This window comes from Methylobacterium sp. Leaf399, from assembly GCF_001424525.1.
Lineage (GTDB): Bacteria > Pseudomonadota > Alphaproteobacteria > Rhizobiales > Beijerinckiaceae > Methylobacterium.
Map to the genome: position 1 here is coordinate 1 of NZ_LMQK01000009.1, position 57257 is coordinate 57257.

The window sequence follows — 57257 nt, forward strand, 5'->3', positions numbered from 1 at the left end:
CGGAAGCGACCCTCGCCTCCGCACAAGCCTTCCTCTACGCCGCCGCCGTCATGATCCTCGTCCGAAGGCTGGCGCAAGCATCATGACTTATCGGACAGACTCTGAGGCTCTTGAAGCTAAGGCGCCACTTTCAGAAAGTGATCCTTGTCCCGGTAGACCGATCCGGACGGCAAGCCGACGGCGGATGTCGGCAGGTTGCTGAATCTGATGTTTCGGCCCGGACCTGGATCGATGACGAGACTGTTCGTGGCTTTCTCGAAGTGGATCGTCACCCCGAGCAGTGTGTCGGAATAGAATTTCGCGCCGAGGCTGTCCGGAGTGGAAGTGCCAGCGAAGTCGATTTTCTGCCCTATGCCGAGGACGATGGCGCGCTGGTCGCTGCCGAAGTCGGCGGGCGTGAAGTCCAGGCCGCGCCTCGCCGCGCCGGCAGGAGCGTAGAACGCATCGATGGGCTGACTGCCGAGGGACTGTGGCCGGTCGTGGACCCAGACCTGCTGCAGCTCGTTTCCCCTGCTCGTGCGGACATAATTGCGAACCGCGCCGATGGCCGTGACAGCGGCGCCGTTGTCGGAGAAGACGAATTCGCTTTCGTTCAGGTAGGCCCCGGCCGCGGTCGCTTCTGCGCTGATGTTGCCATTGCGCGAGACGATGGCTGGGTTCGCCAGCCAGTGCGTTGCGCCTGCGCGCGTGGAATAGACGCTTCCGAAGAAGGTGGACCCGACGAGATCGCCCTGTCCGCCATGGTAGACACGAAGGTTGTCCGCGAAAATCCCGCTGCGTCCCTTCGCGTGATCCCCCGGAGCGGTGTTGAAGCCCGCCGTATTGTCGAAGACCCTGAACGTCTGCGACAGTTGGGGAAAGTTCGTGTAGGTTCTGCGCGGCGCCGAGGTAGCACCCGCTCCGATGAAGCTGTACGCGACGCCGCCGGGCAGCGCCTTGCTCCAATCGCCGTCGAAAGCCTTCAGACGGTCATCCGAGACCTCCGGAAGGGGCGCTGTGACGAAGGACCGGTGCGGGGCCTCGGCGATGCCGCCCGCACCTGTGGAATCCGCACCGACCACGAGTTGGCCCGGGCCCATGTAGGTCTTACCGATGGCTTCATGGTGCTTGAGCGTCGTCGGGTAGCGGCCCGGCGGCAACATGATCCGTTTGGCGTCACTCGCCTCGGCTGCCCGGAATGCGGCGGTCCAGTCGCCGTTCACGGGGCCGCCGAAATCGAGGATGCTAGGAGTCTTTCCATCATGATCAGCGAAATGGCGGTTGATAGTCCCGTTGCCGGGCTTGATCCGTGGGTCACCCAGGCCGGGCGGAGAGGGCTGTGGGTCCAACGCCAGCGCGCCGAGGGGGGCGAACCCGATTAAGATACCGGGCAGGGCCCGTAGGAGCTCGAGCCGCATCAGGCAAACCATTTTTTTTTGGCCCCAAAAATGCTTCTTGGCACTAAAAGCAATGCCGCTCCAGGGGTTATCATCGGTGGAATTTTCAGCCGCCCTGAGACCGTGCTTGATGGGAGACCTACAGACGTACGGGATCCGACGATCTGATGGCGACTTGCCGATAGGCATCAGATGGCTCGCTCACAGCAGTCGGCGCGCTCGTCAGCGTGGAGATGCCGTAGTATTTGGGCGGTATACCCTTCATCAAGTTCTTGACGATGGATCGGGCGTGGAAAATAAGCTTAAAGGCCATGCATGTAGATCGATTGCTGCAGCCCGATCGCCGGTCGCGGACATGATCGCCTTCATCGACGACCAACGCGGCACCTACGGCATCAAGCCGATCTTCAGGCCGCTGCCAATTGCCCCGTCGACGACCTATACGCACGCTGCGCAACGCGTTGGATCCCGGCAGGCAAAGAGATCCGGCGCGTCGTCGAGCCGAACGTCCACGTTTCCGGCTGATCTTCTCAGCCAGCCCGGTCCAAAGCCAGCCGGTCGGGTCACGTCGGGTGACCGAATGATCGACACCCCCGCGGAACACTCGCCATTGGGCCGTGTTCGCGTCGATGGAACTCTATCTGGTCGGTCTTGCCGGTTTCGGCGCCCTGGTCCTGCTCACGGCGTGGCTTCCGATGGTGCTGCGGCAGTTGCCGTTGTCGCTGCCGATCTGCTGCGTCGGGCTCGGGGCCGGGCTGTCGGCCCTTCCGGGTGCGTCCGATCTCGTCCCGCACCCCGAGCGGCATCTGGCGCTGATCGAGCACATGACCGAGCTCGTGGTCATCGTCTCGCTGATGGGGGCCGGCCTCAAGATCGACCGGCTGGTCGGCTGGCGCAGCTGGATCCTGACCTGGCGCCTGCTCGGTGTGGCCATGCCGCTCACCATCCTGGCCCTGGCGGGCCTGGCCTCGGGGCTGCTCGGGCTCGGCGCCGCCGCCGCCCTCCTCCTCGCCTCGGCGCTGGCGCCCACCGACCCGGTGCTCGCCTCCGACGTCCAGGTCGGGCCGCCCTCCCAGGGACAGGAGGACGAGACGCGCTTCGCCCTGACCTCCGAGGCCGGCCTCAACGACGGCCTCGCCTTCCCCTTCGTCCACCTCGCCATCGCCCTCACCGCCGCCGGCGGCATCGGGGGCTTCGGGCTCGGGGCGATCGGCGAGTGGCTGAGCCTGTCGGTCCTGTGGAAGATCGGGGCCGGCGTCGGGCTCGGCGCCGTCATCGGCCGGGGGCTCGGCTGGCTGACGTTCCACCTGCCCCATCGGGCGAGGCTGTCGCGGACCGGCGACGGCTTCGTGGCACTGGGCATCACCTGCCTCACCTACGCCACCGTCGAGGCCGCCCACGGCTACGGCTTCATCGGTGTCTTCGTGGCCGCCCTGGCGCTCCGCTCGGCCCATCGCAGCCACGACTACCACCACACGATGCACGATTACGCCGAGGCGCTGGAGCGCCTCCTGATGATGGTCGTCCTCGTGGCCTTCGGCGCGACGCTCCTGGGCGGTGGGCTCCTGGCGTCGCTGACCTGGCGCAGCGTCGCCTTCGCCGTCCTCGCCCTTCTGGTGGTGCGGCCGCTGTGCGGCTGGATCAGCCTGATCGGTTCGGGGCGGGAGGCCCGCGAGCGCGCGGTGATCGGCTTCTTCGGCATCCGCGGCATCGGCACGATCTACTACCTCGCCTACGCCCTCGGTCACGCCGCCTTCGAGCAGGCCGGTCTCCTCTGGAGCACGGCCGGCGTCACGGTCCTCCTCTCCATCGTCATGCACGGGGTGAGCGTCACGCCGGTGCTGAACGCCCTCGATCGCCGCAGGGGGGGCGATTCCGGTGCCGAGCAGCTGGATCTGCCGTTCGATGCGTCCCGGCCGCTGCCGTCGTGAGGCGAGCACGGGCAACGGGCACATCGGCCACTGGCGGAGGCCCGCCGATCGTGGTTAAGGCCAGGGAATGCAGCCCGCCCCCTCGACCATCGACGACGCGACGGCCGCCCGGGTCGAGGCCGCCCTCGCGGCGCTCTCGCGGGCGGACGCAGGCGCCCCTACGGACCTGAAGGGACTCGTGCTGAGCCGGGCCGCTTTGGCGGACCGGATCGGCGAGGGCCCGGCCCCGCCGTGGTGGGACGCGGTCCGCTGCGGCCTGGCGCTGGCGGGTCGCGACCTGTCCGGCGCGGGCCTGGAGGGGACCGACCTGTCCGGCGCCAACCTCTCGGGTGCGCGCATGGCGGGCGCGCTCGGGCGCTCGGCCCGGTTCACCGGCGCCACCATCGAGGAGACCGACTTCACCGGCGCCGACCTGAGCGGGGCCTGCTTTCGCGAGGTCGCCGGCGGCGAGGTCCGGTTCGACGAGGCGATGCTCGAGGACGCCCGGTTCGACGGCGCCGCCATGCGGTTCGCCCGGTTTCCCCGCGCGCTCCTCGACGGGGCCGCCTTCAACGGCGCCGACCTGTGGGGGGCCGTGCTCACCGGGGCGGACGCCGACTACACCCTGTTCCGGGGCACCCGCCTCGACGAGGCCAGGCTCGACGACGTCAACCTCACCCACGCCGATTTCGAGGGGGCGAGCCTGAAGAAGGCGCGGCTCACCGGCTCGCGCCTGCGCGGGGCCAATTTCACCGGGGTCAAGCTCGACGGCGCCGACCTGTCGAAGGCGGACCTCTCCGAGACGAGCCTGGTGCGGCTCAACCTCTCCACCTGCACCCTGACGCACGCCCGCTTCGCCGGGGCCTGGCTGAACGGGACGCGGATGCGCAGCGAGCAGCTTGGCGGGGCGGTGGGCGAGGAGATCGACGGCGACTACCACGGCGCGCAATCGAGCTACCTCGCCCTGGAGCAGAACTTCAAGAGCATCGGCGCCAAGGAGGAGGCGAGCTGGGCCTACAAGCGCGGCCGGCGGATGGGGCGGATGCAGGCGGGCCTCGAGGCCGGGCAGGCCTGGCAGGCCCGCGACGGGCGGGCGCTGTCCCGGCACGGCTACCGCTGGGTGTCCGACCGCTTCGTGGAGTGGCTGTGCGACTACGGCGAGAGCCTGTCGCGCATCGCCCGGGCCTTCCTGATCGTGATCTTCGTGTTCGCCGCCCTCTACGGTCTGGCGGGGGGGCTGATCCGCGAGGTCGGCGACGGCCGCGCGACCTACAACCCCCTCGATCTCGTGAGCTACAGCGCCCTCAACATGATGACGGCCAACCCGCCCGAGATCGGCATCAAGCCGGTCGGCCGCTTCACCAACCTGCTGGTGGGCCTCGAAGGGGCGGCCGGCATCATCCTGATGGGCCTGTTCGGCTTCGTGCTCGGCAACCGGCTGCGCCGGTAGGGCACGATCGGCCGGAGACGGTGGCGAACCGACCGGGCGAACGCCCGATTCCCTGCAACAGCGGCGTCCCCTCGGGCGTTTGACCGGAGCGGTCGCCCAGCGAACGCCGCCTCCGCATCCCCATCACAGGCAACCCCATGACCCTCGCCTTCCCCGCGCGACCAAAGAGCGGCTGGCGGCGGCGGCGCACCATCGCCGGCCTGCCGAGTTCGCCCACCGCCCTCGTCCTCATCGGCGTGGCCGCCGCCGCGGGGCTGGCCAATTACTTTCTGGGCGAGGCGAGCCGGAACGAGGCCGCCCGCAACAACGCCGTCCTGACCCAGACCGAGCGCCTGCTCTCGAACATGGTCGAGCTGGAGACGGGCATGCGCGGCTACGTGCTGTTCGGGGCCGCGGAGTACCTCGAGCCCTACGATGCCGCTCAAGGCAGCATCGACGGCCAGCTCGCGCAGGTCGACGATCTCTCCGACGGCAGCGACGCGCATGCGCAGGCCAAGGCCCTGCGCGCGGCCGTGGACGCCAAGCGGACCTATGCCGCCCGCGTCATCGCCCTGCGCCGGGACCAGAACTACGACGCCGCCGTAGCGGTGGCCCGCACCGGCGAGGGCAAGCGCACGATGGACGCGGTGCGCGCCGTCACCGGGCGCATCCAGGACCGGGCCACGCGGGCCCTGGCCGAGGGCGAGGGCCGCGACCGCTGGCGCGCCCTGCTGCTGTCGCTGGTCTCGATCGTCGCGACCCTGGCCGCCGTCGGGCTGCTGGCCCGCCTCGCCATGGTGCGCCGTCGCGAGGAGCTTCGCACCGCCGCCCTCCTCGACGGCGTCTTCGCCAACGCCCCGGTGGGGCTCGGCTTCCTCGACCGCTCCTTCGGCATCCGCCACATGAACCGGGCGCTCGCCACCATGAACGAGCGCGGCTTCGGCGCCGACCTCGGGGCGCCGATCTGGTCGATGCTGCCGACCCTGGAGGAGCAGCTGACGCCCAAGCTCGTCGCCGCGCGCGACGAGGGCCTCGTGACCACCAACGTCGACGTGGCGGTGCCCGCCCCCAGCGCGCCAAACGGCGTGCGGCATTTCCAGATGAGCTTCTATCCCCTGCGCGGCGGCTCGGCCGGGCCGGGATCCGCCACCGACGGCGTCGGCCTCGTCGTCTCCGACGAGACTCTGCGAAAACTCTCCGAGGAGCGCATGCGCCACTCCGAGGAACGCTTCCGCTCGCTCACCCAGGCGACCTCGGCCATCGTCTGGACCACGACGCCCGACGGCCGCTTCGAGCGGGTTCCCTCCGAATGGACCCGCTTCACCGGCCAGAGCCCGCAGGAGGCCGCCGGCCACGGCTTCCTCGCCGCGATCTTCCCCGAGGACCGCGACCGGACCATGGAGGCCTGGAACCGGGCGGTGGCCACCCTCACCCCCTACGAGATCGAGCACCGCATCCGCCGCGCCGACGGCACCTGGCGCACGATGACGGCCCGCGCCGTGCCGATCCTGGAGGAGAACGGGACGATCCGCGAATGGGTCGGGGCGCATGGCGACATCACCGCCCGCAAGGAGGCCGAGGTCGCCCTGGAGGCCGCCAAGGAGGCGGCCGAGGAGGCCAACCGCGCCAAGAGCCAGTTCCTCGCCAACATGAGCCACGAGCTGCGCACGCCGCTCTCGGCGGTGATCGGCTATTCGGAGATGCTGCAGGAGGAGATGGAGGATCTCGGCGAGGAAAGCCTCCTCGTCGACATGCGCAAGATCGAGGCGAACGCCCGCCATCTCCTCGGGCTCATCAACGACGTCCTCGACCTCTCCAAGATCGAGGCCGAGCGCATGGAGATCTATGCCGAGGCCTTCCCCGTGGCCGACGTGGTGGGGGACGTCACCGCCACCGTGCAGACCCTGGTGGACAAGAAGGGCAACACCCTCGCCCTCGACCTCGCGCCGGACCTCGGCGAGGCGCGTACCGACCAGACCAAGCTGCGCCAGGGCCTCATCAACCTCCTGAGCAACGCCGCCAAGTTCACCGAGAACGGCAGCATCACCCTCGCCGCCTCCCGCTTCGCGCGCGACGGGGCCGACTGGCTGAGCTTCCGCGTCTCCGACACCGGCATCGGCATGAACCCCGAGCAGCAGGCCAAGCTGTTCCAGCGCTTCACCCAGGCCGACGCCTCCACCACCCGCCGCTTCGGCGGCACCGGCCTCGGGCTCGCCATCACCCGCGCCTTCGCCGAGATGCTGGGGGGGCACATCGGGTTCGAGAGCGAGGAGGGGGTCGGCACCACCTTCACCCTGGAGATCCCGGCGACCTACGTCGGCACCTCGCCGATGGATGCCCTGGCGAACGACGAGGCGGGCACCGACCGTTCGGCCGGGACCGGCCGCGTGCCGGGCGGCCAGGTCCTGATCATCGACGACGATCCCTCGACCCGCGACCTGCTCGCCCGCTACCTCGTGAAGGACGGCTTTGCCGTCGTCACCGCCGGCGACGGCCGCGAGGGCATCGAGAAGGCCAAGGCCCTGCGCCCGCGCGTCATCCTCCTCGACGTGACCATGCCGCGCATGGACGGCTGGTCGGTGCTGCGCACCCTGCGCGCCGACCCCGACCTCGGGGCGACGCCGATCATCATGGTGACGGTGCTCGACGAGCAGAACCTCGCCTTCTCGCTGGGCGCCACCGACTATCTGCAGAAGCCGATCGAATGGGGGCAGCTGAAATCGGCGATGGAGCGGTTCAAGCCCTCCGAGCACGAGGGCCCGGTTCTCATCGTCGACGACGACCCCGACACCCGCGAGCGCATCGCCACCCTGCTCACCCGCGAGGGCTGGCGGGTGGCCGCGGCCGAGAACGGCGTGGCCGGCCTGGAGGCCACGGCGGCGCGAAAACCCTGCCTGATCCTGCTCGACCTGATGATGCCGGAGATGGACGGGTTCGGCTTCCTGCGGGCGCTGCGCGCCCACCCGGAGTGGCGCGACATCCCCGTGGTGGTGCTCACCGCCAAGGACATCACCGCCGACGACCGCCGGCGCCTGGCCGGCCAGGCCGACCGCGTGCTGCAGAAGGGCGGCCTGAGCCTCAACGACCTGTCGGATTCGCTGCGGACGCTGGTGGGGGCGGGCGTGTGAGAGACACCCTTCGATAGGTTCGCATCGGCGACCGAACGCCTCTCTCCTCCCCCTTGCGGGGAGGAGCCGGAGGTGGGTGTGGCGGTGTTGACCCTCAGCCCGTCGAGGCCGGCGGGATCACCCCCACACGCGCGTCCCTCCCCGCAAGGGCGAGGGACGCGCGTCGAGGCGGATGCCTCCCTCACGAGACCTTGCGCGAAAACCCCAGCGCCGCGTCCAGCGCCCCGTTCAGGGTGGTGACGAGCACGTCGGCCGAGATTGTCCGGCGCAGGCGCTCGATCGAGGAGGGGTCGCGCTCGCGCCAGAACCCCACCAGCACCTTCACGCCGGGAAGCGCGATGCGGGCCTGGCGCACGTCGAGGCGGATCTGCGAGAGGCTGATCGGCTCGAGGTAGGAGAAGCAGACGAGCGCGATGCCCTCGCTCACCGGCGGCCGTTCGCCCTTGCGCAGGGCGGCGAGCGAGACGACCTGCGAGGCCAGGCCGTGCTGGCCGAGGATCTGGCTCAGCATCAGGGTCGCCGCCTCGTCGAAGGGGCCGCGGCTGGAGATGCACAGCACCGGGGCCGGGCCGCGCCAGGCCGGCAGGAGATCGTCCGAGCCGAGGACGACGGTGGCCGCGGCGCGGTCGGCCCCCACCGCCGCCACGGCCGCGGCGGCCTCGCGGTTGCCGAGCCTGTCCTTGAGCCGGCGGGGATCGCGCGGCTTGGCGCGAAGATTGAGCAACCCGCCCAGTTGCCCGACCACCGTGCGCATGGCCGCGCCGACCTCGTCCTGGCGCTCCCAGTCGAGGGTCCCGCGCGCCAGGTCCTCCTGCGCCAGCCGCAGGCCGGCGAGCGCCACCTCGTCGTAGTAGGTGACGAGCGCCCGCGCCTTGAGGAACATCCGCCCCTGGTCGATCGCCTCGGCCGGGTCGCCGGCCAGCATGCGCTGGTAGAAGATCTCAGGCGGCGACAGCGCCGGCTGGTCGCCCAGGATCACGTCGAGGAACCAGAACCCGTCGATATGCCGCCCCAGCACCACGAGGCAGACCGTGATCGGGGTGGCGAGCACGAGGCCGATCGGCCCCCACAGGAAGGCCCAGATCGTCGCCGCCAGGATCACCGCGATGGGCGAGAGCCCGGTGGAATGGCCGTAGAGCAGCGGCTCGATCACGTGGCCGGCGATCGGCTCCACAACCACGAACAGGACGGCGACCGCCACCACCATGGTCCAGCCGGGATCGACGGCGGCGGCCACCACCAGGGGCAGGACCGCGCTGATCACCGCGCCGACGTAGGGGACGAACCGCAGGATCGCCGCCAGCGACCCGAACAGGATCGGGTTGGGCACGCCGATCAGCCACAGACCGACTCCGATGACGATGCCGAAGGCGACGTTGAGCACGAGCTGGGCGAGGAAGAACCGGCTGAGGCGGCCGACCGCGTCGTCGATGGCCGCGGTGGTGCGGCGCAGGTCGTTCGAGCCGGCCAGCCGGATCGCGCGGTTGCGCAGGTCCTCCCGCTGCAGGAGGATGAAGATGGTGAAGATCAGGATCAGGCCCGTGGTCGCCAGCGGGTGAAGGATCGGCTCGGCCACGGTGCGCAGGGTGCCGAGCAACCCGCCCTTCTCCGCCGCGATCTGGACGTGGAGCGGCCGCTCGAGGGTGCCCGCCTCCCCGGTCACGGGCTGCTCCTTCAGCTCGGGCTGCAGTTCGGTGCCGATCTCCTGCACCATGTCGAGCATGCGCGAGAGCGTGCCACTGCCCGCGGTCGCCTCCTTCAGGGCGGCGATCTTCTCGCGCATTGTGATCTGGTAGCGCGGCAGCTCGGAGGCGAGGTTGGCGGCCTCGTTGACGATGAGCAGGGTCACCCCGAGCAGCGAGCCGAAGGCGACGAGGACGACCGCCAGCACGGCCGCCACCCGCGGCGTGCGCAGGCGGCGCAGCAGCCGCACCGCCGGCACCAGGACGAAGCTGAGCAGGATCGCCAGGATCACCGGCACGAAGATCTCGCGGCCCAGCGACAGTGCCGCGGCGATGGTCATCACGAGGAGGCACGAGGCCAGCGCCGTGAAGATCGGCATCGCCTGCCGCAGGAGGCGGGCGGTGATCGGGTCGTCGCTCATGAAGGTGACGTCTCGTCCTGGGGAGCGACGGGCGTCTCGTCGTCGGACGGGACGCCGGGGAAAGCTGCGGTGCGATCAGTCGGCCGGTGCGGCGACCGCGGCGTTGATCTGGGTCAGCAGCTTGGAAAAATCCACGGGCTTGGGGTGGTAGTCGTTGCAGCCGGCCTGGATCGCCTTGTCGCGATCCCCCGACATGGCGTGGGCGGTGAGCGCGATGATCGGGATGCGCTGGGTGTCGGCGCCCGACTTCAGCGCACGGGCCGCCGACCAGCCGTCGAGGATCGGCAGGTTCATGTCGAGCAGGATGACGTCGGGGCGGCCGGAGCGGGCCTGCTGGATGCCGGCCTCGCCGTCGTGGGCGAGCATGACGTCGTAGCCGCGCCGCTTCAGCCGCCGGGACAGGAAGTCCCAGATCTCTTCATGGTCCTCGACGAGCAGTATCTTGACCATGGTGTCGTCCTGTCCGGCACACGTGAAGCTTCGGGTCGGCGAGGGAGATGCGAAAATCGGTCCCGTGGCGATCCGGGGACCAACGGCCGTCGCGAACTCCGTCGTTTTGCAACGCAGCAGCCCGTTCTTTAAGCGAGCGGCCTCTCCCACGGTTCCCATACTGACGCGGGCCTGCCACGCAAGTCGGCAGGTCTTGTCGCGGGCGGTTTTCGGGCCATGCCGGCTCGGAGTCGCCGCGGCGTCGGATTGTCGGGCGACCCTGCGCCTGCCATGGTCCGGGCATGGCCCAGACCCCTCCCCCTCGCTATTCCGCCGCCGAACTCGTCGCCGAGCTGCGCGAAGCGGCCGAGGAGATCGCCCCGGAGCTCAACGGCATCAGGGCGGAGGAGACCCTGGAGGGGGAATCGGCCCAGATGATCGAGGAGATGGCCGACGCCCTCAGGCGCATCGCGAACGGTGCGCCGCGCCCCCAGGACCTCGCCCGGGCCGCCCTGGACCCGCAGGGCCCGCTCAAGCCGTTCGGCAAGCCGAAGACCGTGGCCGCGTCCAAGAACACGAGCGCATCCAAGAATAAGGGCGCTCCCAAGACTACGGGCGCTCCCAAGACCGCAGGTGCGCCCGGGAGCACGGTCGTGCCGATGCAGAAGCCCCGCCGGTAAGACCGACCCTCCTGCCCTCCGCCGCCGGGATCATACCATTTCCCGTTGATCACTTCGTGATGCGGACATGGGCTTCGCTCAGGCGCCGCGCGGGCTCGGTGATACGGTTCCCGCTTGATCCAAGCGGAAACCGTATCACACGTCGAGGTTGGCGACGCTGAGCGCGTTGTCCTGGATGAACTCCCGGCGCGGCTCGACCACGTCGCCCATCAGCTTCACGAAGAGGTCGTCGGCGTCCTGGGTGTCCTTGACGCGAACCTGCAGCAGCGAGCGCACGTCGCGGTCCAGGGTCGTCTCCCACAGCTGCTGGGCGGTCATCTCGCCCAGGCCCTTGTAGCGCTGTAGCTGCAGGCCCTTGCGGCCGAACGCCATCACCGCCTCGAACAGGCCGACGGGGCCGTGCAGCACCGTCTCGTCGCCCTTGCGGGCGTAGGTGACGGGCTCGTCGTAGATCTCGCGCAGGGCCTCGGCCCGGTCGGCGAGGCGGCGGGCCTCCTGCGATCCGATCAGGGTGGCGTCGAGGCTGGCCACCTGGCGCACGCCGCGCAGGGTGCGCGACAGGACGTAGCCGCCCTCCTCCGCGCCGCCCTCCCAGCCGCGCTCGATGTCGTCGGCGATCCGGTCCATGCGTTCGGCGATGGTCGCCGCGTGGCGGCCGGCCTGCGCGCCGTCCTCGGCGACATCGGGGCGGAAGGCGCCCGCGATCAGGGCCTGCTCGACCACGGCCCGGTCGTAGCGGGTGTGGAGGGCCTGCATCAGGCCGCGGAACTGGCGCGCCTCCTCCACCAGGGCCTTGAGCTGCGCGCCGCCGAACTCGGTGCCCGAGGCGAGCCGCAGCACGGCGCCGTCGACGCCCGCGTCGATGAGGTAGTCCTCCAGCGCGCGCTCGTCCTTGAGGTAGATCGCCGACTTGCCCTTGGCGGCTTTGTAGAGGGGCGGCTGGGCGATGTAGAGGTGGCCGCGCTCGATCACCTCCGGCATCTGCCGGAAGAAGAAGGTCAGGAGCAGGGTGCGGATGTGGGAGCCGTCGACGTCGGCATCGGTCATGATGATGATGCGGTGGTAGCGCAGCTTGTCCGGGTTGAAGCCCTCCCGGTCGGTGGAGGAGCGCCCGATGCCCGCGCCCAGCGCGGTGATCAGCGTGCCGATCTCGGCCGAGGACAGCATGCGGTCGGCCCGCACCCGTTCGACGTTGAGGATCTTGCCGCGCAAGGGGAGTACCGCCTGGAAGTGGCGGTCGCGGCCCTGCTTGGCCGAGCCGCCGGCGGAATCGCCCTCCACCAGCAGGATCTCGCACTTGCTGGGATCGCGCTCCTGGCAATCGGCGAGCTTGCCGGGCAGCGAGGCGATGTCGAGGACGCCCTTGCGCGTCACCGTCTCGCGGGCCTTGCGCGCCGCCTCCCGGGCGGAGGCCGCCATGATGACCTTGGCCATCACCGAGCGGGCCAGCGCCGGGTTCTCCTCCAGCCAGTTGGAAAGGCCCTCGTTGAGGACGTTCTCCACCGCCGGGCGGACCTCGGAGGAGACGAGCTTGTCCTTGGTCTGCGACGAGAACTTGGGATCGGGCACCTGCACCGAGATCACGGCGGTCAGCCCTTCGCGGCAGTCCTCGCCGGTGAGCGAGATCTTCTCGCGCTTGGCGATGCCGGACGATTCCGAATAGCCGGTGATCTGCCGGGTCAGCGCCGCGCGGAACCCCGCCATGTGGGTGCCGCCGTCGCGCTGCGGGATGTTGTTGGTGAAGGGCAGCACCGTCTCGTTGAACGAGTCGTTCCACCACAGGGCGACCTCGACGCGGATGTCGTCGCGCACGGCCCGCACCATCACCGGCTTCGTCATGCCCTCGATGGGTTTGCGCGAGCGGTCGAGGTAGCGCACGAAGGCCTCGATGCCGCCCTCGTAGTAGAGTTCCTCGCGCTTGTGCTCGGCGTGGCGCGCGTCGGTGAGCACGATGCGCACGCCCGAATTGAGGAAGGCGAGCTCGCGCAGGCGCTTCTCCAGCGTCCCGTAGTCGAACTCGATCATCGTGAAGGTGTCGGTGGAGGGCAGGAACGACACCTCGGTGCCGCGTCGGCCGTTGCCCTCGCCGACGATCACCAGCGGCGAGACCGCGTCGCCGTGGCGGAACTCCATCGCGTGCTCCTTGCCGCCGCGCCAGATGCGCAGGCGCAGCCACTGCGACAGGGCGTTGACCACCGAGACGCCGACCCCGTGCAGGCCGCCGGAGACCTTGTAGGAATTCTGGTCGAACTTACCCCCGGCGTGGAGCTGGGTCATGATGACCTCGGCCGCCGAGACCCCCTCCTCCTTGTGGATGTCGGTGGGAATGCCGCGGCCGTTGTCGGAGACGGTCACCGAGCCGTCGGGGTTGAGGGTGACGGTGACGAGGTCCGCGTGGCCCGCGAGCGCCTCGTCGATGGCGTTGTCCACCACCTCGTAGACCATGTGGTGGAGGCCCGATCCGTCGTCGGTGTCGCCGATGTACATGCCCGGCCGCTTGCGCACCGCATCGAGGCCCTTGAGCACCCTGATGGATTCCGCGCCATAGGCCGTGGCCGCAAGGTTGCGGGAGACGTCGTCGTCGTGCGTGTCGGACATGAAGTTCCTCGGGCAGGCGGGTCTTTGCTCGGTTGTCGTGCCCCGGCTCCGGCCATGGGCGCGCCTGCGATTCGTCGGCCTGCGTTATATAGGCGGCATCCCTTGTAAATGCATCGTTCTCGGGCAGCGTGGCTGTGGGCGGCCCCGAGGGGGCGGCTCAGGCCCTGACGCCGCCGGCGCTGGCCGCGTTGAGCCTGTCGCGCCCCGAGGGCGACAGGGTCAGGGAGACCGCGCCGATCAGCTCGTCCAGCTGCGCGACCGAGGTGGCGCTGGCGATGGGGGCGGTCACCCCCGGGCGGGCGATCAGCCAGGCGAGCGCCACCTGCGCGGGGGTGGCGTCGTGCTCGGCGGCCACCGCATCGAGGACGTCGAGGAGCGCGAAACCGCGCGGGGTGAGGTATTTCTGGACGTTGCCGCCGCGTGCGCGCCCTTCCGCGGCATGCTCCGAGCGGTACTTGCCGGTGAGGAACCCCGCGGCCAGGGAGAAGTAGCCGATCACCCCGAGGTTCTGGCGCCGGCACAGGGGTTCGAGCTCGGATTCGTAGCCGGCCCGTTCGGCCAGGCTGTAGTCGGGCTGCAGGCATTCGTAGCGCGCCAGGCCCTCGCGCTTGGCGATGTCGAGGGCGCTGCGCAGGCGGGCGGCCGAGTAGTTCGAGGCGCCGATCGCCCGGACCTTGCCGGCCTCGATCAGCCGTTCGTAGGCCCGCAGCGTCTCCTCGATCGGGGTGGCGTGGTCGTCGGCATGCGACTGGTAGAGGTCGATCCGGTCGGTCCGGAGACGGCGCAGGGAGGCCTCCGCCGCCCGCTCGATATGGGCGGCGGACAGGCCTTTGCCGTCGGGGCCCATGTCCATCCCGACCTTGGTCGCCAGCACGACCTTGTCGCGGTGGCCGCTCCGCTTGAACCAGTTGCCGATCACCGTCTCGGATTCGCCGCCCTCGTGGCCGGAGGCCCAGCGCGAATAGACGTCGGCCGTGTCGACGAAGTTCAGCCCGGCCTCGACGAACCGGTCGAGGATGGCGAAGGAGGTCGCCTCGTCGGCGGTCCAGCCGAACACGTTGCCCCCGAGGCAGAGCGGCGCCACGAGGAGGCCGGAGCGGCCGATCTGTCTCGCCTGCATGCTGATCCTCTACAAAGCGGTGATCGCTGATATCGACGTGTCAGGCATGACCGAACCTCCCGCACCAGCCGTCACAACGCGGTTTTCATCACGACCCAAGAACTTTGATGAAAGCAGCGCCGGCTCCGAAAAACGCGGCCCCCGCAGCCATGCCGGACAACGCGATCTGCCAAGGTGCGAGCATTCGGTCCCGGCCAAGCTTCGACGCTTCTGCCGCGAGCTTGCTCTGCTCCGAGACGAGTTTGCCTTGCTCGGCAATCAGCTTGTGCTGCTCGGCGACGAATTTCCGAGTTTCCTCGTGCGAGCGCTCGATCCTGGCGCGCTGCTCCTCGAGATCAAATGGCGCAACCTCTGCCATCGACGGCCTTCCTTCAGACGAACCGGTCACACGACGACCGGTCCCAAGATATGAGCGGGTGGCCGGACGAGTGGCAAGGGGCAACCCTCCGACCACCCTTTCCGATGCACCGCCACCACGGTGCCGGAATCGCTGCAGGCCGATCGGAGCGGCTCAATCCTGCAGGAACGGGTTCGTCAGCCGCTCCTCGCCCAGGGTGCTCGTGGGGCCGTGGCCGGGAATGAAGGCGATGTCGTCGCCCAGCGGCAGCACCTTCTCCTTGATGGCGCGGATGAGCTGGTCGTGGCTGCCGCCGGGCAGGTCGGTGCGGCCGACCGAGCCCTTGAACACCACGTCGCCCACCAGCGCGAAGCGGGCGTCCCGGCTCACGAACACGACGCTGCCCGGCGAATGGCCCGGCGCGTGGAGGATGTCGAAGGCGAGCTCGCCCACCGTGACCAGGTCCCCGTCCGCCAGCCAGCGGTCCGGGGTCACGGCGCGGGCGCCCTCGAGGCCGTAGTTGGCGCCCGTGGCGGGCAGGCTGTCGAGGAGGTAGCGGTCGGCCTCGTGCGGGCCCTCGATCGGCACCGCCAGTCGCTCGCGCAGCTCGTCGGCGCCGCCGGCGTGGTCGATGTGGCCGTGGGTGAGCAGGATCTTCTCGATCGTGATGCCCTGGGCGGCGATGGCCGCCACGATCCGGTCGAGGTCGCCGCCGGGGTCGACCACGGCGCCGACCTTGGTCTCGTCGGACCAGATCAGGGTGCAGTTCTGCTGGAAGGGTGTCACCGGGATGATTCCGGCGCGGGGCGTGCCTGGCATCGGGACCGCTTTGCTCCATCGAGGCGCCCGTCGGCGCGGATGCCCGACGGTCTAAGCGTCCTTGCGCGACCTGTCACACGGGAGTCGGCCCCGGCACGGGTGCGACGTCGCCGGGGCACGCAAAAACCGCGGCCCGCCAAACTTCGGCCTCGCCCGGCGGTTAGCGGGCGCTGATTGAGCGGATACGGCCGATCCGTCCGGTGACCCGGCGATCCCCCGTGCCCCTTCGTCCGCCCGTCCATCCGAAAACGCCAGCCGGGGTAGCCCCTTGTCGTCATGCTGAGAACCGCCTTCGTCGCCGCCCGGGACCGTCAGCGCCTGGGCGAGATCACGGCCGTGCTGGTCGGGTACGGCGTCAACAAGGTGGTGGACCGCCTCGGCATCGCCCATGTGGCGCGGCTGGCCAAGCGCAGGGCGCCGCGGGTGGACATCACCCGCCTGTCGCAGCCCCAGCGGGTGCGCCGGGCGATCGAGACCCTGGGGCCGACCTTCGTCAAGCTCGGGCAGATCCTGGCGAGCCGGCCCGACCTGCTCACCCCGGAGTGGACCGACGAGCTGGCCAAGCTGCACAGCCAGGTGGCGCCGGTCCCGTGGGAGCGCATCCGGCCGCAGCTGGAGGCCGACCTCGGGGGCACCCCCGAGGAGGTCTTCGCCGAGTTCGACACGACGCCGCTCGCCTCCGCCTCCATCGCCCAGGTCTACCGCGCCCGCCTCCACACCGGCGAGGACGTGGTGGTGAAGGTGCTGCGGCCGGGCCTGCGCAAGATCATCGAGGCGGACCTGCGCCTGCTGGCGCACGCCACCCGCATCGTCGTGGCCGAATGGCCGGAGTTCGGGCGCTACCAGCCCCAGGAGCAGATGCGCCACCTGGCCGGCGGCCTCTACGGCGAGCTCGACCTCGTCAACGAGGCGCGCAACTGCGAGACCATCGCGGCGATCTTCTCCGAGCGCGACGACATCGTGGTGCCCAAGATCCACTGGGAATGGACCTCCGAGCGCGTCCTCGTGCAGGAGTTCATCCACGGCATCCCGCCCAACGACCATGCCCGCCTCGACGCGGCCGGGATCGACAAGGTGCTGCTGGCCCAGAAGGGCACCGACGCCTTCCTGCAGATGGCCCTGATCGAGGGCGTGTTCCACGCCGATCCGCACCCCGGCAACATGCTGGCGATGAGCGGCGACCGCATCGGCTTCATCGACTTCGGCATCATCGGCCGGCTGTCCGAGCGCCGCCGCACCCAGCTCCTGATGCTGATCGGCGCCATGCTCAAGGAGGACGCCGACGGGCTGATGGCGGTGCTCCTCGACTGGACCGGGGCGAGCAACCCGGACCTGACCAAGCTCGAGGCCTCCTCGCAGGCCTTTATCAACCGCCATGCCGGGGCGGCCCTCAACTTCGGCGACCTGCTCACCGACTTCATGACCATGGCCCGCGAGAACGATCTGGCCATGCCCACCGACCTCGCCATCCTGTTCAAGGGCCTGGTGACGGCCGACGGCGTGATGCGCCAGCTCGACCCGAAGTTCGACCTCTTCACCGCCGCCGGCCCCACCGTGAAGAGCAAGCTCGCCTCGCAGTTCTCGATCAAGGGGCTGACCCGCAAGGTCGAGGCGGTGGGCGCCGGCCTGTTCGGCGCGGCCTCCGAGCTGCCGACCCTGATCCACCTGATGCTGGTGCGCCTCAAGCAGGGCCGCGTCACCGTCGAGATCGAGGTGAAGGGCATCGACAAGCTCACCCGCGGCATCGAGCGGGCCGCCGCCCGCGTCGCCGTGGCCCTGATCGTGGCCGCCTTCGCGACGCAGCTCGCCCCGCGCTTCATGGATCTGGGCACCCCGGCCTTCGTCACGGTGGGGTTGGGCGTGTTCGTGATCGGGATCGGGTGGCTGGTGTTGCTCGGGCGGAACAAGTAGGCGGGCGGCCTCCACAATACAGCCGCGTTGTCAGGCCTTCTTGAGGCTCGACGGCCCTGACGCTCGCGCACCTCGTGCTCGCGGGTGCGGGGTCCGTCGAGCGCGATCGGCGTCCCTCCCCGCAATGGGGAGGAGGGACGCCCGCTCAGTCCGCACGTCCCGTCCATCCGCCCCGGTGCCCGCCGCTCGATGAACATCATCCTGATCAAGCTGTTCGCGACGGCCCTGACGCTCAGTCAGGTGACGACCCGGCCGGACGCGGTGAAGACGCAGTTCGATCCGGCCACCGACGGGCCGCAGGTGGTGCAGATCCTGCGCGACGGCTGCGCCCACATGCGAAAAGCCTTCGACATCGAGGACATCAACCTCGACGACCTCATCTCCACCGCCATGGAGGACCCCACCGCGGTGGCGGGGGCGGGTGCGCCCAAGCTCCTGCACGGGCTCGACATCGGCGAGCTCAACGTCAGCTACCGCCAGTTCTGCAAGGGCGAGACCCCGAAGGATTCGCCCTTCGAGGCGAGCGAGGTGATCGCGTTCTACAACAAGGCCGCCGCCGACCTGCCGGCGGCCGAGACCTGGAAGGACCCCAAGCTCCCGGGCGTGAGCCTCATCCTCGACCGGGCGGGCAAGCGCTTCTCCGAGACCTTCGAGCCCAACGGCCGGCGCCTGGTGGTGCCGATCGCCACGGTGCCCGTCATGGTCCAAAAGGCGTTCGTGGCGGCCGAGGACAAGAGGTTCGAGACGCACCGGGGCATCGACGAGCGCGGCGTCATCCGCGCCTTCATCGGCAACCTCGCCTCGCCGGGTCGGCCGGCCGGCGGCTCCACCATCACCCAGCAGGTGGTCAAGAACCTGATGGTGGGCGACGACGTCACCTACGAGCGCAAGATCCGCGAGATGATCGTGGCGGCGCGCCTGGAGCGCATCCTGTCGAAGTCCGAGATCCTCGGGCTCTACCTCAACGCGATCTACCTCGGGCGCGGCGCCTACGGCATCGAGATGGCGGCGCGCAGCTACTTCGGCAAATCGGTGGGCGCGCTGACCCTCACCGAGGCGGCGCTGCTGGCGGGCATGCCCAAGGGCCCGAACTTCTACAGCCCCGACAAATACCCCGAGCGCGCCCGCGAACGGCGGGCCTACGTGCTCGCCCGGATGAAGGACGAGGGCACGATCACCGAGGCGGAGCTGGCCCAGGCCGCCAATGCGCCGCTGGGCCTCGTCTCCGGCGAGGCGAGCCGGCGCGATACCGGGTTCTACGTGGTCGATCACCTCGCCCGCGAGGCGCGCACCTTCGCGGGCCTCGAATCCCTGACGGCGGCCTCCTACACCCTGCGCTCGACCCTCAACGCCGGGCTGCAGCGCGCCACCGAGACCGCCCTGCAGGACGGGCTTTCCACCTACGAGCGCGCCACCGGGCGCCAGACCTACGAGGGGCCGGAGTTCAGCCTCGCCGAGGCGATCCGCAAGCTCGAGGGCGGCCCGGTGACGGTTCCGCCGGCGGCCGCGGAGCCGCAGAAGGCCGCGGCCGCCTCGCCGGCGCTGGTCAACGGCGTTCCCCTCCTCGTGGGCGGCGACGCCAAGGCGGCGGCGATGACGCCGCCGGCGCCCAAGGCGACCGAGTCCGTCGAGGCCAAACCGGTCGTGCGCGCCAAGACGGCTGACAAGCCGACGACGGACAAGCCCCTGCTCGAAAAACCCACCTGGCGGCGCGCCCTCGAAGCGGCCCGGCCGGTGCTCTACGACGTCCACTGGCCGCTGGCGGTGGTGCTCGACGCCAGGGGCGGGGCGGTGAGGGTCGGCCTCGCCGACGGCCGCACCGCCAGCCTCGACCCCGGCCCGGCGCGGGGCCGCCTCCAGACCTACGACGTGGTGCGGGTGAAGCTGCGCGACGCCAAGGCCAAGACCCTGCGCGCCGAGATCCGGGTGCGCCCGGCGGTCCAGGGCGCGGCGGTGGTCATCGAGAACCGCACGGGCGCGATCCTGGCCATGGCCGGGGGCTTCTCCTACCCGGTCAGCCAGCTCAACCGGGTGACGCAGACCGTGCGCCAGCCGGGCTCGACCTTGAAGCCCCTCACCTATCTCGCCGCGCTCAACGCGGGCCTGCAGCCCAACACCCTGGTGCTCGATTCCCCCGTGACGCTGCCGCCCATCGGCGGGGCCGGCGATTCCTGGAGCCCCAAGAACTACGACGGCGGCGGCTCGGGCGCGATCACCCTGCGCCGGGGCCTCGAGTTCTCGAAGAACCTCGTCACCGCCCGCCTGCTCCAGGGCGGCATCGCCCCGACGGCACCGGCGAGCCTCCAGCGGATCTGCGACCTGGCGCTGGAGGCGCAGCTCTACGCCGAGTGCGAGCGCTACTATCCCTTCGTGCTCGGCTCGCAGCCGGTGCGGATGCTCGATCTGGCCGCCTTCTATGCGGCCATCGCCAACGAGGGTGCGCGCCCCGCCCCCCACGTGCTGGAGGCGGTGGAGCGCGACGGCAAGGCGATCTACCAGCGCGGCACCCGCGCCCCGGTGCGGATCGGCTCGGCCGACGCGGTCGCCTTCTACCAGCTCAAGACCATGCTGCAGGGGGTGACCCATCACGGCACCGCCGCCGCGCTCGCCCGCGTCTCCGCCTATGTCGCGGGCAAGACCGGCACCTCCGAGAACGAGAACGACGCCTGGTTCGCGGGCTTCTCCAACGAGATCACCGTGGTGGTCTGGGTCGGCTACGACAACGCCGACGGCACCCGGCGGACGCTGGGGCGCGGCCAGACCGGCGGCCATGTCGCCGTGCCCATCGCCGGCAGCCTGTTCCAGGCGGCCTGGGCCAACGGCGTGGCCAAGACCCCGCTGGCGCCGCCGACCGCGGAATCGCGAAACCTCCTCGTCGACCTGCCGATCGACGCGCGCAGCGGCGCGCCCACCGCCGAGGGCGGCTTCATGGAGCATTTCCGCCTCAAGGACGGGCGCATGGCCGAGACCCGCTACCGGCTGCTGCCCGGCGAGACCCGCACCGCCATGCGCCCCGACGCCGAGGACGGCGACCTCGAAGGGGTCGACGGCAGCGCCGATGCCGGCACCGACCCGGACCAGGAGGTGCTCGAAACCTTACGCCGGCGCCGGCGCGCCGAGGTCGATCCCCTCGATCCCTTCGGGGGCCGCGGCACGCCCCTGCGCAACCGCCAGCCCGAGACCTACCAGCCCTGGCCCGGCGCCAGCCGCTCGCCCTTCGGCGAGGACGACGCCTATCCGCGCCCGCGCCGCCGCGATCCCGACTATCTCTTCGGCGACGACCCGCGCTACTGAGCCCCCCACCGATCCCGACATCCGAGGCGCCCGACGTGCAGACGCAGCTTGCCGCGACCCTTCTCCTCGGCCTGAGCCTGGCGGCCCCGGCCGTCGCCGAAGCCCAAACCCCGGCCGCCCTCTCCGAACGGATCAAGGACGTGCCGGCGATCACCCCGGCGGGATTGGCCGGCCTGAAGCCGGGCACGATCCTGTTCACGGACCACCGCGACAACCCCTCGAACCCCGAGAGCGGGCTCGTGCCCTACCTCGACTGGGGCAAGAGCCGGCCGGCCGAGCGCGCGGCGCTGGCCCCCTACCCGGCCTACGCCGAGCCCGACTACACGGTCACCGTCAACGGCGTCGCGAAACCCCGCCACGAGACCCTCAAGGTCTACGTGGCGCAGGGGCGCTTCGTGCTGCCCAAGGCGCCCGAGGCCATCGACCTCTCGGCCTACGCCACCCTGCCCTTCGTCGCGACGATGGACCCGGTGATCAAGCACAAGGCGCTCGACCCCGCCGACGTGACCCCGACCAAGGACCCGGCCGCCGCCTTCGCGAAGCGCCCCGACCGGCCGTGGTGCGCGCCGGGCACCGTCTGCATCGAGTCGCGCTACGACCTGGAGGGCAAGCTGCCCCTGGGCGTCAAGCTCGCCAACAAGCTCGAGGAAGGGGCGGCCAAGAAGGTCGCCGAATTCGTCTCGTTCCAGAGCGAGCTGCGCACCCTTCCTGCCGCCGAGGCCGCGGGTCTTTCGACGTTGACAGGCATCGAGACGCCGGTGGCCGGCGGGCTCGAACAGACGATCTTCTGGGTCAACCAGATCCTGCGCTTCGGCAAGTTCCTGGCGGTGGTCCAGCCACTGCCGGGCGATCCCGCCAAGAGCGTCGTCACCACCTACATGGCGCTGGCGATCAAGGCGGACGTGCTCGACCGCAAGCAGGAGTACGCCCGCGTGCCGGTCCTCAAGAACCTGCTGCCGGCCCAGGTGCTGATGGGCAATTCGTCCTTCAACACCGGCACCTCGATCAGCGCCGGCCTGCCGGTCTACGCCCGCAACCGCCTCGCCGCCTTCGCCGACGCGATGGCCAAGCGGTGAATGGCCAAGCGGTCGATGGCCAAGCGGTGAACGGCCTCAGTTGCCTCGGAACATGATCGAGGGCAGCGACGGGGCCGTGTACTGGCGGTTCACGTCGCGTCGGGTCTGGGTGCCGTTGGTGTTGCTCGACTGGCGGTAGTTGCCGGTGTCGAAGGTCTCCGACAGGGCGCTGCGGCCGTTGGGACCGGTGTCCGTGTTGCAGGCGCCGAGCCCGCCGCAGAGGACGACGGCGAGGACGAGGTGGGGCAGGCGCATCGCGTGGGGTTCCCGGCTTGACGGATCGTGAGCCGTGGTGCTGCCGGGGGCTGCCCCCGTCAAGCGCATGATGAACGGGCCGTCGACGCTTCGCCGCCAAGTGATGTCCTTGCGCCACGCAAAAAGTGACCACGGCACCAGAAGACCGGGGTAGGACGCCGCTATTGGGGCCGTGCCGCCGCCGCGCCGTCTGGCCTTTCGGCCGCGTTTGCGTGCAGATGACGGTCATGAGCAACGTGGTTCCCTTCCGCCGGCCCGAACCCTCCCCGACGCGCGGCGACGTCGTGGCGGTGGCCGACGACCTGTTTTCCCTCCTCGACCAGCTCCAGGCGCTGAGCGAGCGGGCCGCCGCCATGGGACGGCCGACCCGGGAGGTCGAGCGCACCGTGCAGAACCTGCTCGACGCCGTGAGCGCCGTCGAGCGCGCCCTCGACTGCATCGGCGAGGGCGAGGAGGCCGGCCAGGGCTGAAGGCCGCGTCCGGGCGGGCTCCACCGGCACCGGTCCTCATCGCGAAACCGCTGCGCGCTTCCGTGGGGGCTGCTCTCCGGCGGCGGGCCGCAAGCGGGTTGTCGGCTTTCGCAGGAATCCGATGCGAAGCGGGTTTCGCAGAAGCGGTCACCGGGTTTGCCTTGAAAACCTGCGACAGACCGAGGACTTCAGCAGGTTCAAGGACTTCAGCAGGGTAAAGTGTTGGCCTGCCAACACGAACCCGCTTACGGTCAGCGCCGCCGTGGGCCGCCGGCACGATCGGCGACGGCTCCCCACCGAGGTCGCACAGTGAACACGACAGACGCCCCGTCGCGGCCGGCCGCGGCGCCCGCTCCCGCGATCCCCTTCGAGGGCAACCTCCTGCTCAGGGCGCTGCAGGCGCCGGACCGCGCGCGCCTGGCGCCGCACATGGAGCTCGTCCACACCCGGCGCGGCGACCGGCTGTTCACGGCGGGCGAGGCGGTGTCGGTCATCTCGTTTCCCTGCGACCTGACCGTGACGACCCTGCTGGTCGCCATGCGCGACGGGCGCAGCGCCGAGGCGGCCACGATCGGCCGCGAGGGCGCCGTCGGCGGGGTGGTGAGCAACGGCTGCCTGCCGGCCTCGACCTCGGCGGTGGTCCAGATCGGCGGCCCGGTCCTGCGGATCGAGGCCCTGCGGCTGCAGGAGGCCAAGCGCCTGTCGCCGGCGCTCGCCGACCTGTTCGTCCGCTACGCCGACTGCCTGCTGGCGCAGGTGCTGCAGTCGGTGGCCTGCAACGCCCTCCACCCGATCGAGGAACGCTGCCTGCGCTGGCTCCTGACCCTGCAGGACCGGATCGGCACCGAGGTCCTGCCGGTGACCCACGAGCTCCTGGCGGCCATGCTCGGGGTGCAGCGGACCTACCTCACCCGCGTCCTGCGGACCCTGCAGCAGCGGGGCCTCGTCGAGGTCGGCCGCGGCCGCATCACCATCCTCGACCGGGCACGGGTCCGGGCGGCGGCCTGCGACTGCCACGGGATGGTGGCCCGGCACTACGAGGACGTGCTCGGGGCCGTCTACGGCCCCTCCGGGCGCCTCGTGGCGGTCGATCCGCCCGACGAGGGCGCGATCCGGCCGGCCTGAGGCCGGCCGCTCATCTTCCTTCGGCCGCAAGCACGAGCCCGCCGTCGCGTCAGGCGGCGCGCACCGTCGCCAGGAAGTCCGCCACCTCGGTGCGCAGCACCGTGGCCTGGCGCGAGAGGTCCCTGGCCGCATCGAGCACCTGCGCCGAGCCGCCGCTGGTCGAGAGCGCCGCTTCGCTCACCCCCGCGATGTGGCCGGAGACCGTCCGCGTCCCGTCCGAGGTCTGGGCGGTGGTGCGGGCGATCTCGAGGGTCGCCGCGCCCTGTTCCTCGACGGAAGCCGCGATCTCGGCGGAGATCAGGCTCATGCGCTGGATCACCTCGGCGATGCCCCGGATCGCGGCGACGGAGGACTCGGTGGAGGCGGTGATCTCCGAGACCTTGCCGGCGATCTCCTGCGTCGCCTTGGCGGTCTGGCTCGCCAGGCTCTTGACCTCGGCGGCGACGACGGCGAACCCGCGCCCGGCCTCTCCGGCCCGCGCCGCCTCGATGGTGGCGTTGAGGGCGAGCAGGTTGGTCTGCCCGGCGATGTCGGAGATCAGCCCGACGATCTGGCCGATGCTGCCGGCGGCCATCGAGAGGCGGTTGACCTCCTCTGTGACCCGGGCGGCGTTGCGCTCGGCCTCGTCGGCGACGGCGGCCGAGGCGCCGACGCGCTCGCCGATCCCGCGCACCGAGGCGGTAAGCTCCTCGGTGGCCGCCGCGACCGTATCGGCGCTGGCGGCGGCCTCGCGGGAGGCGACGGCGACGGCCTCGCTCAGCGACGAGGTGTCGGCGGCCGCACGGGACAGGTGGTGGGCGGCCGATTCGAGTCGCGTCGAGGAGGCCGAGACCGCCTCGACGATGCCGCCGGCTCTCGCCTCGAAGCTGTCGGCCAGCGCGAACATGGCGGCGCGGCGGTCCGCGGCGGCCGCGGCCATCGCCCGGTCGCCCCGGCTGCGGCTGGCCCGGCCCTCGGCGAGGCTGTCGCGGAACTCCACCGCGGCGGCGGCGATGGCGCGGACCTCGCGCGGTCCCCCCTCGGGGAGCGCACCGGCGTCCTCGTCGCGCCCGATCGCCGTCAGGGCGGTGGCGATGCGCGAGAGCGGACGGGCGATGGCGGTGCCGAAGGCGAAGGCGACGATGCAGGACGCCAGGAGGGTGGCCAGGCTCGCGGCGGTCCAGGCGACGACGGCGTCGCCGGCCGCGGCCCGTGCGGTTCCGGCCGCCTGCGCGAGATCCGACGACAGGCGATCCTCGATGCCCTTGAGGGCGTCGATGCGCTCCGAGGCGAGGCGGAACCAGGCCGGTCCGTCGGTGAAGGCGAGGGGCTGGCCGGGGACGGTGTCGAGGATGACGGCGCGCAGCCGCTCGACCTCGCGCGAGGCCGCGCCGGTGCGCGCCGTGTCGAGCATCGCCTGCTGGGCCGGCGTCGCGGCCCGGCGGAAGACCGCTTCGTAGGTGGCCTGGTTGGCCGCGAGGGTGGCGATCCGCCCGAGGGCGGCGAGGTCGAGCCGACCCGAGCCGAAGATCGCCGCGGCGGTGGCGCGCTCCTGTCCGGCGAACTCCTTGAGCGACAGGAACGCGGCATAGGCCGAGACGCGGGTGGTGATGTCGCCGCTGGCCGTCACCTGCGACATCTCGCGGACGAGGTCGAGGGCCGAACCGATCAGGCCGGAATAGGCGGCCAAGTTCTGGGCCGGCGTCCGGGCGAGGTCGTCGACCGCCTTGCGATGCGCGGGCAACTGCCCGAGCCCCTTGCGCAGGGCCTCGCCCCGGCCCTCGAAGCTCGTGCCCAACCCGGCCGCGTGCATCCGGTCGTAGGTCTCGCCCAAGGCCTCCCGGCCGGCGTCGGTGAGGAGGCGCTGGCGGGCGAGCTCCTCCTTGAAGGTGGTGCCCTTCGAGCCGAGGAACAGGCTCGATGCACCGCGCTCGCGCTGGGCCTCGTGGACGAAGGCGCCGACGCGGGCGGCGAGGCCGACAAGGTCCTCCATCCGCGCCATCTCGGTGCGCTGGCCGACGCGCTCGTCGATCGCGAGGCCGGCCACGACGGCGAAGGCGAGGCACGGGGCCAAGGCCACGAGAAGAATACGCGACCGCAGGGACCGCAAAACACCGAACGTCATCGAACCGCAAGCCTCGAGGTACCAGAGATCTGCGGGCACCCTGCCGGACTTCGTGTAAAGGGAAGGTTGAAGGGTCGGCCTTTGCCTTTTGTTTGCGCATCCTCGTCGCAAATTTAGCCTGCGAGGCGAAGTCTCGTCTATCGGCCGCGCATGCTGTCCCGCCGACATCTCCGGCGGCCCGGCAAGGCATGCGTTTCCGGCGGTGGCGGCCGCCGTCCCCTGCCCGTGGAGGTCCCCGCCTGACGCCTATCGGGCCAGGACGCGCACGGCGTCCTTCGTGGTCGCCACCGCCTGCGAGACACTGCCGACGGAGCCCGTGATGCCGTGGAGGTTGCGGGCGATGGCGGTCACGGCCTCGGCGGCGACCTGCATGTTCGAGGACATGTCCTGCGTGACCACGCTCTGTTCCTCCACCGCCGCGGCGGTGGCGATCACGTGGTCGCGCATCGTCTCGACGCTGCCGCCGATCCGGTCGAGAGAGCCCGCCACCTGCCGCGAGATCGCCTGGACGCTGTCGATCTCGGTGGAGATGCGCTGTGTCGCCGTCGCGGCCTGGTTGGCGAGGTTCTTGACCTCCTGGGCCACCACCGCGAAGCCCCGGCCGGCCTCCCCCGCCCTGGCGGATTCGATGGTGGCGTTGAGGGCGAGCAGGTTGATCTGGCCGGCGATGGTCTGGATCAGGCCGACGATGCCGCCCATGGCGGTGGCCGCCTCGGTGAGCCTGTGCGTGAAGGCGCCGGCGGCCTTGACCTGGTTCTGCGCGTCGTCCGTGGCGTGGCGGGACTTGGACATGCTCTGCGAGATCTCGCAGACCGAGGCCGCCAGTTCCTCGGCCGCCGCCGCCATGGTCTGGACGTTGGTGGAGGTGGAGCCGGCCGCCTGCGCCGCGGCCGCGGATTCGCGGTCCGACACGGCCAGGGCCCCGTCGATCTCGCCGAAATTCCGTTCCAGCAGGGCCTGGAGCTTCATCAGCATCGTCACCTGCGCGGTGACGTCGCTCGCGAATTTGACGATCTTGTAGGGCCGCCCGCTGGCGTCCAGGATCGGGTTGTAGGAGGCCTCGATCCAGACCGCGCGGCCGTCCTTGGCGATGCGCTTGAACTGGCCGGCCTGGTAGACGCCCCGGCGCAGGGCCGCCCAGAACTCGCCGTAGGCGGCGCCCGCCCGCACCTCCGGCTCCACGAAGATGCCGTGGTGGCGGCCAACGATCTCCGACAGGTCGAAGCCGAGGGTCGACAGGAAGTTGGCGTTGGCGTCCAGGATGGTGCCGTCGAGGTCGAACGCGATCACCGCCTGCGACTTGCCGATGGCCTCGATCTGACCCTGGCGATCGGCATCCATGAGCTTGCGGGCGGTCACGTCGGTGGCGATCTTCACGACCTTGAACGGTCGGCCGGAGCGGTCGAGGACCGGGTTGTAGGACGCCTCGATCCACACCTCGCGGCCGCCCTTGCCCAGGCGCCGGTACTGGGCGGCCTGGTAGCGGCCGGACCGGAGGTTCTGCCAGAAGTCGGCATAGGCGGCGCCGGCCTGTTCGTCGGCCTCCACGAACAGCCTGTGGTGCCGGCCCTGGATCTCGGACAGGTCGTAGCCGACCACCTCCAGGAACCGCTCGTTGGCGGTGATGATGACGCCGTCGAGATCGAACTCGATGATGCCGTTGGACTGGGAGAGTGCCGCCAGCGTCGCCTTCTGCTCGAAGGACGATCTGCCCCATACGTCGATCATGATGGCCTCCGGCGTCCCGCCCCGGTGTCGACCGGGACCGACGCGCATCCGCGTCGATCAGATCCGCCGACGCATGTATTCGATGTGAAAAAATACCACCATAGGGTTTAATCCTGAGTTAAGATCGTTGCAGCGCGGTCCGTGAACGGATCGGTATCTCGAACGGGTGGGCCGCCCCCGCGCGAATGCCTTGGCGCTGCAAAGGCAGATCCTTCGCCGACGGCCGGCATCGGGCGAAACCTTGTGGCGCGTGCGAGACGAGCCGCCGCGCCGGTGCGGCTACTCGCGCCGGAGCCGGTGTCGGGCTCTCGCCGGTCCCGGGCTCTCGCCACTCCCGGGCTCTTGCCGCTCTCGGGTTCTTGCCGACCCGGGGCTCTTGCCGATCCGATCCGCCCGGACGACATAGCAACCACCGAACGACCGCGGCCCGCGCGGGTTCGGCCCGGCCGGTGCCGCCACGGTCGCTCCACGCGTGATTCCGAAGAGACCCGATGGCCAAAGCCAAAGCCGCCGCCAAGACCAGTCTCGACAAGACCAGTCTCGACGAGACCAGCCCGGCCGCGAGCGCGCCGCCCAAACCGGTCTCCCCGAAGACGGCGTCTTCGAAGGCCGCCGCCGCCAAGGGCGTCCGGGCGAAGGCCGAGCCGGCGGCCGAGGAAGCACAGGCCGAGGCCCGGCTCGAGGCGCTGTTCGACGGTCCGCGCGACACCCGGGTCATCGCCGTGCGCGGCGCGCGCGAGCACAACCTCAAGAACATCGACCTCACGATCCCGCGCGACCGCCTCGTGGTCTTCACCGGGCTGTCGGGCTCCGGCAAGTCGTCGCTGGCCTTCGACACGATCTACGCCGAAGGCCAGCGCCGCTACGTCGAGTCGCTCTCGGCCTACGCCCGCCAGTTCCTGGAGATGATGGCCAAGCCCGACGTCGACCAGATCGACGGGCTCTCGCCGGCGATCTCCATCGAGCAGAAGACCACCTCCAAGAACCCGCGCTCCACCGTGGGGACCGTCACCGAGATCTACGACTACATGCGCCTCCTGTGGGCGCGGGTCGGCATCCCCTATTCGCCCGCCACAGGCCTGCCGATCGAGAGCCAGACCGTCAGCCAGATGGTCGACCGGGTGCTGGCGCTGCCCGAGAAGACCCGGCTCTACCTGCTCGCCCCCGTGGTGCGCGGCCGCAAGGGCGAGTACCGCAAGGAGATCGCCGAGTTCCAGAAGAAGGGCTTCCAGCGCCTTCGCATCGACGGCGAATACTACCCGATCGAGGACGCGCCGAAACTCGACAAGAAGCTCAAGCACGACATCGACGTGGTGGTGGACCGCATCGCGGTGCGCGCCGACATCGCCGGGCGGCTGGCGGAATCCTTCGAGACGGCGCTGGAACTCGCCGACGGCATCGCCCTCGTGGCCTTCGCAGACGGGGCCGAGGGCGAAAGCCCCGAGCCGATCACCTTCTCCTCGCGCTTCGCCTGCCCGGTCTCCGGCTTCACCATCGCGGAGATCGAGCCCAGGCTGTTTTCCTTCAACAACCCCTTCGGCGCCTGCCCGACCTGCGGCGGCATCGGCCACGAGATGCGGATCGACCCCGAACTCGTGATCTCCGATCTGCGCCTGAGCCTCAAGCGCGGCGCCATCGGCCCCTGGGCGAAATCGACCTCGCCCTATTACGGCCAGACCCTCGATGCCCTGAGCCAGCACTACGGCTTCAAGACCGGCGTGCCCTGGGCCGACCTGCCCGAGAGCGCGCGCACCGTGGTGCTCTACGGCTCGGGCCGCGAGTCGATCCGGTTCTCCTACAACGACGGGCTTCGCGCCTATGCGGTCAACAAGCCGTTCGAGGGCGTGATCCCCAACCTGGAGCGCCGCTACAAGGAGACCGAGAGCGACGCCTCCCGCGAGGACATCTCGCGGTTCATGAGCGAGACGCCCTGCGCGGCCTGCGCCGGCAAGCGCCTCAAGCCCGAGGCCCTGGCGGTGAAGGTGGCGATGCAGGACATCGGGCAGGCCACGGCCCTGTCGGTGCGCGAGGCCCACCGCTGGTTCTCCGACCTCTCGGGGCAGCTCACCGACAAGCAGAACGAGATCGCCGCGCGCATCCTCAAGGAGATCCGCGACCGCCTGACCTTCCTCATCGACGTCGGGCTCGACTACCTCAGCCTGGCGCGCGGGGCGGGCACGCTCTCGGGCGGCGAGAGCCAGCGCATCCGGCTCGCCTCGCAGATCGGCTCGGGCCTCACCGGTGTGCTCTACGTGCTGGACGAGCCCTCGATCGGCCTGCACCAGCGCGACAACGAGCGCCTGCTCGGCACCCTCAAGCGCCTGCGGGACCTGGGCAATTCGGTCATCGTGGTCGAGCACGACGAGGACGCGATCCTGCAGGCCGACCACGTGGTCGACGTCGGGCCCGGTGCGGGCATCCACGGCGGGCGGATCATCGCGCAGGGCACGCCCGCGGAGGTCCTGGCCAACCCCGCCTCCCTCACCGCCAAGTACCTGACCGGCGAAATGAGCGTGCGCACCCCCACCGCCCGGCGCAAGGGGGCCAAGGGCAAGCTCACCCTGGTCGGCGCACGCGGCCACAACCTCAAGGACGTCACCGTCGAGATTCCGCTGGGCACCTTCACCTGCGTCTCGGGCGTCTCGGGCGGCGGCAAGTCGACCCTGATCATCGACACCCTCTACAAGGCGGTGGCCAAGAACCTGAACGGGGCGATGGAGCACCCCGCCCCGCACGAGCGCCTGGAGGGGCTGGAACACCTCGACAAGGTCATCGACATCGACCAGTCCCCGATCGGGCGCACCCCGCGCTCCAACCCGGCCACCTACACCGGCGCCTTCACCCCGATCCGCGACTGGTTCTCGGCGCTGCCCGAGGCCAAGGCCCGCGGCTACCAGGCCGGGCGGTTCTCCTTCAACGTCAGGGGCGGGCGCTGCGAGGCCTGCTCGGGCGACGGCGTCATCAAGATCGAGATGCACTTCCTGCCGGACGTCTACGTCACCTGCGACGTTTGCAAGGGCCGCCGCTACGACCGCGAGACCCTGGAGGTGAAGTATCGCGGCCGCTCCATCGCCGACGTCCTCGACATGACGGTGGAGGAGGCCGCCGACCTGTTCAAGGCCGTCCCCTCGATCCGCGAGAAGATGGAGACGCTGGCCCGCGTCGGCCTCGGCTACGTCAAGGTCGGCCAGCAGGCCACCACCCTGTCGGGCGGCGAGGCGCAGCGGGTGAAGCTCTCCAAGGAGCTCTCGAAGCGCGCCACGGGCCGCACCCTCTACATCCTCGACGAGCCCACCACCGGCCTGCACTTCCACGACGTCGCCAAGCTCATGGAGGTGCTCCACGAACTCGTGGACCAGGGCAACACCGTGGTGGTGATCGAGCACAACCTCGAGGTCATCAAGACCGCCGACTGGGTGATCGACATGGGGCCCGAGGGCGGCGACGGCGGCGGCGAGGTCGTGGCGCAGGGCACGCCCGAGCAGATCGCGGCGGCGAAGGGCAGCCACACCGGCCGCTTCCTGCGCGACGTGCTCGCCCGGCGGCCCCTGGGAGCGCCGGCTTCCAAGACGACGTCCCCCAAGGCGACGTCCCCCAAGCCGCCGATCCCCAAGGCGCGGGCTGCCGGCGGCCGCTGAAGCCGGCGTCGCTCCGGAAAGGCGCGCCTGCCCGTGATTCGGGCGGTCGCTGCCCGTTTGGGGCCCGCTGGAGGCCTCCGGCGGACCGTCGGGGCGGGCGAGGCCGTGACGCCGGTTTGCGCATCGGTCGACGCGCGATTGCGCAATCGTCCCGGCCGTAGGCTCCCGATCAAGCGATTGATCGTCTTGCGTTATTCTGCCGACGCGTCCCGGACAAACCCAAGGTCTTCGTCACGAGATCTTGGGCAAGACCTTAACGAATCCTTTCCAGGCCGTGCAGCCGAATTGCGGCTTTTGCGCAACGGTCGATTTGGAACTGCCTTGCCGGCGAGCATCCCCCTGTCATTCGCCGCCGACCTGTAGAATAGTTCTCAGCGTTGAGACGCGACTTGGGGCCGCAATGGGGGGCCACACACCGACTGCGAATCACACCGCGACCAAGCGGTGGACCAAGCGGGAAGGTGCGTAAGGCTGCGTCGCGGACGCCTGAAATCCTTGGGAAGGAAAAACACGATGACGAAGAACTGGCTGGCCGCTGGAGCACTTGCGGCCACGATGACCATGACCGCTACCGCGTCCTATGCCCAGACCACCACCGTTCCCGGTGAGCAGGTCGGTCTGGCCACCGGCGCTCCGCTGCCCGAGGGCATCTACGCGCTGAACACGTTCGTCTACCGCAGCAACGAGAACGTCACCCCCGGCAGCGTCGACGTCGGCGTGAACGTCCCGGTGCTGGTGTGGTCGACCCCGTTCGTTCCCTTCGGCGGCCGCATCGAGCTGCTCGTCGCTCCCCCGACCGTCTTCGCCTTCGGCAAGAACGGCGGCCCGAACGGTTCGCGTGACCTGTCCATCAACGTCGGCACCTTCGTGGGCGGCATCTGGGCGTTCGACCTCGGCGGCAACGTCGGCGTCAGCTTGCTCGGCGGTGTCTACCTGAACGAGCTCAACGGCGACCGCGGCGTTCTCGTGAACAACGCCGGCACCACCTTCGCCACCCCCGTGCTGCCGCAGCTGGCCTCGAACACCTACCGCGCCGGCATCGCCATCAGCTACACCGGCGACGGCTACAACCTCACCGCCAACCTGACCGGCAACTTCTACGACTCCCCGGCCACCTTCGGCGGCAACAACGCTTTCGGTACCCGTGGACCGTTCATCATCTCCGACTCGCTCAACCTCGACCTGACCGCGACCAAGAAGTTCGGCAAGTTCGAGATCGGCGCCATCGGCTACGGCACCGTCAACCTCGACACCAGCCCGAACAGCCTCGCCTTCCGCAACCGCGGCAACTTCTCGCTCGGCGGCCTCATCGGCTACGACTTCGGACCGTTCACGGCCCAGGCCTATGTCGCCACCACCGTCGCGAACGCCGTCCGTCGCGCCGACACGGTCGAGGGTTGGTTCCGCGTGATCGTGCCGCTGTACTCGCCGACCCCGGTCGTCGCTTCGGCCGCTCCGATCGTCCGCAAGTACTGATCTCGCAAGTCCAGATCCGTTCATCCTCTGAACCGATCTGAATGGTCGCTCCCGGTTCGTCCGGGGGCGACCTTTTCGTTTTCGGGGTCGCGTCCGGCTGCGAGCGACCGGCCCCCGTGGGCCTTTCGGATCGTCGAGGGACGCAAGGGGCCGCCGTTCGTTGTCACGGCTTCGTCCGGTGCGAGCGCGTCGCGCCATCGGTGGTCCGGCTCCGGTCGATGGATCGCCGCCTCGCACGCAGGGGCGGGCCCGGCTCGCGGTTCGGCCGGGCGCGGTCGGTCGCGCAGGGCGGGACGTCCGGAGCCCGACGTGACCTCACGTCGGACCGCCCCATCCCTCGCCTTCGGCAGGACGGGCGCGACAGGGCCGGCCGAACGCCGGCCGCGATCGTCCCCGCAGGCTTTTCGATGGTGACGGACGAACGGGTTCCGGACGTCGAAGGAAGCCGAGGCGGCTTACGCGAACAGGCTCGACACGCTCGATTCCGTCGCGGTCCGGCCGATGGCCTCGCCGAGCAGCGGCGCGATGGTGGCGACCCGGATGTTGCGGGCGAGCTTGACCGCCTGGGTCGGCTGGATCGAGTCGGTGATCACCAGCTCCTTCATCCGCGAGGCGGCGATGCGCGAGACCGCACCCCCCGACAGCACCCCGTGGGTGATGTAGGCCGAGACGTCCTTGGCACCGGCGGCCAGCAGCGCATCGGCGGCGTTGACGAGGGTGCCGCCGGAATCGACGATGTCGTCGACGAGGATGCACGAGCGCCCCTCGACCTCGCCGATGATGTTCATCACCTCCGATTCGCCCGGGCGCTCGCGGCGCTTGTCGACGATGGCGAGCGTCGCGTCGATGCGCTTGGCGATGGCGCGCGCGCGCACCACGCCGCCGACGTCGGGGGAGACCACCATCCACTCCCTGGGATCGAGGCGCTCCTTGATGTCGCGCACGATCACCGGGGCGGCGAAGAGGTTGTCGGTGGGGATGTCGAAGAAGCCCTGGATCTGGCCGGCATGGAGATCGAGGGTCATCACCCGGTCCGCGCCGGCTTCCGTGATGAGGTTGGCCACCAGCTTGGCCGAGATCGGGGTGCGGCCCGACGTGCGCCGGTCCTGGCGGGCGTAGCCGAAGTACGGGATCACCGCGGTGATGCGCCGGGCCGAGGAGCGCCGCGCGGCATCGATCATGATGAGCAGTTCCATCAGGTGATCGTTGGCCGGGTAGGAGGTCGACTGGACGATGAACACGTCCTCGCCGCGCACGTTCTCCTGCAGCTCGACGAAGATCTCCATGTCGGCGAAGCGCCGGACCATGCATTTGGCCAGCGGCATCTCGAGATAGGCGGCGATGGCCTCGGCCAGCGGCCGGCTGGCGTTGCCGGCGATGATCTTGATCGAGGACTTCATGCCGGGACTTTCCACCAGTGTGCTCGCGCCGACAGGCGTGGATGGCACCCGACCCGGTGCGCGTGGCCGAACGACGGGCGTGGGCCCGCACGGCGCGCGGGGACCGGCCTCGTCGATGCCCGCGCTCTTAACAGCGGCGGGGGGGCGTCACAATGCCTTCATGCGAGCGGTCCGCCGTCATCCCAGGCCCCGGGCACCGTCGGCGACGCGCCCTGCCCCGTCCCGGCAATCAGGGCGCGAGAAGACTGTGCAGATGCACGACGAAGTAGCGCGTCTGGGCGCTGTCCACGGTCGCCTGCGCCTTCGACTTCCAGGCGGCCTGGGCCGAGGCGAAATCGGGGAAGATGCCGACGATGTCGAGGCCGGGCACGTCCTTGAAGTCGACGCCGTCGAGGCTCTCGAGTTCACCGCCGAACACGAGGTGCAGTTTCTGGCCGCTGTCGATCGTGGTTGTCACATGCCTCTCCTCGTCGGGCCGGGGTTCGCCGCGCGCCCTTTAAGCACGGCTGCGGGACCCTGCGCGAGCGGTCCGGCCGGGATGCGTCCCATGCTCGGGCCGCCGGGCTCGTCCCGACGCCATGGCTAACGCTCGTCGGCAAGCACGCCGTGCGCCAGATTCGGCTTCACACGTCGAACAGCGACCCCTGCGGGGCGGCGGCCGACGCCTCGACCGTGGTGTCCGCGACACCGCGCTTCTGGGCCGCGCGCCTGCGCCGGGCGGGCGCGGGCTTCTGCGGCGCGTCCTCGCCGGGGGGGGCGTGGCCGTCGGCGTCGGTGACGACGCCGATCCGGCCGTCGGCGAATTCCAGGGTGAGCCGCTCGCCCGGCCCGAGGGTCGCGGTCCCGCGCACGGCTCCGCCGGCGGCGTCGCGCACCAGGGCGAAGCCCCTCGCCAGCACCGCCCGGTAGCTGAGGGAGCCCAGCAGCCCGCCCAGGGCCGCCAGGCGGTCGCGCCGGCGCTCGCCGAGGCGGGCGGCGGCGGTCGCGAGGCGCAGGGCCAGGGCGCCGAGGCGCTCGCCGTCGCGGGCGGCCGCGGTCCTGGCCCGCCCGAGGGTGGCCGCCTGCGCCAGCGACAGGCGCCGGCTCAGGTGGGTCAGCGCCTCGCGCTTGCGCAGGGTACCGAAGTGCAGGGCCTCGCGCGGCTTGTCCGCCACCAGCCGCAGGCGCCCGCGCGCCATGGCCAGCGCCAGTGCGGGGGGATGGCGGCCGATCCGCTCGGCGAGGCGGGCGAAGCGCGCGCGGTGGACGCGGGCGTTGCCGGCCAGCGCCGGCACCAGCCGGGCCTCGGCGAGGTCGAGGCGCTGGCGCTTGCCCGCCAGCACCGCATCGGCCGCGGGCAGGGCGCGTACGAGGGCACGCAGGTCGCGGGCCTCGCGCACCAGCCGGCGTTCGATGCCCTCGCGCTGGCGGGCGCCGAGGTCGCGGATTTCGGCCAGGAGGTCGGCACGCACCGGCACCGCCATCTCGGCGGCCCCCGTGGGGGTCGGCGCGCGCCGGTCGGACACGAAGTCGATCAGGGTGGTGTCGGTCTCGTGCCCCACCGCCGAGATCAGCGGGATGGTGCCGTCCGCGACGGCGCGCACCACCGCCTCCTCGTTGAAGGCCCAGAGGTCCTCGATCGAGCCGCCGCCGCGGGCGACGATCAGCACGTCGGGCCGCGGGATCGGCCCATCGGGACTAAGCGCGTTGAAGCCGCGGATGGCGGCGGCGATCTCGTCGGCCGCCCCCTCCCCCTGCACCCGTACCGGCCAGACCAGCACCGGACGGGGGAAGCGGTCGGCGAGCCGGTGCAGGATGTCGCGGATGACCGCACCGGTGGGCGAGGTCACGACGCCCACGACCCGGGGCAGGTAGGGGATCGCCCGCTTGCGCTCGGGCGCGAACAGCCCCTCGGCGGCCAGGATGCGCTTGCGCTCCTCGAGCAGCGCCATCCAGGCGCCGATGCCGGCCGGCTCCAGGGCCTCGACGACGATCTGGTAGGAGGACTTGCCGGCGAACGTCGTGATCCGCCCGGTGGCGATCACCTCCAACCCTTCCTTGGGCTTCTGCCGGAGGCGGTTGAAGGTGCCCTTCCAGACCACGGCGTCGATGCGGGCCGAGCCGTCCTTGAGCGAGAAATAGGCGTGGCCCGAGCCGTGCTGGCCGCGATAGCCGGAGATTTCGCCGCGCAGGCGGACATGCCCGAAGGCATCCTCCAGGGTGCGCTTGAGCGCCCCGGCGAGGTCGCTCACCGACCATTCGGGAGCATTCCCGACGGCGGTGGCCTGCAGGGCGGCGGGAGACGGGACCGGTGACATGGCGGGACGCTAAGGCCGGAAGCCCCATCGCGTAAAGCGCGGTCCGCCGGAACACGGCCGGGAACCGGCATGACGGGTGCGTTTCAAGACGCCGGCCCAGCCCTGAGGGCGTCCCGCCCCGCGGCACGGCCGCACGGGCATGCGATAGGCCCTCATCCCGCCTTTCTCGCCGCAGGGGCCGCCGCCTTCGCCGGCGTGCTTTTGGTCGTTCCGGCCTTGGTCGTTCCGGTCTTGGACTTGGCGATCTTGGCCAGTTCCCGCAGGACCGTGGTCGTCACGCTCAGGCGCTCGGGGATCGTGGTGAGCTCGCGGATGAAGACGATGCTCATGTCGGGGCGGACCTTCGCGAAGGAGGCCTGGCCCGCCACGTAGGCCACCAGCCCCTGCGGGTTGGCGAACGACTTGTCGCGGAAGTGGATGACGATGCCTTTCGGCCCGGCCTCGACCTTCTCGATGTTGGTGTCGCGGCACAGGATCTTGATGGTGACGATGCGCAGGAGCTGCTCGACCTCCGGCGGCAGCGGCCCGAACCGGTCGATCAGCTCGGCTCCGAAACTCTCCATCTCGCCGTCGTTCTCGAGGGTCGAGAGCCGGCGGTAGAGGCCGAGCCGCACGGTGAGGTCCTCGACGTAGTGTTCGGGGATGGTGACGGGGGCGCCGAGCGCGATGGTGGGCGACCACGCCTCCTCCACCGGCTCCTCGATCCCGGCCTTGAGGGCGGTGACGGCGTCCTCCAGCATCTGCTGGTAGAGCTCGTAGCCGACCTCCTTGATGTGGCCGGACTGGGCGTCGCCGAGCAGGTTGCCGGCCCCGCGGATGTCGAGGTCGTGGCTGGCGAGCTGGAAGCCGGCGCCCAGGGTGTCGAGGGTCTGGAGCACCTTGAGGCGCTTTTCGGCCTGCACCGTGAGGGTGCGGTTGGCCGGCGTCGTGAACAGCGCGTAGGCCCGCGCCTTGGCGCGCCCGACCCGGCCGCGCAGCTGGTAGAGCTGGGCCAGCCCGAACATGTCGGCCCGGTGGACGATCAGCGTGTTGGCGGTGGGGATGTCGAGGCCCGATTCCACGATGGTGGTGGAGAGCAGCACGTCGAACTGGCCCTCGTAGAAGGCCGTCATGACGTCCTCCAGCTGACCCGCCGCCATCTGCCCGTGGGCCACCGCCACCTTGGTCTCGGGCATCTCCCGGTCGAGGAAGCTCTTGACCTCGGCCAGATCCTCGATCCTGGGCACCACGTAGAACGACTGCCCCCCGCGAAAACGCTCGCGCAGCAGGGCCTCGCGGATCAGGAGCGGATCGAACGGCATCACGAAGGTGCGCACGGCGAGGCGGTCCACCGGCGGGGTCGCGATGATCGAGAGCTCGCGCACCCCGGTCATGGCCAGTTGCAGGGTGCGCGGGATCGGGGTCGCCGAGAGGGTGAGCACGTGGACGTCGGCCTGGAGATTCTTGAGGCGCTCCTTGTGGGCGACGCCGAAGTGCTGCTCCTCGTCGACGATGATGAGGCCGAGGTCCTTGAAGCCGACGGCCTTGGCCAGCAGCGCATGGGTGCCGACGACGATGTCGACGGTGCCGCCAGCGAGCCCGTCGCGGACCCGCTTCATCTCGGTGTTCGAGACGAAGCGCGACATCTGCGCCACCTCCACGGGCAGGCCCTTGAAGCGCTCGGCGAAGGTCCGGAAGTGCTGGCGCGCCAGCAGGGTGGTGGGCACCACCACCGCCACCTGCTTGCCGGAGATGGCGCAGGCGAAGGCGGCGCGCAGGGCCACCTCGGTCTTGCCGAAGCCGACGTCGCCGCACACGAGGCGGTCCATCGGCCGGCCCTCGTTGAGGTCGGACAGGACCGCGTCGATGGCGGTGGCCTGGTCCTCGGTCTCGTCGAAGGGGAAGCGCGCGGCGAATTCGCCGTAGAGGCCGTCCGGCGCCACGAGGCGGGGGGCCTGGCGCACGAAGCGCTCGGCGGCGACCTTGATGAGCTGGCCGGCCATCTCGAGGATGCGCTTCTTCATCCGCGCCTTGCGGGCCTGCCAGGCACCGCCGCCGAGCCGGTCCAGGGCGACCTCGGCGTCCTCGGAGCCGTAGCGGGTCAGGAGCTCGATGTTCTCCACCGGCAGGAGCAGCAGGCCGCCGGCGTACTGGAGTTCGAGGCAGTCGTGCGGCGCACCCGCGGCGGTGATGGTCTTCAGCCCGACGAACCGGCCGATGCCGTGGTCGGCATGGACCACGAGGTCGCCGGGCTGGAGCGCCTGGACCTCGAGGATGATGTCCTGCGGGCGCTTGGCCTTGCGCTTCTGGCGCACCAGCCGGTCGCCGAGGATGTCGCCCTCGGAGATCACCGCCAGCCGGTCGATGACGAAGCCGGACTCGAGGCCCCACACCGCCACCGCCACGTCCGCGCCGCGCTTCAACGCGTTGACGGCGCCCAGCGTGTTGATCTGGACCGGCTTCTTGAGGCCGTGGTCGGCGAGCACGCCGCAGAGCCGGTCGCGCGAGCCCTCGGACCACGCCCCGAGGATGACGTGATGTCCCGAACCCTGCAGGTCCTTCATGTGGGCCACCGCCGCGTCGAAGACGCTGGCGGAATCGTCGGCGCGCTCGGTGGCGAAGCTGCGGCCGGTGCGGGCCTCGCAGTCGATGGTGCCGTCGTCCGGGGTCTCGGGCATCGAGAAGCCGGTGAGGCGCACGACGCTGGCCGCGGCCACGCGCTTGTCCCATTCCGCCGCCCCGAGATAGAGCGCGTCGGGCTTCAGGGGCTTGTAGGGCGCCACCCCCGTGGAGGGCGTCTTCATCGCCTCGGCGCGGGCCTCGTAGTAATCCCCGATCAGCGCGAGGCGCTCGGCGGCGGCCTCCTCCACCTGCGGGTCGAACACCAGCGGCACGCCGGCGAGGTAGTCGAACAGGGTGTCGAGCCGGTCGTGGAACAGCGGCATCCAATGTTCGAGCCCGGCGTAGCGCCGGCCTTCGCTCAGGGTCTCGTAGAGGCGGTCGTCGCGGGTCGCGGCACCGAACTGCGCCACGTAGCCCTGGCGGAAGCGCCGGATCGTCTCGGTGGTGAGCTGGACCTCGCTCATCGGCACGAGGTCGAGGGACCGCAAGGACCCGACCGTGCGCTGGGTCTCGGGGTCGAAGGCCCTGATCGATTCCAGCGTGTCGCCGAAGAAGTCGAGGCGGATCGGGTTGGGCAGGCCCGGCGGCGACAGGTCGAGGATGCCGCCGCGCACCGCGTATTCGCCCGTGTCCCGCACCGTCCCCGTGCGCAGAAAGCCGTTGGCCTCGACCCAGGCGGTGACGGTGTCCATCGGGATGACGTTGCCGATCGCCGCCGAGAACGTCTCCACCGCGATCTTCTCACGGGGCGGGACGCGCTGCACGAGGGCGTTCACCGTGGTGCAGAGGATGCGCGGGCGCTCCTCCGACGACCGCGAGCGGGTGATGCGCGAGAGCGCGGTCATGCGCTCGGCAGCGACGGCGGGGTTGGGCGAGACGCGGTCGTAGGGCTGGCAGTCCCAGGCCGGCACGCTCATCGCCTCGATCTCGGGGGCGACGAACGACAGGGCGCTGCGGAAGGCGGCCGAGCGGCCGGAATCGCGGGCCACGTGCACCAGCACCGCCGGTCCCTCCGCGCGCGCCGCCAGGGCGCGGGCGAGGTCGGCCACCACCACGGCGTCGAACCCGTCGGGCACGTTGACCAGCGTCGGGCTCTTTCCGGCCTTGAGCGCCTCGATGGCGCGGGCGAGCGCCCCCGATTTCGGCAGGGCGAAGCGGGCGGTCTGCGGCTTGGGAGCGGCGGGGACGGGGGCTTTGGGCTGGGGTTTGGCCATCGGGTCGGGGTTTTGAACTCGTGCGAGAGATCGACGGAAGGCCGGGCGGGGCTGGACTCCTGCTCCATCCAACCCGCCACCTCATCCTGAGGTGCCCGCTGTAGCGGGCCTCGAAGGCGGCCTCCAGCCCACCCGACGATTCCCGGAGCCCTCCGCTTGGCAGCGGCGCCTCAGGGAGGAGACAGCGCGTGGGACGTCGAGCGATGGCAGATCCATGGATCCACCGCCATCGTCAGCCGTGGATCGGCGCGTCGTGCTTATGGAACGCCCGGAGGCGGCGGTACAGCGGGGTGTCGTAGTTCTCCGGGGTCGGGTCCTCGCCGGTGAGCCAGCGGAACAGGTCGCGGTCGGGCACCTCGATCAGTGCCTCGAACTGCGCCAGCTCCTCCTCGCTGAAGGACCCGATCTCGGCGTCGGCGAAGCGGCCCATGATCAGGTCCATCTCGCGGATGCCCCGGTGCCAGGCCCGGAACAGGGTGCGGCGGCGGCGCGGATCGAGGTCGGCGCTGGTGCGGGTGGTGCCGGACATCGTGGGCATCCCATGGTGGGGAATCGGACGGGTCGAAGGGCGGATATGGGGAGCGGCGCCGGAAAGGGCAGCACCCGGGCCGACCGCGCCGGCCCTTCTCGTGTGCGGGAGGGCATAATCTTCACGTCTTCGGCGCGACGTAGGGCCGGTTGCCGCAGCCGGTGCGCGTGTCCTCGCCGCAGCCTGCGCCGCCCGAGCGCGGGTGCTGGAACCGAAGGGCGCTTGTGGGTACGAGGGTGAGGCCACCGCCATGTCTCGCCGATGACCCGCCCGGACCCGACCCCCAGCCCCACCGGGGCCAGCGCCGCGCCGGAAGCGGGCGGCCCTGCGCCCCTGCGCCCGAGCATCCTCGATCCGCTGTTCGCCCCCGCCCGCGGCCTTCCCGGCGTCGGGCCGAAGATGGCACCGATGATCGAGCGGCTGCTGGGCACCCCCGAGCGCCCGGCCCGGATCGTCGACCTCCTGTTCCACCTGCCCCAGGGCGGGGTGGTGCGAAAGCTCCTGGGCTCGATCAGCGAGGCGCCGCCGGGCGAGCCGGTGACGCTGGGCGTCACGGTCACCGGCTACCGGGCGCCCCAGCCGGGGCCGGGCAAGCGCCCCTACCGGGTGCTGGTGGAGGATGCCACCGGCGACGTGACCTTGGTGTTCTTCGGCATGCCCGCGGCCCGCGTCGAGAAGATGCTGCCGCTGGGCGCCCACCGCTACATCACCGGGCGCATCGACCTCTATGACGGCCACCGCCAGATGGTGCATCCCTCGCGCGTCGTCGACGAGGCGGGGCTCGCGGCCCTCCCAGCGGTCGAGCCGGTCTACGGCGCCACCGAGGGGCTGACCTCGCGGGCGATCTCGAAGCTGGCGCACGCCGCCCTCGACCGGCTGCCGAGCTTGCCCGAATGGCAGGACCCGGCCTGGCTCGCCAAGAACGGGCTACCCGCCTTCGCCGACGCCCTCAAGGCCGAGCACAGGCCGGAGGGCGCGCCCGCCCCGCCGGCCGCCGACGGCACCGTGGCCGCCGGCCCGGCCCGGCGGCGGCTCGCCTACGACGAACTCCTGGCCTCGCAACTGGCGCTGGCCCTCACCCGCGCCCGCAGCCGCCGGGCGCCGGGCCGCGCCAACGCCGGCGACGGCCACCTGTCGGACAGGATCGCGGCCGCCCTGCCCTTCTCGCTCACGGGCGCGCAAGGCCGGGCGCTCGCCGAGATCCGCGCCGACCTCGCCTCCGACCGGCGCATGCTGCGCCTGCTCCAGGGCGACGTCGGCTCGGGCAAGACCGCCGTGGCGCTGCTGGCCATGGCCAGCGCCGTCGAGGCCGGGCGCCAGGCCGCCCTGATGGCGCCCACCGAGATCCTGGCGCGTCAGCACCTCGCCCGGCTCACCGCCATGGCCGGCCCGTTGCGCCTGCGTCTGCTCACCGGCCGCGACAGGGCCGCCGAGCGCCGGGCGACGCTCCTCGACCTCGCGGAGGGGCGCATCGACATTCTGGTCGGCACCCACGCGCTGTTCCAGGACGGCGTCGCCTTCCACGACCTCGGCCTGGCGGTGGTGGACGAGCAGCACCGCTTCGGCGTGCACCAGCGCCTGGCGCTGGGCGCCAAGGGCCAGGCCGTGGACATCCTCGTGATGACCGCGACCCCGATTCCCCGGACCCTGGCCCTGACCTGTTTCGGCGACATGGACGTCTCGGTGCTGGACGAGAAGCCGGCCGGGCGCCAGCCGATCGTCACCCGCCTCGTCTCCACCGACCGCCTCGACGAGGTCGTGGCCGCCCTAGGCAGGGCCGTTGCCGCGGGCGACCGGGTCTACTGGATCTGCCCGCTGGTGGCCGAATCCGAATACGTCGATCTCGCCGCCGCCGAGGACCGCTTCGCCGACCTCGCCCAGGAGTTCGGCGCCGCCGTCGGCCTCATCCACGGCCGGATGCCGGGGCCGGACAAGGACGCGGCGATGGAGCGGTTCTCCCGCGGCGAGACCCGGATCCTGGTGGCGACCACCGTGGTGGAGGTCGGCGTCGACGTGCCGGAAGCCACCATCATGGTGATCGAGCATGCCGAGCGCTTCGGCCTCGCCCAGCTCCACCAGCTGCGCGGGCGGGTCGGGCGCGGCGCCGGGGCCTCGACCTGCCTGCTGCTCTATCGCGGCCCTCTCGGCCAGGTCGCCCGCGCCCGGCTCGAGACCATGCGCGAGACCGAGGACGGCTTTCGCATCGCCGAGGAGGACCTGCGCCTGCGCGGCGAGGGCGAGGTGCTCGGCACCCGCCAGTCGGGGCTGGCCGCCTTCCGGCTCGCGAATCTGGAAAGCGACGGCGACCTGCTCCAGGCCGCCCGCGACGACGCCCAGCTCGTGGTCGCCCGCGATCCGGGCCTGAAGAGCGAGCGCGGCCGTGCCCTCAGGGTGTTGCTCTACCTGTTCGAGCGGGACGCCGCGATTCGCCTGCTCGGGGCGGGGTGATCTCGGGGCGGGATCCCGAGGCGAAGGGGCGGCGTTCCGTTCAGGAAACGAGCGGGGACGACGCGAAGCCGAACGGCGCGGGTCGCCGCGGGCCGATCGCCGTAGGCCCCGGCACGACCGCCACCACGACCCCGCAGCGGCGCCCCGACGAAGCGGTTTCTCGTTCCAAGACAACATGTTGTAGGGGGCGTCTCACGTGCCGGCCAGGTACTCGCGGGGCGTGCGCGGGCCCGATGCGGGCATCGTGAGCTTGAAGTAGCCATAATCTCTGATTAACTGAACATGAACGAACGGCCGTCCAGGCTGCGCCGCCACAGATGTTTCAGGAGGATGGATATGTCGAGCGGACTGTTCCAGAACCTGCCGGGTGCCCACGAGATGGGGGGCGTCAACGGCCTTCCGAGCGAGCCGTGGCTGCTCCCGATCTCCGACGGTCCGGCGCCCGTCGAACCCGCGGCGGAGGCGGTGATGCTGTCCGTGCGCCGGGCGGCCCGCCCCTTCCAGATGGCGGCCAACGCCCTCGTCGCCGCGCTGGTCCTGATGCTCGGTGTGCAGATCGCCACGGACTGGGCCGGCACCCGCTCGGTCCCCCGCTCGAGCGAGCGGATCGCCGATGCCACGCCGCCGACGCTTCCCGTCGAGAAGGCGGCGCTGACGGTCCACAACTGAACCGGCGGTGCGCGGCCCGGCGCCGGCTCAGGCATCCTGGCTGGCGGGGGCGTTGCGCCCGGCGGACGACGGCGCCGCCTCGGTCTGTGCCGTGCGCAGGCTCGCCGCCATGGCATGGAGCCTGGCCTGGGGGTCCTCGGGCTGGATCACGCCCGCCGACATGACGAGCTTGGCCGCGTCGTCGACGCTGATCTCCACCTCGATGATGTCGGCGCGCGGCAGGTAGAAGAAGAACCCCGTGGTCGGGTTGGGCGCGCAGGGCAGGAACACGCCGACATGGTCGCCCGCCGGATCGAGGGCGGTCTGCACGTCGGGGCCGGCCGGGGCCGACACGAACACCACCGACCAGGTGCCCTTCACCGGGAATTCGACGAGCCCCACCGTGCGGAACGAGGTGCCGTTGGCGGAAAACAGCGTCTCGAAGATCTGCCGCAACCCCTTGTACAGCCCCGAGATCACCGGAGTGCGCGCCAGCAGCACCTCCCCGAACTCGACGACGCTGCGCCCGACGAGGTTGGCGGTGAGGAAGCCCAGCAGCGTCACCGCGAAGAAGGCGATGAGGAGGCCGAGGCCGGGAATCGAGAACGGCAGGTAATGGTCCGGCAGGTAGCTCGGCGGCACCAGCGGCTTCACCCAGCTGTCGATCAGGCTGATGAAGTACCACGTGAGGTAGATGGTGATGGCCAGCGGCCCGGCCACGATGATGCCGGTGAGGAAATAGGTCCGCAGGCGCCCGCGCTTGCTCAGGCGCGGGCGGGTGCCGGGGAGGTCGGGCGGTTCCGGTGTCGGCAGGACCGTTTCGCGCAAGGGGACGTCTCGCTGGGGCCGTGACTCTGGAACCGGGAATCCGGCGGACCGAAAACACGGGGGATCGATGGAACGGGGACCCATACGCGGTCCCTACCCGCAAGGGTTAGCGAGTCGGGCTCGCGACCTCAAGCGGAGGGCGGATCACCCGGCCCGCTTTCGGCCCGTGTCCCGCGCGCATCGGCCACGCGCTTTCGCGGGCGGCGTCGGGCGAAACGCCTTGCCGATCGAAGGGCTTTGCGGGTGTAGGGATGTCTTGATGTCTGTGTGATCGTATGGCGCCGGCCCGGCCGCGCCGGGCGGATCGCGCGCGGTGATGGAAAGCGACGGACGGCGATGAGACGGCCCACATTGAGCGCCGGGTTCAAGGCCGCCGCCGTCGTCGTCGGCATCGGCATTCCCGCGGTGGTGGCGAACCATCTGCATCAGCAGTACGGGCAGGCCCTGCATATCGCCGAGACCAGCACCGCCAACACCACCCGCGCCCTCGAACAGCACGCGGCCCGCACCCTGGAGACGGTGGACACCTACCTCCAGGCGGTGATCTCCGTGATCGGGCCGGACATGGACGGCCTTTCGCCCGAGGTGATCCACAAGGCCCTGCGCGACCGCCTCGCGCAGTCGCGCCACCTCAACAACGTCATGATCCTCGATGCGTCGGGCCGCCTGATCCACGAGGCGGGAGCGTTCCCGGCCCGGTCCACGGAATTCGGGGACCGGGACTACGTCGAGGCCCTGCACGGTGACGGCCAGACCGGCCTCGTCGTCGGCCGGCCGGTGACCGGGCGGGTCAGCAAGTTGCCGACCCTGCCCCTGATCCGCCGCATCACCCGCGCGGACGGATCCTTCGCGGGCATGGTCGTCGCCTCCCTCAATCCGGCCGCGTTCCAGGAGGTCTACGACGCCCTCGACCTCGGCGCCGGCTCCACCCTCTCCCTGTGGCGGGCCGACGGCACCCTTCTGGTGCGCTCGCCCGACCTGCCGAGCGCGGTCGGCAAGAACTACGCGGCTACCGAGAACTACAAGCGCTACGTCCTGGCGCGCCAGACCAGGCCGTTCTGGTCGGCGGGGTCCACCGACGGCATCGAGCGCGTCCTGGCGCTCGGCTTCGTGCCCTCCTACCCGCTCTACGTCAGCGCCACCCAGTCGCGCGACACGGCCCTGGCCGAATGGCGCAGGAGCGTCTGGACCCAGGCGCCCATCGCCGGCGGCACGACCCTCGTCCTCGTCCTGTCCCTGCTGTCGCTCGCCAGCGAGATCGGCCGCCGCCAGCGCTCCGATGCCCAGACGCGGCAGGCCGAGCGCAGCGCCCGCATCACCAGCGCCACCCTGCGCAACACCCTCGACACCATGGAGCAGGGCCTGATCGAGACCGACGCCCGCGGCGTCGTCCAGGTCTGCAACCGGCGCGCGCGCGACCTCCTCGGCATCACGGACGCCATGATGGCGCGCGCCCCGGTGCTCGGCCGCGACCTCGAGGGGCATCTGCGGCACGGCGAGGCGGATCCCGCCGGCCCCCAGGCGCGGCGCTTTCCCGACGAGGGCGACGTGGCGCGCTGCGCAGCCGTGTTCGAGCGCGAGTGCCGCGACGGCACCGTGCTCGAAGTCCGCACCGTCGCCCTGCCCGAGGGCGGCGCGGTGCGCACCTATACCGACATCACCCCGCGCCGCCGCAGCGACCGGGCGTTCAAGGAGAGCGAGGCGCGCTACCGTCTGCTGGCCCAGACGGCCACCGACATGATCGTGCTCTCCGGCATCGACGGGGTCCGCCACTACGTCTCGCCCGCCAGCGTCGACCTCCTCGGCTACGGGCCGGAGGAGCTCGTCGGCGCCCATCCGGAGGCGATGGTGCATCCCGAGGACGCCGCGCGGCTGGGCGAGATCCTGACCGCCCTGCGCGAGGGCCGGATCGACCAGGGGGTGAGCACCCACCGGTTCCGGCGCAAGGACGGGTCGTTCACCTGGGTCGAGTCGAAGTACCGGCTGATCCGCGACCCCGCCACCGGCGCTCCGGCCAGCATGATGGTGGCCGTGCGCGACGTCTCGGAGCGTCACGAACGGCAGGAGGAGCTGCGCGCCGCCAAGGAGGCCGCCGAGGCCGCCGCCGCCGCCAAGGGCGAGTTCCTCGCCAGCATGAGCCACGAGCTGCGCACGCCCCTCAACAGCATCATCGGCTTCTCGGGCCTGATGCTCGACAGCCCCGATCTGCGCACGCCGATGCTGCGCCGCTACGCCCGCCTCGTCCAGGACGCCAGCACCACGCTCCTGTCCATCGTCAACGACGTCCTCGACGTCTCGAAGCTGGAGGCGGGCAGCCTCGCGCTCGACCCGCAGCCGTTCTCGCCGCACGACCTCGTCGAGGGCGCCGTCGCCCTCCTGCGCAACGAGGCCGACGCCAAGGGCCTGGCGCTGACCGCGCAGGTCGAGGCGGGCGTGCCCGAACGCCTCGTGGGCGACGATGCCCGCCTGCGCCAGGTCCTGCTGAACCTGCTCTCCAACGCTGTGAAGTTCACGGCGGCCGGCCGCGTGCACCTGCACGTCGCCACCGAGGAGGGCGCCGAGCGCGCCCGGATCCGCTTCACCGTGACCGACACCGGCATCGGCATCCCGCAGGAGAAGCGCCACCGCCTGTTCCAGCGGTTCAGCCAGGTCGACGGCTCCACCGCCCGGCGGTACGGGGGCACCGGCCTCGGCCTCTCGATCTGCCGCAGCCTCGTGGAGATGATGGGCGGCACGATCGACCTCGACAGCGCCGAGGGCGAGGGCTCGCGCTTCTCCTTCGCCATCGCCCTGCCGGTGGCCGCCACCCCCGCCGTCGAGGGGGCGGCCGATGCCGACGCCCGGGCCGGCCCCGCCGTCGGCCGGTGCGCCCACATCCTCCTGGCCGAGGACGTGGACATGAACCGGGAACTCGCCGTGACGCTGCTGAGCGGCTGGGGCCACCGCGTCGACGTGGTCCTCGACGGAGCGGCGGCGGTGGAGGCGGTGACCCGCGTGGCCTACGACCTCGTGCTGATGGACGTGCAGATGCCGGTGATGGACGGCCTCGAGGCGACGCGGCGCATCCGCGGCCTCGGCGGCGCCTTCGCGCGCCTGCCGATCCTGGCCATGACCGCCAACGTCATGACCGACGACGTCGCCCGCTGCCGCGAGGCGGGGATGGACGATCACATCGGCAAGCCGTTCGCGCCCGCGCGGCTCCGGGCGGCGGTGGCGCATTGGGCCGGCCCGAGCGTGCGCGGACCGGACGCCGGCGTGCCGACGCAGGACGACCGTGACGAAGCGCCCGCCCCCGGCCATGACCCGGCCATCCTCGACGAGCTGCACGACCTGCTCGGCCCGGCGAGCCTCGGCCAGATGCTCGCCCGGTTCGCGTCCGAGCTCGACCGGCGCTTTGCCGCCCCGGTGCGGGACGCCGCCGACTGGCCGGCGGTCGGCGGAGATGCCCATGCCCTCGTCTCGAGCGCGGGGCTGCTCGGCTTCGGGCGCCTCTCGGACGCCTGCCGGACGATGGAGCAGGTCTGCACCGGGCCCGACCGCGACGAGGCGCGAAGCCGCCTCCAGCTCGACCGCGTGCGCGAGGAGATCGCCTGGGTACGCCGGGCCCTGCCGGTGATCACGGCCCGCCGGGCGGCGTGATCGCCTATTCTACGGTCACCGATTTCGCCAGATTGCGCGGCTGGTCCACGTCCTTCCCCATGAAGACGGCCGTGTGATAGGCGATGAGCTGGATCGGCACCGCGTAGACGATCGGCGCGACCACGGGGTCGAGGTCGGGCATCGTCACGGTCGCCATGGTCTCCAGGCCGGCCTCTGAGGCGCCCTTGGCGTCGCCGATGAGGATGATGCGCCCGCCGCGTGCGGCGACCTCCTGCATGTTCGAGACGGTCTTCTCGAACACCGCGTCGTGGGGGGCGATGACGATCACCGGCACGCTCTCGTCGATCAGCGCGATCGGGCCGTGCTTGAGCTCGCCCGCCGCATACCCTTCCGCGTGGATGTAGCTGATTTCCTTGAGCTTCAGCGCGCCCTCCAGCGCCATCGGATAGCTGGTGCCGCGCCCGAGGTAGAGCACGTCGCGGGCCTTGGCGACCTCGCGGGCGAGCGGCTCGATCTCGACCTCCAGCTTGACCGCCTCCGCCATCAGGCCGGGCACCGTGATCAGCGCGTCCACGAGGCTTCGCTCACGCTCGGGGCTGAGGGTGCCGCGCGCGCGGCCGGCCGCGATGGCGAGGCACAGGAGCACGGTGAGCTGGCAGGAGAACGCCTTGGTCGAGGCCACCCCGATCTCGGGGCCCGCCAGCGTCGGCACCACGGCGCTGGCCTCGCGGGCGATGGTGGAGGTCGGCACGTTCACCACGGCCAGCGTGTGCTGACCTTGCGCCTTGGCGTAGCGCAGGGAGGCCAGCGTGTCGGCGGTCTCGCCCGACTGCGAGATGACGAGGGTGAGCCCGTCCTTGTCCAGCGGCGGCTCGCGGTAGCGGGCCTCCGAGGCGACGTCGATCTCCACCGGCAGCCGCGCCAGGCTCTCGAACCAGTATTTCGCGACCAGCCCCGCGTAATAGGCCGTGCCACACGCGGTGATCGACAGGCGCGAAAGATCCTTGAAATCGAACGGCAGCGCCTCGGGCAGGGCGACCCGGCCGTTGGCGAGGTCGACGTAATGGGCCAGCGTGCGGCCCACCACCTCGGGCTGCTCGTGGATCTCCTTGGCCATGAAGTGGCGGTGGTTGCCCTTCTCGACCCGGAACGCCTGGGCGACAATGCGCTGGCGGGGCCGGGCGACGGGAGCGCCCGACGCATCGTGGATCTCGGCGCCGCTGCGCGAGAGGACGGCCCAGTCGCCCTCCTCCAGGTAGGTGATCTCCTCCGTGAACGGCGCCAGCGCCAGGGCGTCGGAGCCGAGGTAGGTCTCGCCCGCCCCGTAGCCGATGGCGAGCGGCGCGCCGTGGCGGGCGCCGATGAGGAGGTCCTCGAAGCCCGCGAAGATGAAGCCGAGCGCGAAGGCGCCGCGCAGCTGCGGCAGCGCCGCGGCCACCGCCTCCACGGGTGCCAGGCCCTTGTCCATCTCGTGGCTCACGAGCTGGGCCACCACCTCGGTGTCGGTCTCGCTCTCGAAGCGGACGCCGCGGTCCTGCAGCATCCCCTTCAGCTCGCGGAAGTTCTCGATGATGCCGTTATGGACCACCGCCAGCCGCGCCGTGGCATGCGGATGGGCGTTGGTCTCGTTGGGGCGGCCGTGGGTGGCCCAGCGGGTGTGGCCGATGCCGATGGCGCCGGCGAGCGGCGATTCCGCGAGCCGCGCCTGCAGGTTGGCGAGCTTCCCCTGCGCCCGGCGCCGTTCGAGCCGGCCGTGCTCCAGGGTCGCGACCCCGGCGGAATCGTACCCCCGGTATTCGAGCCGCCGCAGGGCCTCGACCAACTGGTCCGCCACCGCGTCCCGACCGACGATACCGACGATTCCGCACATGATCCGTTGTCTCTCGTCAAAACCGTTCGTGGTCGTGCTTGTATCGGAACCGGTCGATGCGTGGCCAGCACATCGATCGTGCGGTGTACCGATCGGCCGATTGTTGAACGGGCCTGTGAGGAAAGGCCTACAGGTCTTCCCGCCGTCAGGGCTTTTCGTGCGTCTTGGTTTCCGGTTTGCGCACCAGCCCCTTGGTCGCGCGCCAGAGCCTGGCCCCCTCCGGGCGGTTGACCTGGCGGGCGCGGGCCACCGCGAGCCCGTCGGCGGGCACGTCCGCGGTCACCACCGACCCGGCCCCGACGATGGCCCCCGCCCCCACCGCGACCGGGGCGACCAGGGCGCTGTTGGAGCCGACGAAGGCCCCCGCCCCGATGGATGTGCGGTGCTTGTTCACCCCGTCGTAGTTGCAGGTGATGGTGCCCGCGCCGACGTTGGCGCCCGCCCCCACCGTCGAATCGCCGAGGTAGGTCAGGTGGTTGGCCTTGGCGCCGGCCCCGAGGCGGGTGTTCTTCAGTTCCACGAAGTTGCCGACTCGCGAGCCCGTCTCCAGCACCGCGCCGGGGCGCAGCCGGGCGTAGGGCCCGATGGTCACGCCCGGTTCCAGGCTCGCCCCTTCGAGGTGCGAGAAGGCATGGATGACGCAGCCGTCCCCCACCGTGACGCGCGGCCCGAACACCACATGAGGCTCCACCAGAACATCCTGGCCCAACACCGTGTCGACGCTCAGGAAAACCGTCTCCGGCGCCACCAGCGTCGCCCCGCCGATCTGGGCGGCGCGGCGCAGGCGCGACTGGATCTCGGCCTCCGCCACGGCGAGCTGGACGCGGTCGTTGACCCCCTGCGCCTCCGCCTCCTCCACTCGCACCACGGCGACGGACAGGCCCTCGGCCACCGCCAGGGCGACGGCGTCGGTGAGATAGTATTCGCCCGCGGCGTTGGCGTTGCCGATCCGGTCCAGGATGGCCAGCGCGTGGCGCCCGGACAGGGCCATCAGCCCGGCGTTGCACAGGCCGACGCGGCGCTCCTCGTCCGTGGCGTCCTTGTCCTCGCGGATCGCGATGACGCTGCCATCCTGCGTGAGGACACGGCCGTAACCCGTTGGCCTGTCGGTGTCGAAGGCGAGGACGGCGATGGCCGCACCCTCGGCCAGCGGCGCGCGCAGGCGCGTCAGGGTCGCGGCGGTGACGAGCGGGGTGTCGCCGAAGGCGACCACGACGTCGTCGGCATCCTCGGCCAGGGTGTCGCGGGCGGCCAGCACCGCGTGCGCGGTGCCCAGGCGCTCGGCCTGGGGATGGACCCGCGCTCCGGGAGCGAGGGCGGCGACCTCGGCCTCCACCGCCGCCTGACCCGGCTCGGCCACCACCGCGATCCGGCCGGCACCCGCCTCCCGGGCGGCGGTGAGGACGTGCCCGAGCATGGTCCGGCCGGCGACGGCATGCAGGACCTTGGGCAGCGCCGACCGCATCCGCGTGCCCTTGCCGGCGGCCAGGACGATCGCCGTGAGAGTCCGTCCGGCCGATCCGTGTCGTGTGGTCATCCTGCCTTCGCCTCGCGGTTCGTCGCGCCGGTGCACGCCTGCCCGGACGACAGGGTCGACGACCGGCCGGGCGGCCCCCGTGGAATCGCGCCGACGGTCCAATCAGGCGGTCTAATCAGGTTCGTGCGGCCAAGCCAACTTTGACGCGGCCAAGCCAACTTTGACGCGGGCAAACCGACGCCGCACGGGCGAACCGGCGCCTCCGCCGATGGCCCGAAAGTCGCTTGGCCTTCCGGGCCCGCCGGCACGAATCCTTAACGCCCCGTTCAGGCCCCGGCATGGTAGGGAGGCCATCGACCGCCCGTGCGAACGACCCCCGTGTTCGCCGCTTCGAACGAACCGACATGAAGGCCGCATGACCCTGCCGACCCGGTCCACCCCCTTCCGATCCCCCTCGCTCCCCCCGGACTCCGGCTCGACCCGCAGGGACGTTCTGCGCCAGGGGGGCGTGGCGATGGCCGCCCTCGCCCTGGCGCCGGCCGCGGCCGCGGCGCAGGAGGCCGCCTCCGCCCTGCCCGCCGCCGGCACGCCGTTCTCGCCCGGCCTCGTTACCGATCTCGCCCGGGCGCTCGCCGCCAAGCCCTACCAGCGCCCGGCGGCAGACCTGCCCGAGTCCCTGTCCGGCCTGAGTCGCGACCAGTACGCCGCCATCCGCACGGTCCCCGGCAGCGCGATCTTTGCCGGCGACGACCTCGGCTTCACCGTCGAACCGCTGCACCGCGGGTCGGTCTACGGCGACCGCGTGACGCTCACCCTCGTCGCGGACGGCGTCCAGCGGCCGGTGCCCTACGATCCGGCGCGCTTTGCCGAGGGCGGGCCGGCGCTGCCCGCCTTCAAGGACGACCCGGGCTATTCCGGCATCCGCATCCGGTCTCGGTTCGGCGGCGGGGATCTGGCCGATTTCGCCCTGTTCCAAGGGGCCTCCTTCTTCCGCCTCGTCGCCTCGGGCCAACGCTTCGGCGCCACCGCCCGCGCCTTGACCCTGCGCCCGGCCGATCCGCGCGGCGAGGAGTTCCCGCAGTTCCGCGCCCTCTGGATCGAGCGTCCGGCCGCTCCTCACGCGATCGTGATCCACGCCCTCGTCGAATCCGAATCGGCCACCGCCGCCCTGCGGATCGACTGCCGGCCCGGCCCGGCCTCCACCGCCGAGGTCTCGGGCACCCTGTTCGCCCGCGCCGCCCTCGACCACCTCGGGCTGGCCAGCATGACGACGCGCTACCTGTTCGGGGCGAGCGAGCGGCGCGGCGCCGAGGACATCCGCGCCGCCGTCCACGGCTCGGAGGGCCTGCGCATCCGCACCGGCGCCAACGAGGCGATCTGGCGGCCGCTGCGCAACCCAGAGACCCTGCAGATCTCGTCCTTCCTCGACGAGAGCCCGAAGGGCTTCGGCCTGATGCAGCGCTCGCGCGACTACGCCACCTACCAGGACGACATCAACGGCTGGGAGCGCCGCCCCTCGCTCTGGGCCGAGCCGCGCGAGCCCTGGGGGGCGGGCGCGGTCAGCCTGCTGGAGATCCCGAGCGATTCCGACGCCAACGAGAACGTGCTGGCCTATTGGCGCCCCAAGGAAGGGCTGGCGGCCGGGGCCGAGCGGGCCCTGGCCTACCGCCTGACCTGGGGATGGGACGCGCCCGAGCGGCTGCGGCTGGCCCCCGTCACCGCCACCCGCAGCGGCCGCGGCTCGGCCGAGGGCCGGCGCCGGTTCGCGGTGGATTTCAGCGGCGACGACTTCACCGGCGGCGCGGAACTCCAGACCGAGCTCACGGCTTCCCCCGGCACGATCGTGACGCGCACGCTCTACCGCTATCCCGAGCGGCGGACGGTGCGGGTGGCGTTCGAGCTCGATCCGGCCGGTGCGAAGGCCTGCGAATTGCGGCTCCTCCTGCGGCGCGACGACAGGCCCGTGACCGAAACATGGCTGTACCGTTGGACACCCTGACCCCCCCGCATTCCGACGCCGACCGGCATCCCGCCCCGCCCCCGGAGGCGGGTCCGGCCAGGCCGACCGAGGCGACATCCGCCGTCCCGCCGGAGGCCCATCACGCGATGCCGCCGGAAGCACCGCTGGTGATGCCGGTGCAGGACCTCGGCGCCTGGGACCCGCGCTCCGGCCATCGCCCGGCCCGGCCCGAACGCCGCCCCTGGCTGGCGCGCGCCTTCGTGTTTGGAGGCGCGGCACTGCTGACCGCCTACGGCGCCCTGCAGATGTACGAAGTGGTCTCGGTCTCAGGCGGCACCACGGCGCTGCAGTACGTGCTGCTCGTCCTCTTCACCCTCAACTTCTCCTGGATCGCGCTGGCCTTCACGGGCGCGATCCTCGGGTTCGTCGTGCTGTTGCGCGCACCGCGCCACAAACCCCTGGCCGGGGCGCTCGCCACACGCACCGCGGTGGTGATGCCGGTCTACAACGAGGCCACCGCCCGCACCTTCGCGGGCATCGAGGCGATGCGGGCCGAGGTCGAGGCCACCGGCCACGGCGCCGCCTTCGACTGGTTCGTGCTGTCGGATTCGACCCAGGGCGACGCCTGGATCGCCGAGGAGCGCGCTTTCCTGGCTCTGCGCGAGCGCCTCGGACCCGAGGCGCGCCTGTACTACCGCCACCGGGCCAAGAACCATCATCGCAAGGCCGGCAACATCGGCGACTTCGTGAGCCGCTGGGGCGCCTCCTACGACCACATGCTGGTGCTCGATGCCGACAGCCTGATGAGCGGCCCCTGCATCGTGGCGCTCGCCTCCGCCATGGAGGCGGACCCGGACGCCGGCATCGTCCAGTCGCTGCCGCTCATCATCAACCGCAACACCCTGTTCGCCCGCGTGCAGCAGTTCGCCGCCCGGATCTACGGGCCGGTGATCGCCACCGGCCTCTCGGCCTGGTCTGGGTCGGACGGCAACTACTGGGGCCACAACGCCATCATCCGCACCCGCGCCTTCGCGCAGGCCTGCGGCCTGCCCGACCTGCCCGGCAAGCCGCCGTTCGGCGGCCACGTCCTGTCCCACGACTTCGTCGAGGCGGCGCTGATCCGGCGCGCCGGCTGGAGCGTGACGATGCTGCCGACCCTGCCGGGCTCCTACGAGGAGAGCCCGCCTTCTCTCATCGACGTGGCTGTGCGAGACCGGCGCTGGGCGCAGGGCAACCTCCAGCACTCGGGCATCATCGGCGCCGCCGGCCTGCGGGCGGCCTCGCGCCAGCATTTCGCCACCGGCATCGCCGGCTACGTCGCCTCCCCGCTCTGGCTCGCCCAGCTCGTGGTCGGCATCGCGCTGGTGCTGCAGACGGCCACTATCCAGCCCGATTATTTCTCCGGCGATTCCGGCCTGTTCCCGAACTGGCCGCGGTTCGACCCGGTGCGCGCGCTCCAGCTCTTCGGCCTGACCATGGGCATCCTGCTGGCGCCCAAGCTCCTCGGCCTCCTCCTCGCCCTGTTCGACGGGCCGGTGCGCCGGGCCAGCGGCGGCGCGCTCCGGCTGGTGCTCTCGAGCCTGATCGAGACCCTGCTGTCGGCGCTCATCGCGCCCATCGCGATGCTGATCCAGTCGGGTTCGGTCTTCCAGATCCTGGCGGGCCGCGACACCGGCTGGAACCCGCAGCGGCGCGACGACGGCTCGATCCCGTTCTCGGACATCGTGCGCCGCCACCGCTGGCACATGGCGTTGGGCCTGGTGACGGGGGTCGCGGCCTTCGCCATTGCCACCTCGCTGTTCCTGTGGATGTCGCCGACGATCCTCGGCCTGGTGCTGGCCATCCCGATCTCCTGGGCGAGCGGGCAACTCGCCTGGGGGCTCGGCCTCAAGCGCCTCGGGCTCCTGATGACCCCGGAGGAGCGCGATCCCCCCGCCGTGGCCACCGCCGCCGGCAGCCTCGCCCGGCGCAACGCCGCCATGGGCCTCGACGACGCCCCCGCGCTCGCCGCCATCCACGCCGACGCGCAGCTGGCGGCCGCCCATGCCCTGATGCTGCCCCCGGCCAGCCCGCGTGCCCGCGGCGCCATCGATCCGGACCGGGCGTTGGCGGCGGCCAAGCTCGCCGAGGCCCGGACCCTGGACGAGGCGACGGCCTGGCTGTCGCCGAAGGAGCGCCTGGCGGTCCTCCACGACCGCCCGCTCCTCGATCGCCTGAAGAGCCTGTCCTGAGCGCTCGTCCCGCCGCCGGGAAATACCGATTTCCGTCCCGGCGGTTTGGGCGTAGAGACGCGATGTCCGGGCGGCCTGCGCTCCGGAAGGGTGGCCGAGTGGTTTAAGGCAGCGGTCTTGAAAACCGCCGTGGGGGCAACTCCACCGTGGGTTCGAATCCCACCCCTTCCGCCAAATGTACCTGTAAGTTCTTGATTTAGTTAATAAAATTTGACCGTCTCTTACATGGCCCCAATGGTGGCCCCAATAACGATCACGAACATAAGCGGACATCGACGGGCTTCCACGGTCGAACCCTGCATCTCGTCTCGCATCCTCCGCAAGTCGCTAAAGCTCAGGCTTTTCCCGGCAATCAATCTCGACGGCGTCCCGGTCTGAGGGGCAGCGGAGGCTGATCACCTTCGGCTGGACGCACCAGAAACTCGGCCACGTCGACCCGTAGGGCAACAGCAAGGCGATCTAATACGTCGATCGTGGGATTGAAGCTGCGCCGCTCAATCCCACTCACGTAGCCGCGGTCCACGCCAGCATCGACGGCAAGCGCTTCCTGAGAAAGCCCCCGTTCAACCCGCAATCGTCGCAGATGCCACGCCACGCGGGCTCGTCCGTCCATGGTTCGGACGCGACCAGCTTGCCCAGGCTGAAACCATCGAATATGTTCGACACAATTGCCGTGAGACGCTGACTTGAGACGGTTATCCCCGTCACGCCATCAGTGCGGTGTATGGGGACTTCATTTCGATGCGGGTGCGCATCCATCGCGGCGCGCACGAGATCGGCGGCAGTTGCGTCGAGCTGGAGCACGAAGGTTCCCGCCTTCTACTGGACTTCGGCCTACCACTGGACGGGGACCCTGAGGACACGAGCCGCCACCCGGTGATCGATGGTCTAACCGGCGGCGCAGATCTGCTCGCTCTCGTACTCAGCCACGGCCACCGCGACCACATCGGCCTCAGTCACCTCGCCGGGCCGGACCTGCCGGTGGCGCTCGGCGCTGCCACCCTTCGTATTCTGCAGGCGGCATTCGCCTTCGTCCCCGATTGCCACGTGCCCACCAACACCATCACGTTTACAGACCGCCAGCCGCTCACCTTCATACCGTTCACGGTTACCCCCATCCTCGTCGACCACTCGGCCTACGATGCCT

Annotated in this window: 34 protein-coding genes, 1 tRNA gene and 3 pseudogenes; 19 read left to right on the top strand and 19 right to left on the bottom strand. The window is 70.9% G+C overall.

What is annotated here, in order from left to right; translation table 11 throughout:
- A pseudogene (locus ASG40_RS21115) lies at window positions 1-86 on the top strand (IS5/IS1182 family transposase); the annotation flags it as partial.
- Between the two features lie 30 nt (window positions 87-116).
- Here the strand turns inward: ASG40_RS21115 and ASG40_RS07635 are convergent.
- Window positions 117-1565 (bottom strand): hypothetical protein, encoded by a 1449-nt coding sequence (locus tag ASG40_RS07635; RefSeq protein ID WP_156387619.1) that lies wholly within the window; start codon window positions 1563-1565, stop codon window positions 117-119.
- Between the two features lie 440 nt (window positions 1566-2005).
- On the opposite strand from ASG40_RS07635, the gene ASG40_RS07640 reads away from it, so the two are divergent.
- From ASG40_RS07640 to ASG40_RS07650, 3 genes are all read left to right on the top strand, one after another.
- Window positions 2006-3307, top strand: a complete 1302-nt coding sequence (locus ASG40_RS07640) for a cation:proton antiporter (protein WP_055883219.1) — start codon at window positions 2006-2008, stop codon at window positions 3305-3307.
- Window positions 3308-3374: 67 nt separating this feature from the next.
- Window positions 3375-4736 (top strand): pentapeptide repeat-containing protein, encoded by a 1362-nt coding sequence (locus ASG40_RS07645; RefSeq protein WP_055883171.1) that lies wholly within the window; start codon window positions 3375-3377, stop codon window positions 4734-4736.
- A gap of 137 nt (window positions 4737-4873) precedes the next feature.
- On the top strand, window positions 4874-7843 hold the full coding sequence (locus ASG40_RS07650) for a response regulator (protein WP_082523958.1): 2970 nt from the start codon (window positions 4874-4876) through the stop codon (window positions 7841-7843).
- 181 nt (window positions 7844-8024) lie between these two features.
- Here the strand turns inward: ASG40_RS07650 and ASG40_RS07655 are convergent, their stop codons facing one another.
- Window positions 8025-9947, bottom strand: coding sequence for an AI-2E family transporter (locus ASG40_RS07655; protein WP_055883173.1), 1923 nt, complete (start codon window positions 9945-9947; stop codon window positions 8025-8027).
- 75 nt (window positions 9948-10022) lie between these two features.
- On the bottom strand, window positions 10023-10397 hold the full coding sequence (locus ASG40_RS07660; protein WP_055883175.1) for a response regulator: 375 nt from the start codon (window positions 10395-10397) through the stop codon (window positions 10023-10025).
- Between the two features lie 281 nt (window positions 10398-10678).
- Here ASG40_RS07660 and ASG40_RS07665 point away from each other — a divergent pair, with 281 nt between their 5' ends.
- The gene (locus ASG40_RS07665) at window positions 10679-11056 is read left to right on the top strand and encodes a hypothetical protein (RefSeq protein ID WP_244480562.1); all 378 of its coding nucleotides are present in this window, start codon (window positions 10679-10681) and stop codon (window positions 11054-11056) included.
- Window positions 11057-11191: 135 nt separating this feature from the next.
- Here the strand turns inward: ASG40_RS07665 and gyrB are convergent, their stop codons facing one another.
- From gyrB to ASG40_RS07685, 4 genes are all read right to left on the bottom strand, one after another.
- Window positions 11192-13654: a DNA topoisomerase (ATP-hydrolyzing) subunit B gene (gene gyrB / locus ASG40_RS07670; protein ID WP_055883177.1), complete on the bottom strand. Its 2463-nt coding sequence runs from the start codon at window positions 13652-13654 to the stop codon at window positions 11192-11194.
- A gap of 157 nt (window positions 13655-13811) precedes the next feature.
- The gene (locus ASG40_RS07675) at window positions 13812-14774 is read right to left on the bottom strand and encodes an aldo/keto reductase (protein WP_055883179.1); all 963 of its coding nucleotides are present in this window, start codon (window positions 14772-14774) and stop codon (window positions 13812-13814) included.
- 88 nt (window positions 14775-14862) lie between these two features.
- The gene (locus ASG40_RS07680; RefSeq protein ID WP_055883181.1) at window positions 14863-15132 is read right to left on the bottom strand and encodes a hypothetical protein; all 270 of its coding nucleotides are present in this window, start codon (window positions 15130-15132) and stop codon (window positions 14863-14865) included.
- A gap of 153 nt (window positions 15133-15285) precedes the next feature.
- Entirely contained in the window at window positions 15286-15930 is a 645-nt protein-coding gene (locus ASG40_RS07685; protein WP_055883183.1) for an MBL fold metallo-hydrolase, read from the bottom strand.
- A 276-nt stretch (window positions 15931-16206) separates the two neighbouring features.
- Here ASG40_RS07685 and ASG40_RS07690 point away from each other — a divergent pair, with 276 nt between their 5' ends.
- From ASG40_RS07690 to ASG40_RS07700, 3 genes are all read left to right on the top strand, one after another.
- A complete protein-coding gene (locus tag ASG40_RS07690; protein WP_055883185.1) occupies window positions 16207-17841 on the top strand; it encodes an ABC1 kinase family protein in 1635 nt (544 codons plus the stop codon).
- A gap of 189 nt (window positions 17842-18030) precedes the next feature.
- Window positions 18031-21135, top strand: coding sequence for a penicillin-binding protein 1A (locus ASG40_RS07695; RefSeq protein ID WP_055883187.1), 3105 nt, complete (start codon window positions 18031-18033; stop codon window positions 21133-21135).
- 35 nt (window positions 21136-21170) lie between these two features.
- Window positions 21171-22211, top strand: coding sequence for a hypothetical protein (locus ASG40_RS07700; protein ID WP_055883188.1), 1041 nt, complete (start codon window positions 21171-21173; stop codon window positions 22209-22211).
- A 36-nt stretch (window positions 22212-22247) separates the two neighbouring features.
- Here ASG40_RS07700 and ASG40_RS07705 read toward each other — a convergent pair whose 3' ends face one another.
- Complete coding sequence (locus ASG40_RS07705; protein ID WP_055883190.1) at window positions 22248-22466, bottom strand: hypothetical protein; 219 nt, start codon at window positions 22464-22466, stop codon at window positions 22248-22250.
- Window positions 22467-22693: 227 nt separating this feature from the next.
- Between ASG40_RS07705 and ASG40_RS07710 the strand changes: the two genes are divergently transcribed.
- Together ASG40_RS07710 and ASG40_RS07715 are read left to right on the top strand one after the other, a co-directional pair.
- On the top strand, window positions 22694-22936 hold the full coding sequence (locus tag ASG40_RS07710; protein WP_055883223.1) for a hypothetical protein: 243 nt from the start codon (window positions 22694-22696) through the stop codon (window positions 22934-22936).
- Between the two features lie 309 nt (window positions 22937-23245).
- On the top strand, window positions 23246-24061 hold the full coding sequence (locus tag ASG40_RS07715; RefSeq protein WP_443136596.1) for a Crp/Fnr family transcriptional regulator: 816 nt from the start codon (window positions 23246-23248) through the stop codon (window positions 24059-24061).
- Window positions 24062-24110: 49 nt separating this feature from the next.
- On the opposite strand, the gene ASG40_RS07720 is transcribed toward ASG40_RS07715, so the two are convergent.
- Window positions 24111-26165 (bottom strand): methyl-accepting chemotaxis protein, encoded by a 2055-nt coding sequence (locus ASG40_RS07720; protein ID WP_055883193.1) that lies wholly within the window; start codon window positions 26163-26165, stop codon window positions 24111-24113.
- A gap of 246 nt (window positions 26166-26411) precedes the next feature.
- The gene (locus tag ASG40_RS07725) at window positions 26412-27893 is read right to left on the bottom strand and encodes a methyl-accepting chemotaxis protein (RefSeq protein WP_055883195.1); all 1482 of its coding nucleotides are present in this window, start codon (window positions 27891-27893) and stop codon (window positions 26412-26414) included.
- 491 nt (window positions 27894-28384) lie between these two features.
- Between ASG40_RS07725 and uvrA the strand changes: the two genes are divergently transcribed.
- Both uvrA and ASG40_RS07735 read left to right on the top strand, forming a co-directional pair.
- Complete coding sequence (uvrA, locus tag ASG40_RS07730) at window positions 28385-31531, top strand: excinuclease ABC subunit UvrA (RefSeq protein WP_055883196.1); 3147 nt, start codon at window positions 28385-28387, stop codon at window positions 31529-31531.
- Window positions 31532-32044: 513 nt separating this feature from the next.
- Complete coding sequence (locus tag ASG40_RS07735; RefSeq protein WP_055883198.1) at window positions 32045-33007, top strand: transporter; 963 nt, start codon at window positions 32045-32047, stop codon at window positions 33005-33007.
- 455 nt (window positions 33008-33462) lie between these two features.
- Here ASG40_RS07735 and ASG40_RS07740 read toward each other — a convergent pair whose 3' ends face one another.
- The 5 genes and pseudogenes from ASG40_RS07740 to ASG40_RS07760 form a co-directional block, all read right to left on the bottom strand.
- Complete coding sequence (locus tag ASG40_RS07740) at window positions 33463-34407, bottom strand: ribose-phosphate pyrophosphokinase (protein ID WP_055883200.1); 945 nt, start codon at window positions 34405-34407, stop codon at window positions 33463-33465.
- Between the two features lie 229 nt (window positions 34408-34636).
- The gene (locus tag ASG40_RS07745; protein WP_055883203.1) at window positions 34637-34864 is read right to left on the bottom strand and encodes a DUF4170 domain-containing protein; all 228 of its coding nucleotides are present in this window, start codon (window positions 34862-34864) and stop codon (window positions 34637-34639) included.
- A 166-nt stretch (window positions 34865-35030) separates the two neighbouring features.
- Entirely contained in the window at window positions 35031-36704 is a 1674-nt protein-coding gene (gene xseA, locus ASG40_RS07750) for an exodeoxyribonuclease VII large subunit (protein ID WP_055883205.1), read from the bottom strand.
- 236 nt (window positions 36705-36940) lie between these two features.
- Window positions 36941-40519, bottom strand: a pseudogene (gene mfd / locus ASG40_RS07755) (transcription-repair coupling factor); the annotation flags it as partial.
- 232 nt (window positions 40520-40751) lie between these two features.
- On the bottom strand, window positions 40752-41048 hold the full coding sequence (locus tag ASG40_RS07760; RefSeq protein WP_055883227.1) for an FAD assembly factor SdhE: 297 nt from the start codon (window positions 41046-41048) through the stop codon (window positions 40752-40754).
- A gap of 261 nt (window positions 41049-41309) precedes the next feature.
- Here ASG40_RS07760 and recG point away from each other — a divergent pair, with 261 nt between their 5' ends.
- Both recG and ASG40_RS07770 read left to right on the top strand, forming a co-directional pair.
- A complete protein-coding gene (recG, locus tag ASG40_RS07765; RefSeq protein WP_082523960.1) occupies window positions 41310-43496 on the top strand; it encodes an ATP-dependent DNA helicase RecG in 2187 nt (728 codons plus the stop codon).
- A gap of 336 nt (window positions 43497-43832) precedes the next feature.
- Window positions 43833-44165 (top strand): hypothetical protein, encoded by a 333-nt coding sequence (locus ASG40_RS07770; protein WP_055883207.1) that lies wholly within the window; start codon window positions 43833-43835, stop codon window positions 44163-44165.
- A gap of 27 nt (window positions 44166-44192) precedes the next feature.
- Here ASG40_RS07770 and ASG40_RS07775 read toward each other — a convergent pair whose 3' ends face one another.
- Window positions 44193-44972, bottom strand: coding sequence for a DUF502 domain-containing protein (locus ASG40_RS07775; RefSeq protein ID WP_055883209.1), 780 nt, complete (start codon window positions 44970-44972; stop codon window positions 44193-44195).
- A gap of 336 nt (window positions 44973-45308) precedes the next feature.
- Here ASG40_RS07775 and ASG40_RS07780 point away from each other — a divergent pair, with 336 nt between their 5' ends.
- On the top strand, window positions 45309-48611 hold the full coding sequence (locus ASG40_RS07780; RefSeq protein WP_082523961.1) for an ATP-binding protein: 3303 nt from the start codon (window positions 45309-45311) through the stop codon (window positions 48609-48611).
- A 4-nt stretch (window positions 48612-48615) separates the two neighbouring features.
- On the opposite strand, the gene glmS is transcribed toward ASG40_RS07780, so the two are convergent.
- Together glmS and glmU are read right to left on the bottom strand one after the other, a co-directional pair.
- Window positions 48616-50442 (bottom strand): glutamine--fructose-6-phosphate transaminase (isomerizing), encoded by a 1827-nt coding sequence (gene glmS, locus ASG40_RS07785; protein ID WP_055883213.1) that lies wholly within the window; start codon window positions 50440-50442, stop codon window positions 48616-48618.
- 145 nt (window positions 50443-50587) lie between these two features.
- A complete protein-coding gene (gene glmU, locus ASG40_RS07790) occupies window positions 50588-51979 on the bottom strand; it encodes a bifunctional UDP-N-acetylglucosamine diphosphorylase/glucosamine-1-phosphate N-acetyltransferase GlmU (protein ID WP_055883215.1) in 1392 nt (463 codons plus the stop codon).
- Between the two features lie 355 nt (window positions 51980-52334).
- On the opposite strand from glmU, the gene ASG40_RS07795 reads away from it, so the two are divergent.
- The 3 genes from ASG40_RS07795 (at window position 52335) to ASG40_RS07805 (ending at window position 56284) form a co-directional block, all read left to right on the top strand.
- Window positions 52335-53918, top strand: a complete 1584-nt coding sequence (locus ASG40_RS07795; RefSeq protein ID WP_055883216.1) for a glucan biosynthesis protein — start codon at window positions 52335-52337, stop codon at window positions 53916-53918.
- A complete protein-coding gene (gene mdoH, locus ASG40_RS07800) occupies window positions 53894-56110 on the top strand; it encodes a glucans biosynthesis glucosyltransferase MdoH (protein WP_082523962.1) in 2217 nt (738 codons plus the stop codon). The genes ASG40_RS07795 and mdoH overlap by 25 nt, the downstream gene beginning before the upstream one ends.
- A gap of 84 nt (window positions 56111-56194) precedes the next feature.
- Window positions 56195-56284, top strand: a tRNA-Ser gene (locus tag ASG40_RS07805).
- 178 nt (window positions 56285-56462) lie between these two features.
- Here ASG40_RS07805 and ASG40_RS20395 read toward each other — a convergent pair.
- Complete coding sequence (locus tag ASG40_RS20395; protein ID WP_082494695.1) at window positions 56463-56723, bottom strand: helix-turn-helix domain-containing protein; 261 nt, start codon at window positions 56721-56723, stop codon at window positions 56463-56465.
- A 128-nt stretch (window positions 56724-56851) separates the two neighbouring features.
- On the opposite strand from ASG40_RS20395, the pseudogene ASG40_RS07810 reads away from it, so the two are divergent.
- Window positions 56852-57257 (top strand): annotated as a pseudogene (locus tag ASG40_RS07810) (MBL fold metallo-hydrolase); the annotation flags it as partial.

Bases quoted from the DNA above. Each gene is read 5' to 3' on its own strand.
- ASG40_RS07635 (WP_156387619.1), bottom strand. From the start codon at position 1,565: ATGCCTATCGGCAAGTCGCCATCAGATCGTCGGATCCCGTACGTCTGT.
- ASG40_RS07640 (WP_055883219.1), top strand. From the start codon at position 2,006: ATGGAACTCTATCTGGTCGGTCTTGCCGGTTTCGGCGCCCTGGTCCTG.
- ASG40_RS07645 (WP_055883171.1), top strand. From the start codon at position 3,375: ATGCAGCCCGCCCCCTCGACCATCGACGACGCGACGGCCGCCCGGGTC.
- ASG40_RS07650 (WP_082523958.1), top strand. From the start codon at position 4,874: ATGACCCTCGCCTTCCCCGCGCGACCAAAGAGCGGCTGGCGGCGGCGG.
- ASG40_RS07655 (WP_055883173.1), bottom strand. From the start codon at position 9,947: ATGAGCGACGACCCGATCACCGCCCGCCTCCTGCGGCAGGCGATGCCG.
- ASG40_RS07660 (WP_055883175.1), bottom strand. From the start codon at position 10,397: ATGGTCAAGATACTGCTCGTCGAGGACCATGAAGAGATCTGGGACTTC.
- ASG40_RS07665 (WP_244480562.1), top strand. From the start codon at position 10,679: ATGGCCCAGACCCCTCCCCCTCGCTATTCCGCCGCCGAACTCGTCGCC.
- gyrB (WP_055883177.1), bottom strand. From the start codon at position 13,654: ATGTCCGACACGCACGACGACGACGTCTCCCGCAACCTTGCGGCCACG.
- ASG40_RS07675 (WP_055883179.1), bottom strand. From the start codon at position 14,774: ATGCAGGCGAGACAGATCGGCCGCTCCGGCCTCCTCGTGGCGCCGCTC.
- ASG40_RS07680 (WP_055883181.1), bottom strand. From the start codon at position 15,132: ATGGCAGAGGTTGCGCCATTTGATCTCGAGGAGCAGCGCGCCAGGATC.
- ASG40_RS07685 (WP_055883183.1), bottom strand. From the start codon at position 15,930: ATGCCAGGCACGCCCCGCGCCGGAATCATCCCGGTGACACCCTTCCAG.
- ASG40_RS07690 (WP_055883185.1), top strand. From the start codon at position 16,207: ATGCTGAGAACCGCCTTCGTCGCCGCCCGGGACCGTCAGCGCCTGGGC.
- ASG40_RS07695 (WP_055883187.1), top strand. From the start codon at position 18,031: ATGAACATCATCCTGATCAAGCTGTTCGCGACGGCCCTGACGCTCAGT.
- ASG40_RS07705 (WP_055883190.1), bottom strand. From the start codon at position 22,466: ATGCGCCTGCCCCACCTCGTCCTCGCCGTCGTCCTCTGCGGCGGGCTC.
- ASG40_RS07710 (WP_055883223.1), top strand. From the start codon at position 22,694: ATGAGCAACGTGGTTCCCTTCCGCCGGCCCGAACCCTCCCCGACGCGC.
- ASG40_RS07720 (WP_055883193.1), bottom strand. From the start codon at position 26,165: ATGACGTTCGGTGTTTTGCGGTCCCTGCGGTCGCGTATTCTTCTCGTG.
- ASG40_RS07725 (WP_055883195.1), bottom strand. From the start codon at position 27,893: ATGATCGACGTATGGGGCAGATCGTCCTTCGAGCAGAAGGCGACGCTG.
- uvrA (WP_055883196.1), top strand. From the start codon at position 28,385: ATGGCCAAAGCCAAAGCCGCCGCCAAGACCAGTCTCGACAAGACCAGT.
- ASG40_RS07735 (WP_055883198.1), top strand. From the start codon at position 32,045: ATGACGAAGAACTGGCTGGCCGCTGGAGCACTTGCGGCCACGATGACC.
- ASG40_RS07740 (WP_055883200.1), bottom strand. From the start codon at position 34,407: ATGAAGTCCTCGATCAAGATCATCGCCGGCAACGCCAGCCGGCCGCTG.
- xseA (WP_055883205.1), bottom strand. From the start codon at position 36,704: ATGTCACCGGTCCCGTCTCCCGCCGCCCTGCAGGCCACCGCCGTCGGG.
- ASG40_RS07760 (WP_055883227.1), bottom strand. From the start codon at position 41,048: ATGTCCGGCACCACCCGCACCAGCGCCGACCTCGATCCGCGCCGCCGC.
- recG (WP_082523960.1), top strand. From the start codon at position 41,310: ATGACCCGCCCGGACCCGACCCCCAGCCCCACCGGGGCCAGCGCCGCG.
- ASG40_RS07770 (WP_055883207.1), top strand. From the start codon at position 43,833: ATGTCGAGCGGACTGTTCCAGAACCTGCCGGGTGCCCACGAGATGGGG.
- ASG40_RS07780 (WP_082523961.1), top strand. From the start codon at position 45,309: ATGAGACGGCCCACATTGAGCGCCGGGTTCAAGGCCGCCGCCGTCGTC.
- glmS (WP_055883213.1), bottom strand. From the start codon at position 50,442: ATGTGCGGAATCGTCGGTATCGTCGGTCGGGACGCGGTGGCGGACCAG.
- glmU (WP_055883215.1), bottom strand. From the start codon at position 51,979: ATGACCACACGACACGGATCGGCCGGACGGACTCTCACGGCGATCGTC.
- ASG40_RS07795 (WP_055883216.1), top strand. From the start codon at position 52,335: ATGACCCTGCCGACCCGGTCCACCCCCTTCCGATCCCCCTCGCTCCCC.
- mdoH (WP_082523962.1), top strand. From the start codon at position 53,894: ATGGCTGTACCGTTGGACACCCTGACCCCCCCGCATTCCGACGCCGAC.
- ASG40_RS20395 (WP_082494695.1), bottom strand. From the start codon at position 56,723: ATGGACGGACGAGCCCGCGTGGCGTGGCATCTGCGACGATTGCGGGTT.